We start from the raw sequence: 56866 nt of genomic DNA, 5'->3' as shown, positions 1-56866 counted from the left end.
AGGTCCAGGACGCTGCGGTCGTGGGCGCCTTTCTCGGTCCGCCATCCCAGGGTGCCCTGGGATTCGTTGTTGTCCCACGCCACCGTGGCCGCGCCGCTGTAGCGGGCAAGGATCGCCGAAAGCATCACAACCGTGGGCGTCTTGTTGGCCCCGCCCTTGCGGTTGACCACGGCGATGGTCCGCGGGCCCGGCCAGTGCTGGCTGACGGTCCGGATGTCCTCCCGCTCGGACAGCTCCTCCTCCGAGGGGTCCATTCGAAAGCCCAGCCGGGTCAGGGCCCCGCGCCAGCCCTGCGTGGCAGGCTCCAGCACCGGCGCGCTGACCAGGAAAGAGGTCTCCTTCAAACTACGTCGGGTGACCGGAGCGTCGGCTTCAGCAGCCTGTTCGGGTGCCGCGTCCTTGGCCACCGCCGTCTCTGCTGGAAGGGGGGGCCACGGCTGACGGTCCACCATCGGCTTGGCAACTTCAGGCTTCGCCCCAGGCGTTGGCGCTGGAGTGATGCCGGTGGCGTCGGCGGCGGTCGCAGTGGGCGTGGTGGCGGTTCCGGCGGTGCGGCGGCGGGCGGCTTGAGGTTCGTAGGAGACGGATTCGACGTTGCCCCCTGGGTGGACGATCAGCTCGCCGTGGCCCTCGGGATCCTCGATACGGACCCGGACGGGACGCTGCAACGTCTTGGCTTCGGCCACGACAAGGGCCAGAGCATTGTCGCGCAGGTCCTGCAGCGTCTCCCCTGCCGGGACGACGCGGGAATTTCCTGCGACAACGACCTCGGCGGTGCCGTTGTCGCTGATAATGGCCTTAATGTTCGGGAAGGCCAGGACCTCTGCTGGTGTGATGCTCATGAAACCTGATTCCTTTACGTTGACGGGTTCGGTGACGTGCGGGCGCCTACGAAGTGGGCGGAGTGAGTCGGTTGACCTTCCATGGGGCCTCCGGGCCGGTGCGGAGCAGCTGCACGGTGTAAGTCCCGGCGTCGGTTGGAACGGCTGCCATGACCCCGTAGCCGTTTGCCTCATCGACTGTCAGCGTCGCGGGGCCAGTGACCCGAGTGGCGGGGACATTGGCCGGATCTACGGCGGAGTAGTCGGCGGTGGCTTGCGGTGTGAGCCAGCGGGCGAGGTCGTTGGCCCACTGCTTCTCTTCCAGGCCCGGGCGGGCGAAGTCCGTCATTGCCTTTTGGGCGGTGTCTACGGCGGCGTCCTTGCTGGGCTGGTCCCAGCTGATGCCGATGGTTGCCGGCACGGTGCCGTTGGGGGCCTGCGGGCCGCTGCCCGCGCTCAGGGAGACCGGTGCAGAAGGTGTGGCGGCCGTGCTGGTCGCCGGGGCCGGTGTGGTGTCCACTGCCGGTGCGCAGGCCGCGCACAACAGGACCACCGCGGTCAGTGCGAGTGACTTTTTCACTTCTTCTCCTCTTGGGTGGGCAGATACAGGAAGGCCGACGGGACCGTGTTGCTCACGGTGCGGGTGTAGTAGTTGTGGTCATCCGGTGCCGGGTTTCCGTTGTAGCCCTCTTCGACGTAGGTCCCGTTGTCCTTGACTTCCTTGACCACGGCTACGTGCCCATAAGTCGGGTCCGCTCCCCCGGCACCGGGCGCGTACCAAACCACCGCGCCCACTCTGGGCGTCCTGCCGGTGGCCCAGCCCTTGGCGTCCCAGCCGGCCTTCCAGGTCAGAGCGGAACCGAGGCCCTGTCCGTCCGGGCGGAAGGTGCCATTGAGGAACCTGAACGGTGCGCTGGCGGACCCCATCTGCTGATTCACCCGCCACAGGGCAAAATCCACGCATTCCCGGTAAAACATGCCCAGCGGTGATGCCGCCGCGGCGCCCGTTCCGGACTGGAGCCAGGTGGGCGAGTTCTTCCACGGGTAGTCATCTCCGGCGCCGGACTGCCCTGGAATGGCGCAGCCGCTGCCTTCCAGCGAAAACTTGCCGGTAGAGAGTGTCTGGACGATTTTCACGGCCTCGGGCCAGTACTTCTGGTAGTGATAAGGGTCGCCATTGCGCTGGACCTTGTTGCCGGCGATAGTCGGCTCAAGCAACTCCCAACCCGGCACCGCCTGCAGCGCCTTGATGAAATTCGCGGCACTGATGGTTGGGTCCATGCGATCTGCGTATGAGCCCCATGCGCCGTTCCCGCGCTGCTGGAACAAACCACGGGAATCCGGCCCGGCGGCGTCGCCGCGGTCCAGGACACGCAGTCCAGACTCTCCCAGGGCGACCATGACGCTGATTATCTGGCCCTTCAGGGGAAGGTTCAGCGCCTTGCCGGCACCCATGATCGCCGCGGCGTTCTTCAACTGCTCCTCGGAGTACCCCTCGACCTTTTTATCGGCATCGACCGTGACAGAGACACTAGGGTCGCAATTGCTGGCCGGGGGGTTGACCGGTTGAAGCAACAAGGGAATGGACAGGACGGACCCAAATAAGATGCTGGGGACAACGGCCGTAAGGCTTATAGACAACCCTTTGTTCTTCACGGCTTCGACCCCCTACTCATGCCGCATTGCGGTGGTTTCGTCTGGCGTTTTCATCAGCTTTGACGCTCTGGTTTCCCGCATGCCTTTTGTTCAAGTCGGACGGGATCAGGTCATCGATAATCAGGTGCCATCAGAATCGCATTAGACATGTCTATAGGCATGTCTAACAGTAGCACGCGCAGTACCCGCGGCTTTTATGGAGGCTAGCTACTTCTCGTCGTCTAATGCGGTGTCTATGAGCCTGGCGAGAGACCTTACGCTCTCTGCGTCGTAAACCTCACCGAGGGCTCGGAGAGCGAAGGATTTCACCTGGTTCTTCCGCATGACTCTAAGAAGCTCCAATTGAGCTTCCACGCGTGCCGGCATTTCTGATCCCGGATCGGTGAGATATGCCGCAGGGACACCAAAGAACTCTGCCAACGCCTCAAGCAGCACTGCGTCTGTAACCAACGGACCGTCGCCGTCACGCATGTAGTACCACCGCGCACGAGACAGCTTCACTCCCCTGGCCGCCAAGGCTGATTGAATGTCTGCGAATTCGTAGGGACGGCCACCCTCAGCAACAACAACGTCCAAGAGTACTCGCAGACGCCGCGCAAGCTCGGCCCGGCGCTGCTCAGCATAGGGGCTGTTCCTGGATATCACCGCATCGCTGCTTTCTTGCTATTCATGGCGCCTTCGGCGTAGTCGTACAAAAGTGTCTCAACTTCTCTAACGATCTCTGCATTTCGAGTATCCATTACGTACCCGCGCGTCTGGGCACGGATCTCGCTATCGCGGATTTCTGATACGCGCCGCTGCAAACGTGCCACGCTCTTGACAGTCAAGAATTCAACTCTTGAATAGAGTCGCGAATCAATCACCAAATCCATCTCTGAAGATGCGACGTCCCACCAAATGGGGCGGATCCGGCGGAGCATCTTGGCCGCTTTGACAGTGACGATTAGTCGCTGTGCCACCGCAGCAAGGCGAGGCAAGGAGAGACCTAACGAAACCAGAATGACAATCACTTGCTGGGCTGTTTCATAGATCCATTCGATCTGAGCCTTTAGCTCTGACCCCGGCTGGAGAAAGTTCCCAACCAAGCGCAGCCCCACAAGTGCGAAAGCAAGACCAAAGCCTGCAAGTACCATTCGGAATCCAGAACGAAAGAGACCTCTCATCTGCTTCAGACGGGGCAAACAAATCCTGAGCGCGCTGACGCTCACCGTAATGATGAAGGCTACAGCGAACGTTTGGAACGCAAGAAGTGCCGGCTGTGCACCGTACACACTCACGACCCATCTTGTGGAGAGCGGAGCATTCCACCAAGGAAACGTAAGAAACATCACCCCTGAGCAAATTGCCCACCACCTACGCCATGCCTTACCGCAGACGACTGCGGAAGGGGAGGTAGCCACCTGAAGAGACCTCTGGACCTGCCACAGGGCGGCAACTACAAGTTCAGACAGAACGAGCGCCACGGCGTTCCCACCGCCGAGCACTTGGTCTGCTGCGATATAGACAACGGGGACGTAGAGAGTAAAAGCGACTGAGGCAAAGACTGCTCCGAGGAGGGCAGGAAGTGCCGCACGACTTCGAATGGTCGGAAGCCGAATAAGGGCAAGACCCCAAAGTATGGCTGCGGGGATCCAGTCATTCATCCGAAGACTCGGCCAAAAGAATCGGGAGTAGCTGCTCTCAAAGCTGAAGACCAAGTAAGACGGACTGATAACAGGTCAGCCAAAACTTCTGCTTCCAGTTCATCCGGACTATCGAAGCAGCGGCGTCGCAACAGCTGAGCCTTCACCATCTCCGGGTCCAGCAGTTCGAGCATCCTCCCGAAATCTTCAGACACTTGTTCCGCTGGACCCGCTTGTTCGTGTGCGAACAGGAGGTGTGCGAACTCGTGGCAAAGGATCTTGTTCTTTCGATGAGGACTTGCATTTCGAGGATGAGTAATCACTGCGTGACTGTCGGTGAAAAGGACACTTCCAGTTACAAGGGGGTCATCCTGGGGATGAGCCGCCCTTAGTGTGATGCTGATGTTCCGCTCTCGTTCCACCACCGATTGGAGCGTTTCCAGTGACAGCTCTTGCGGCAGCGACAGCTGCTGGAGTCGATGCTTCGCAGCTCGTTTGGCGCGACGGAAGTCTGGGCTCTTAGTTGGCACGGCTGCGCGGTCCTAGTTCATCCAGGGAGTAGCCATCCGGGTATACGCCACTGCCCGCCTTACCAGGATTAAACCGAGATTGCGCTCGAGGAGGGCGGCGGCGAAGCTGGGCGGCCCGGGCTCGGAGACCGAGTCTGACTACTGTCCTCATCACGTGATTGGGTACTGAGAGACCCAACGAATGGCTCAGTCGGCTGTCATCGAATAGTACGGACAGGACGGGCGCCGCTAGCGGAGCAAGGGGGCCCGGTAGACGGTCGCTGAACAGACTCATGGTGGAGGACATGAGCTCCGCGCCGGCATCGCTCGGCGCGGAGAATTGCTCTTCATAGTCGGCGAGGAACCGCTCTGCCGACTCGTAGGACGTGAATGCATGATCGATGCGCATGCGGCGGGCTAGCTCCGCGTAGAAATCTGTTGCCGCCTGGCGCTCATCCGCAGTCGTTCGTCGTCTTCCATGTGCGTCGCAGAACCTTATTGGAACGACCAACAGAGTCGTGAGAACGTACAGGAAGTCTTCGTTTGTCCCTTTGACTCCCTTGTGGACTCTATTGAGTAGATCCACCATCGCCTGCCCTCGTGCTCCATCAAACCCATCTTCGATTAGCTCGTACATGACTATCGCCGTGTCCATAGAGCGCTTGGAAGGCCTGGCGTGGACTTCCCCGGTTAGAGCAAGTGCTTGAGCAATGTGCGGGATGGAGAAGTTTCGGTAGTACGAGAGAAAAAAGCCCACCTCAAATTCTTCGGCGAGATCGAACATGACCGCACGCCTGTAGGTTGCAGACGCATGGGCAAGGGGTGGTCGATCAAACTTTTCCATACCTCCATTGTCGCCCCTTCGTACCTTAGCTTTAAACATTTCGTTAGACATGTCTAAGATGAGGCATAGTTAGCCGCAAGGAAGAACTCGAAGGATTGACTGCAGAGGTGAGACGTCACAAACACGACACGCCGCCGTTTTCTGAAAACAATCCCCGAGGTGCGAATCGCTCGGTGATAGCTTCAGAGCAGTCGCAACGACTGCAGTCAGTCGGGACGGCGCAGCAAGGCAACGATGAAGCTGTAACCGCTCCGGGCGGATACAAAATCAAAGGAAGCAGCACATGACAGCAGTAGCAGTAAATCGAGGCGGCGGCCGCCCCAGCAAAGGCCTGCGTAAGTTCATTGGTTTTCGCTCACCGGAACCCACTGCTGACGGTATCGCGAAGGTGGCGGCCCATAAAGGCCTCACCGTCACCGAATACCTCCTCTCCGTCGTAGAGCCGAAGCTCAAAGAGGACCTTGCCGCACTTGACCAGGACGACTACCAGCAGGAGCTGCCCATCCGCATGGCCTCATAGAACAAAAGAAGGCCCGCACTAGGCGGGCCTTCGAAGCTTGAGACTTACCCTCTGGATTGCTTGCCGGCGGATCAGATTGTAAGTCGTGGAGGGCCTAGCAAGGCCATCCTTTGTGTTGCTATGAAACCGATCTGGCAGGATCGGTCCTTTTTCGTACCTCAATCCCCGAAAGGATTACTCACATCGTACATCAGCACGTCTCCGTGCTGCCAGCATGCCCGACTACTGGCGTGTCCGAGCAGCGAGATGATCCCGCCTCCGTTTGGGCAGCGCTCTCACCATTTCTGGCAGGCCAGCCGCGCGTTCGGTTGTCGCGTGATGGGGGCAAAACCTATCCGCAAAAACACGAACGGAACTTATCTGAAGCCCTCCCCTCGCTGCCGGCGGCGGTGCGAATCTTCGGGAAAGACGGTACCTGCGCCGCGATATTTTTGGACTTTGACTCCTCAATAGCGGGGCTGGAGCGGGTCCAAGCCGACGTCCGAGCCGTTCAGACATGGCTGCACTCGAACGGAGCCCGCTGGATCGAGGACTACTCCCCCAACGGCGGCCGCCATCTCTACATCCCGCTGGCACACAGGGTTACCTTCTCCGAAGCGCGTGATCTTGTCGAAGCGCTGGGTACGCGATACCGGAGCCTGGACAAGACCCCGCACCAGAACGTGCTCCATGGCTGCATGCGCACCCCCGGGTCACCGCACAAGCGCGGCGGCCACCAAGAGCTGGCGATGAGCCTCTCCATGGCCTACGACGTCGCCCGCCGGCCCAACAGCCCCAGCATCTGGGCCGCCATGACAAAGGATCTAGCCGCCGAGATAAAAGCTGTCCGCGCACTCCGACAGGAGGAGTCGTTCAGCGCCACGGCCGACGCACCCGTTATCGACCACCCCGCGGGGCGGATGTCCCGCTCCATGCAAGTACTGGCACAGACCGGAATGTACGACACGAACCGGTACGTTTCGGACTCGGAGGCACGCCAGGCAGTCCTGGTGTCGGCCGCAGTCGCTGGCCTGCACCTGGTCGATGTTGAACGCCGGATGCTCCAGGGAACTTGGCCCGGACTGGCCTCCTTCTACGCACGTTATGCAGCCCGGCACCGGCTGCCGGCACTGCGACGGGACTGGCAGAACGCCGTCAGATACCTCACTAAAACCACGGCCACGAGCGACGGAAATAACAATGCCCGTAGATCCCCCACAAGCCAGCCAAATACACAGCCCCCAGCACTACTGGGCACTAACCCAATTTCAAATCCCGATGCAGAGCATCGGTTCATCCGGACATGGCGCAATGCTCTACGAATCAGGGAGGTGCGCTACCAGGAATCCAGGACAGGAATGGCACGCCGGATGGTCCTGAGGTCTCTTGGGGAGGCAGCCCACATGACGGCATCGCGCTTTATCGAATTCGGCGTCCGTTCGATTGCCGTCGCTACCGGACTGGACCACACCACGGTGGCCACGCATCTGCGGGAACTGCGTGCCGAGAAGGATCCCCTGGTCACGTTGGTGGAGGAAGGCCGTGGTACTAAGGGCGACCTGTACATGTTGACCGTCCCCGAAGAGCTGAAGGCGGCAGCAGAAGACGCATCCTGGCAGAAAGGAAAGATTCACGCCCTTCGCCCGGTCTTCCGGGAACTGGGGCTGCCGGCCGCGTTCGTCTATGAGGCCCTGGAACACTCCCCCGCTATGTCCACCACCGAGATCGTGCGCGTCACCAGGCTGTCCCGGTCCGCGGTCAATGAGGCCCTGGACGTCCTGGCAGCCTGGAACCTCATCACCCGCGGTGCTACTCGCGCCTGGTCCACCGTCGCCGCCACGTCACTGAAGCATCTCGCCGAACACTTCGGAGTCCTGGAAGCTGTCGCCGCACAGATACAGCGCTACCGCAACGATCGGATCATTTGGCGGGAATGGCTCGCGAAGAACGTGAACACGGTAGCCGAACTCCTCTCCCCCGAAGACGACTATCCGTGGGAGATGTTCGAGGGGCCACCCGACGAGTGGTCATTGTCTGATATGGCTTTCAGGAGAATTGGGTGAGGGGCAGCGCCGAGGCCTAGCTGTTGCGCTTCCCGCCCTCTCCCGGGCTGATCATTTCCAGAGGACGTTTTTCGCGCCATAACTAGTGCCATAGTACCAACCATAAGTACCGTAGGAATGAAGCCACACGGACCGTCATCCGAGCATTACGCCGATAAGGTTTATTTCGCTTGGACATAAAGCTGAAAGACGGCCGAGACCAGCGCGCTGCGTGACGGTGCATCCAGCTCAGTAACCTTCTCATCCAGCCAGGCAACCTGGAGTCCGTCGAGTCGGAGCTGGATCTGGATGCCCGCCTCTCCGCGTTTTCGCGGTGCACGGCGGGGCATGCCGGAGCTCGTCAGTATGGTCTCGGGAGTAAACTGCTTAGCGATGTCCTCGTCGTCGACTGCTTCAAAGGCATCAATCAGCAAGTCCGCATATGTGGTCCGTTCCTGGTAGACAGCGTTCTTGACCTCTGCCAAGAGCGCCGGTGGCAGGTACACTCCAACGTTGCGCAGCGCCCCGGGAACCAGCTCGGAGGCTTTGGTCGCGTTAGCAGCTTTCTTGGCAGCAGGCTGCTGTCGGGAGGGGGCATCAGTGGCCTTCATGGAAGTGTTTGGCTTTGCCCGCTCTCCTGCCGCCTCAGGCAGCGTTTCCGTGGCGGGTGCTTGCTCAGCGAGATGCAAATCTGCTTGAGGCTGTTCAGCAGGCACCTGCGTGTCAGCGGAGTCGGGTGATGTGGTTGGAGACAGTTGAACAAGTTCGTCGGTCGGTACCTCAACCGACTCTACGCTTTGGGGTTCCGGTTCAGGGGTCCCCCTCCCCCGCTTCGGAGCCAGCAACCCTTGTAGTGCTGCACCGCGGGTAGTCGCTGCAGGTGCGAATGCGCCAGCAAGGCTCTGTCGCCCGCTCATGCTTGGCTCCCACTTTCGATTTCGTTCAGTCGGGCGAGGATCTCGCCGGTTAATTGTTCGTACTCTTCAGCGAGTCCCCCGGCGTTTCGCGAGAAGAACCCGTCCGCTGGCTTCTCCCCCGCTCGGAGCGCCTTCAGGCGGTTCTTCTGGGCGTCGGTAACGGCACCTTCAAGTTCGTGGAAGAGCAGGCCCTTGCGGCGCGCGTCGGCGCTTGCGCTCTCTAGGTTCCTGATGCGGGTTGCGAATACTGGGGCGACGGTGCCGAGCATTTCTTCCAGGGTCTCTCGAACGCTGCGCTCGAGGCGCATGGAGCGCGGGCCGACACCGAATAGGACGATACCTGCCAGCTGCAGCGACGGGTTGCGGTCACGTACAGCCATGAAGCGGCGTGCAATGCGCTCGACACCGTCGATGCTCGCATCATCAGAGCGGGTAGGAATGACGACTGCACTGGAGATTGCGAAGGCACCTTCTACGAGGATCCGCTCCCCCGGCGGGGTATCGATCAGGATCAAGTCGTACTCGTCTGCCAACGGGGCCAAGACGGCGTAGAGCATGTCGCCGAAGTCGGCAGCGCCGGAGCGGCTGGAGCGGGACACCATAAGGCCCTGGATGTCTTCAAGGTCCTGGCCGCCCGGGATTACGTCAAGGTTTTCGCGAACGTCGCGAAGGATCATCGGCGGTGTGCCGGCGATCAGGGCCTGAAAGAATTCCCTTCCTGTCTGCCGTTCGTATCCGAGGTCGCGGGCCAGATCGCCCTGGGGGTCAAGGTCGATCAGCAGCACACGTGAGCCGGCCAGCGCCACGTACCCACCTACGTTTGCCGCAGTCGTCGTCTTACCCACTCCGCCTTTGCCGTTAGCCAGAGATATGACACGGTCTAGGGCCCGTGTTGCTTGGGGTTTGGGGGGTACGGGGATTTCCAGCGATCGTGCCATCGGCCGACGATTCTCCTACTTGATCGGGTGCCATGTTGTCCTGCTGTCAACGCTATGTGGGGTCCCTTGAGAATTCCGGTATTGACACGCGTAAGAGTAGTAACAGCCCGTAGAGCATGGCTGAACACGGTACGCCATGTCGTAGGAATGGCTGGGCCTAACGTACACATTCCCTCTTGCCCTCAGGCCTGGCGCTTCATTAGTTGCTCTATTAGTTGCCGGACCTCATCCCACGCACTTAGCACTGTAGGAGCGTCCATTGGCGGGCACATACTGTTACGCGTATGCGGCCACGCCTGTCGTAATGCTGGTCGTCACCCTTGTATTCAGGCCGGGTCAGCTATTGGGCATTTCATTTCCCGCAAGGCTTGGTGACAGGCGCGTCCTCGTATGGATCGGACTGCCATAGACCTAAGCATTTATCCGGCCCGCCGTTTGGCTGGTCGTTCAACAGGAGTTATGGCAGGCCTTATGGCATCAGGCGCTGTTGGTGCTGGGGTGGATTGCCGAACCTGCAGGGAAACGAGGACCTTGGCTAGCGGCCTACGGCTGTGAGATCAACCATAATGCAGCCCCTACTGGAGCCCGCAGCCATGGCAGGGAGAAAATTAACACAGCCGCGCTATTATCTGACGGCCGGGATTTCGGATGGCGATAGGGGAGAGGGCGGGGAGGCTGACCGCGGCCTGGAGGCCCGGCCTGCCATCCCAGCCATGGATCAGCCCTTCTGGGTGTGGCAGCGGGAAACAATATCGTTCAGTTGACGTCCTACAACATCCTCGTCACCGTCCCTCAGGTGATCGAGCATCTTGTTCAGCGCTGGCCGCCTGGCCCTCGAGCCACTCACGCCACGGTAGGTCAAGATCCTGTGACAGCCCGCGACCTTCAACGCTGCATGCTGCAGTTCCGCGTTCTGATCAACGGTGCTGACCGTTGGCTATTCAATACTCCGCCGAGGAAGCTTTCGTAGTCCAGCCACTCGCCGAGTGCGTTTCGCCGAAGCCCGGGCCGGGACCACGCTCCGTGCGATTTGGGGTCGAGCTGTCAATAACGACCGTTTCTGAGCAGTTGCCGGCAAGTCTCCAAATGTCATTTTCCGTACTCGCGAGCACGGCGAGCAGCGCGTTTCCAGGGTTGTGCAGGCGGGTGTTGAGCACTGGTTTTTCCGTACTCCTCTGCACTAGGGTCGTTTTTGCTTATTACTCCTCTGCACGCCGAGGGAGGTGTCGGAGTGGATGCGGAATCGGCGCCCATTCGTGAGCCGGGCACGCTGACGATGCCGGATGACCTCTGGGATCGAACGAAGTCGGTTTCGGCCGTGATCGGTCCCTTGGCTGCGCGGACCGTCGTTGGCAGGGCAGCGGTCGATGCTGCCGCCGCGACCTTGGACGTATCGCGACGCCAGGTGTACGTGTTGATCAAACGCAGTCGCGATGGTTCTGGTTTGATGACAGATTTGGCTCCTGGCCGTTCCTCCGGAGGGAAAGGAACCGCACGGCTGTCAGAGGAGGTCGAGGACCTTGTCCGGATGATGGTGCGGAAGCAGTTCCTGACTCGGCAGAAACGGACGTTGGCGGCGGTGTATCGGGATATTGCTGCGGCCTGCCGCGCACGGAAGCTTCCTGTCCCGGCCCGAAACACGGTGGAGCGGCGCATTCGGGCGTTGAATCCAGTTGAGGTAGGCCGGCGTAGGGGAGGGCCCGATGCGGTGCGGTCGCTACAGTCCGCCGGGGACGAGGTGCCGGCGGTCGGCACGATTCTGGAGCGGATGCAGATCGACCACACAGTCATCGATGTGATCGTCGTGGACGAGCGGGAGCGGCGACCGATTGGTCGGCCGTACTTAACTGTCGCGATCGACGTGTACAGCCGGTGCATCGTCGGCATGGTTGTGACCTTGGAGGCGCCCTCGGCAGTGTCGGTTGGGCTGTGCCTGGCACATGCCGGGACTGACAAACGACCATGGCTTGAAGGTCTGGGTGTTGAAGCGGGGTGGCCCATGAGCGGGAAGCCGAGACTGCTTTACCTGGATAATGCCAGCGAATTCAAGAGCGAAGCGCTCCGACGAGGATGCGACCAGCACGGTATCGAGCTGGCCTACCGTCCGCTGGGCCGGCCTCATTATGGCGGAATCGTGGAACGCGTGATCGGCACCGCGATGAAGCAAATCCACGAACTTCCCGGGACCACCTTTTCCAACCCCAGTGAACGGGGTCGTTATGACTCCGACCGGGAAGCGGCGCTGACCCTGCGCGAGCTGGAGAAATGGATGGCCCTTGCCGTCACCAAGTACCACGGCACCACCCACAGCACGCTGGGGCAGACGCCGGCTGGACGGTGGGCTGAAGGGGTGGCGGCGACGGGGCTGCCGCCGGTTGCCACTAACCCGACAGCGTTCCTTGTTGATTTCCTTCCCGTCGTGCGGCGTACCCTGACGAGGACGGGCTTCGTCATCGATCATGTCCACTATTTCTCCAATGCGCTGAAGCCGTGGATCAGCCGGCGCGAAATGCTTGGGCCGTTCCTTATCCGCCGGGATCCCAGGGACATCAGCCGAATCTGGGTGTTGGAACCAGCAGGGGCTCACTATGTCGAGGTCCCTTACCGGACCATGGCTAACCCCTCAGTAAGCCTGTGGGAGCACCGGCACGCCATGGCACGACTACACGAGCGCGGCGTAGCCCAAGTGGATGAGGCGGCGATCTTCCGCACCATCGCGCAAATGCGAGAGATCGCAAATACTGCCTCGAAAACTACCAAGCGCATGCGCCGTGACGCCGAGCGCCGCAATGCAGTGACGACGCGGCATTCGAAGACACTATCCCCGTCACTCCCGCCGGAAGCCCTTGCTGAGCAGGCACCGGGCACGGTTCCGTACGCGGCCCCGGTGCCGCGATTCGATCAGATCGAGCAGTGGTGACCATGCTTGATTACGAGGCACCGGAGTTGTCCCACCTGCACCCGAGTGTGCGGGCCGCGGCACGGTTGCCTGCGAACGAGCGGGTTGAATTGATCCGGGCTGACCGGTGGATCGGCTACCCGCGCGCGGTGGAAGCGGTGGCCCGCCTGGAGAACCTGTTGTCGTGGCCGGACAAACAGCGTATGCCGAACCTGTTGCTTATCGGCCCGACGAACAACGGCAAGTCGATGATCGTGGAAAAGTTCCGCCGGGGACACCCGGCCGTAGCCGAGCCGGAGCGGGAACGCATTCCGGTGTTGTGCGTGCAGATGCCGTCGGAGCCTTCCGTGCTGCGCTTCTACATCGCGCTCCTGGCCGCGCTTGGGGCACCGCTTCAACCACGACGGCGCCTGGCTGACGTGGAGCAGATCGTGCTGAAACTGCTGCGCGTGACAGGAGTGCGCATGCTCGTCATCGACGAGCTGCACAATATCCTTGCCGGGCAAGGCAACAGCCGCCGGGAGTTCCTCAACCTCCTGCGATTCCTGGGCAACGAGCTGTGCATCCCGATCGTTGGCGTCGGGACGCGGGAGGCATATCTTGCGGTTCGTTCCGATGATCAGCTGGAGAACCGGTTTGAACCCATCGTCCTTCCCTTGTGGAACACGGGGGAGGACACTCTGTCGTTGTTGGCCAGCTTCGCGGCCGCCCTGCCGCTGCAGCGCCCTTCGGACATCGCTACCGTCGATATGGCGCAGTATTTACTGGCCCGGAGTGAGGGAACCATTGGCGAACTCGCCCGGCTCCTGACGGCAGCGGCGATCGCCGCTGTGGAAAGCGGTGAAGAGCGTATCAATCGGCGCACTCTGGTCATGGCTGACTATGCAGGACCCACTGAACGGCGCCGTTTGTTTGAACGCGAACTGATGTGAGACCGCCGGAGCGCTGGCCCCTGCATCCGGCACCTGCAGCAACGGAGTCTTTGTCCTCCTGGCTGCGGCGGACGGCGAGCAGCTACGGGATGTACTCCTACCAGCTGCTCGAACACGGACTCGGTCACTGGGACCTCAGCGACGCTGAGCTGGATCTGGACCCGCCACGTTACCTGCTCGGCGAGCTCGCCAAACGTACGGGCCTCGACCAGCACCGCGTACAGGCCATGACCATGGCCGGCTGGGTGCCATGGCTCTTCGACTCCCTCACCCCTGCACCCGATGCCTACGAAACCTATGTGCACCAGTTCTCGGTACTCCTGCCACCGGCGCGGCGCCAAATCTACACACCGCGGAAGTGGCTGCCATGGCTCGCGGAAACCCGGGTGCTGCGGGGATGCTCCGAATGCCTGGAGTCCGGCCAGACGATACTGCTCTTCTGGCAATTGCCGCTCATGGCCAGCTGCCCGGTACACCGACACCGGCTCGAGACCTATGAAGGACACCCTGCTGACTACATCAAGTGGACAACCTCCGCCGAGGACCAGCGGGAACTCCCGGACTCTTTGTTCCTGATGGACCGGCGCACCTGGCAGGCCATAGCAACAGGATCCGTAGATCTACCCCGGCGCTCTGTTCACGCCGGAGTCTGGTTCCGGCTGCTGCGGACCCTCTTGGACGAACTCAGCACGGCCCAGGGACGATACGGCCGGCAACTGGAGGACGTGCGTCGGGTCTGGGACCACTGCGGCCACCCGTTCCGAGCCGGCCTCCACTCATGGCAACCCTTCGAGACCCTCCACTGGACCCGACAGCAGCAACTGCTCGAAGCCGCTGCCACCGCGATGGAAATGATCGAAGATGGCACTCTGACCGCCCTGGGTACCTCAGCGCACCTTCTGCGTCCCGAATCGAAGGCACCGATCAGCAGCGGGACCCCGCCCGGACCACCGACAGCCCGCGCAGGAGCGCAGAAGCAGCCGACACTGGACGAGCTCTGGAACACAGTGACGACTACCTTGGACGCATGCATCGCGGCAGCCAAAACCGATCCCGTGGTCGCGAAGCACCTCTTCGACTTCGCACACTACGGGTGTCGCAGTGAGGAAGCCGTTCGCGGTCTCAAAGACGCCTTCGCCGAGCTTCAGATCCCCCTCGACTCTCTGTCACAAACAAAAGGAAAGCAACCCTTTGCCTGACGTAGAATACGTAACGGGTTAAGTGACACGTTCCGATTTCGAACCGGTCATAGGGTCTGCTGTCACTTAAACGAACGTATAAATGACAAGGAAGCGGCAATGCTGGTTGGGTACATGCGGGTCTCGAAGGCGGACGGCTCCCAGACCACTGACCTGCAGCGCGACGCGCTCCTGGCCGCCAGCATCGGGGCGGACTCCCTTTACGAAGACAGGGCCTCCGGGAAGAAGGACGACCGGCCCCAGCTGGCCGCCTGCCTCAAGGCCCTGCGGCACGGGGACACCCTGGTCGTCTGGAAACTGGACCGGCTCGGACGAGACCTGCGGCACTTGGTCAACATCGTCCACGACCTTACTGAACGCGGCATCGGACTTAAGGTCCTCACCGGTCAGGGTGCCGCCATCGATACCACCACGGCCTCCGGGAAGCTGGTCTTCGGGATCTTCGCCGCACTGGCCGAGTTCGAACGCGAACTGATCTCTGAACGCACCCTCGCGGGTCTCGCCGCCGCCCGCGCCCGAGGCCGGAACGGCGGACGCCCGTACAAGATGACCCCCGCCAAGCTCCGGCTCGCCCTGGCGTCCATGGGCAAGCCCGGCACAAAAGTCAGCGAACTCTGTACCGAACTCGGAATTACCCGCCAGACGCTGTACCGGCACGTATCGCCCAACGGAGAGTTACGACCCGACGGTGAGAAACTACTTTCCCGATAGCCGCGGACGACCTTGGCACGTAGTTGTGGAACGAAATTAACCGAACCGGGTTCGGGCGGTCCCACGGGTTCTCCAGGCCGGCGCCGGAACCCGGTACCTCGGAAGTGAGACTTCAGCGGTACCGGGCACGCCGCGCGAAAATAGCTGTGCCGTGGAACTATGCGGGTTGTCCTGCGAGGCCTGCCATTTCGTCGGCGTCGGAGCTGGGGACTTTCATCTCGAAGGTGTCGGTGACGACGGTGTAGTCGTAGTAGCCCATGCGCGCGATCGGTTTGGCCTTGGCGATGTCGATCCGTCCGTCCGGGGTAAGGCAGTTTTCGTCCAGGTGGATGCGTTCCACGGCGGCGTAGACGACGTCGATGGACCCGACGGTGGAGTTGCCGGGGATCCGGTGGGAGGACAGGTACCGGCATTCAAAGTGGAAGGGGCTTTCGGCGACCATGGGTGTGTCGGAGAGATCGGCCTTCTTTTTCGTGACGTTGAGTCGGTCGAATTCGCTGTCGCCCGGCGGGAGTGCCATTGCACTGATGTTGACGGCTTCGCGGAGGTCCCAGGTGGCCATGTTCCAGACGAACCAGCCGGTTTCTTCGGCGTTGATGACGGTGTCTTTGCGCCGCCCGTCGGGGTATTGGTTGGCGGCGAACATCACCATGGGCGGGTCGAAGGTCAGGTTTTGCCATTGGCTGTAGGGCGCGATGTTCTCCACGCCGTCTTTGCTGACGCTGGAGAGCCAGCCGATGGGCCGGGGGACCGTGAGGCTCTTGAAGGGGGCGAACGGCAGGGGGCTCTTCTCGAAGCCGGGATCATATTTCATGGGGGTACTCCTGTGTAGGCGTTAGCGGGTCAGATGGACGGGCGGGTCACGGCGGCAGCCTCTGGCTGTTCGTCCACGGCGGGGCGGGTGGAGTACGGCGGTGCTTTGCGGGCCGGAGCGAACAGGTAATACAGGCCGCCGGAGACGGCCAGGCCGATGAGCCATGCGATTTCGGCTCCTCCCAGCCATTCCGCGACGGGCCCGACGTAGAGGGGGCTGTTCATGAACGGGATCTGGATGAGGATTCCGGCGGCGTACGCGGCGATGGCGGTCCAGCTGATGCGCCCGTATTCGCCGTCCGGTTCGAAGAGTGCGGCGACGTTGTACTTTTCTTTGCGGACGAAGTAGAAGTCGACGAGGTTGATCGCGGACCACGGAGTCATGAAGTAGAGCAGGAAGAGCAGGAAATTGGTGAAGGCTCCGAGGAAGTTGTCGCTTGCGGCCAGGGCGATGCTCAGGGCTGCTGCGGAGATCAGGACGATGTAACCGGTCCTGGCTTTGCCGGTGATGATCTCGCGCCGGGTGATGGCGGTGACGATGGTGGCCAGGGACATGAACCCGCCGTAGGTGCTCAGGGTGTTGCCGGTGAGTTTTCCGCAGATCACGGCCAGCAGGACCAGCCACGCGAACCCGGCTCCAAGGTTGGCGAGGTATCCGACCTGGTTGGTGTTGAAGCTGTGGCCGCCGATCGCTGCGCCCAGGGCGCCCAGGATCATGGCGAGTGAGCCTCCGATCACGCTGCCGGCGAAGGTCCACCCCATGGTCGCGCGCTGGGATGTGTTCTTGGGCAGGTAGCGGGAGTAGTCCGGAATGTAGGGGCCAAAAGTGAGCTGCCACGATGCCGCCAAGGAAATTCCCAGGACGAACGGGCCGATAGCGAGGTCAGTCTGTTGGATCAGAGCAGCGGCATCGGGGGCGGTGAGGATGCGAATGAAGAGCACGACGAACACGGCGGCGCTCAGCGCTGTGGCGATCTTGGAGAATTTGTGGATATAGCGGTAGCCGAAGATGGCCAGGGTCGTGGAGAGAAATGGCTGCCATGGTGGACCGGCTCAAACACGAGGAATTCACCTTGGGCACCTACCTGGAGACGGTGAAGGAGACCCATCATCTGATTGTCGATGCCGCAGCCAATGAATACCTCGCGGATGCACTGGCCCCCGCGCAGGCTCTTTCCCGGCGCTTCTGGATCGCCCACATGCGGGACGATGCAGACCAGATCTCACGGGGATCGACGCTTCACGGAAGAATTCTGGAAGCGATTCTCGCCAAAGATGATTCAGCGGCCAGGGCTGCCTCCCTGGCCCTGAACGACTACCTGGTGGACTTTGCCTACGCGGTCCTCGGCCATCTGCGGCCGCCGCGGAACAAGGATTCATCCGCAGCCTGACGGTTGAGGTGCATCCCGCGAACCTGATCTCCTTCTCCGCGCTGGAGTGCGGACAATGTCATGCGGTACGCGCGTTTACCCTCGAGTTGCCGCGGCTCGACCCACACCTCGTGGCCTTCGGCAGCTTCGATCAGCACCCGGCCGGCGAGCCCGTCGGCGGCGATCCAGAGGGCCGACGAGTCAGGCATGACGTCCTCGACGAGTCCTTCGCGAAGGACGGTGCCGTTCTTCCGGACCTGCACGAGGGCACCGCGGAGGTGCTCCCAGGCGTCATGGCGGTAGGAGGTCATGAGGGTGCCTTTCGTTCAGCGGTGAGGGTGCGGGATGCGCGGCGGTGCTTGCGGGCACGGCCAGGGTGATGCCCGGACTTGACTGCCGGATTTAGCGGGCGATGATGACGTCGAGCTTGCGGGGCCCGTGGACTCCCTCGACACGTTCGAGTTCAATGTCGCTGGTGGCACTCGGCCCGCTGATCATGGTCAGCGGCCGGGTGCCGTCAATCCGGCGCAGCGCCTCCGGCAGGATCCCGGCAATGTCGGCGACTTTCACGACGCAGATGTGGTGGTCAGGGACGAGGGTGATTGCCCGGCGGCCCTGGTTGGGACTGCCGTCCAGGATGATGGTCCCTGTCTCGGCGACAGCGACAGCACTGCCGGTCACGACCGCGTCGATACCATCGAGCTCGAGGACGCTCAGCGGAGCCGCGGCCGAATCGGTGTGGCGACGGTTGTCGTGGTCGAGTTTGAGGTCGCTGAGCCAGCCGGCGTCCAGCCCCGCAGGCAGGACGTAGCTGCGCGCTGCCGCGAGCAGTTCAGCAATCCGTGCGGGCACCTCTTCGGCGTCCACGACGGAGACCTGGGCTTTGTAATCGATCAGGCGGTCCACCAGCAGGTGGATCAGGGCATCCTCGTCCAGATCGGATGAGGACCGGTACCCGCGGGGAACTTCCGGTACCTTGGGGCTGTCTTTCAGGGCGGTGCGGATCCGTTCAAGGATCTCATCGCGTGCGCTCATGTCTGGTCTTCCTGGTGCTCTGAGGGCTGGTTATCTGACGCCGCGGGGGCAGCGCCGGTGGCCGGGGGCCGGTGTTCCTTCTTCCACCAGTCGCGGAAAGACTGCGACGGCGGCGCGGGGATATCCCTGCTTTGGGTCCAGCCGGCGGCGATGCCCGGCAGTTTCGTGATCTTCTTGTCCGGGCCCGCGGCCAGACGTCCCAGGGGCAGCCCCTTCTCGATCAATCCCAGTCGTTTGCCCGACGACAGGGCCCAGGACGCGGCGTTCATCCCAACGTCCATTTGGCTGGGGATTTTCTTCTTCCCGCGTTTGCTGTCCACGTCCACGCTGCGCAGGTGCACCAGGATGTCCGGGATATTGATCTTCACCGGGCAGGCGTCGTAGCAGGCACCGCACAGCGAGGACGCGTACGGCAGCGAACTGTTCTCCTCGGCCTGAATGCCGGTCATCAGCGGCGAAAGGATCGCCCCGATCGGTCCGGGGTAGGTCGATCCGTAGGCGTGGCCGCCGGTCCGTTCATAGACCGGGCAGACGTTCATGCAGGCGCTGCAACGGATGCAGTGCAGAGCCGAGCGGCCCATTTCGTCGGCCAGGGCGGCGCTGCGTCCGTTATCAAGCAACACCAGGTGCACGTTCTGGGGCCCGTCGCCGGCGGTGACACCGGTCCACAACGAGGTATAAGGGTTCATCCGTTCCCCAGTGGAGGAGCGGGGCAGCAGCTGCATAAAGACTTCAAGGTCCTGCCAGGTCGGCAGGAGCTTTTCGACGCCCATGACGGTGATTAGTGTCTCCGGCAGGGTCAGGCACATGCGGCCGTTGCCCTCGGATTCGACGACGGCCAGGGTGCCCGAGTCAGCAAGGGCGAAGTTGGCCCCGGAGACCGCGACTTTGGCAGTGAGGAATTTACGGCGCAGGTGTGCCCGGGCTGCCGCGGCGAGGCGGGCCGGTTCGTCGGTCAGCTCCCGGTCGACGCCCTCCATTTCGCGCAGGAAGATGTCCCTGACCTGGGTCCGGTTCTTATGGATCGCCGGGACGAGGATGTGGCTGGGCTTGTCGTGGTCCAGCTGGACGATCAGCTCGGCCAGATCGGTTTCGTAGGCCGCGATGCCCTGCTCTTCAAGGTATTCGTTGAGGCCGATTTCCTGGGTGGCCATGGATTTGATCTTGACCGCTTCGGTTTCCCCGGTTTCCCGGATCAGACCGGCGACGATCCCGTTGGCCTCATCGGCGTCGCGGGCCCAGTGGATCACGCCGCCTCGGGCGGTGAAGTTTTTCTCGAACTGTTCGAGGAGTTCGGGAAGGCGGGCCATCACGGATTCCTTGATTGCGGATCCGGCGTCGCGCAGTTGTTCCCAGTCCGGCAGTTCGGAGACCACTTGGATGCGTTTGTCTCGGATGGTGTGGGTGGCGTGGCCGAGGTTGGCCCGGAGCTGGGTGTTGGCGAGTTCGCGGTGCGCGGCCTGGGGGAAGGATTCGGAGGCGTGCAGGTTGCCCGTGCCATGAACGGGGAGTGAGGGCATGCCCAGGTAGGTGCTCATCGTGTGGCCTTTCCGGTGGTGACGCGGACTTCGCCGGTGACAGAGGCCGGTTCTTCCAGGGTGCTGGCGAGGATTTCGGCCAGGTGCAGGGTGGTGACGTCGCTGCCTTGGCGGGAGAGGCCGCCGCCGATGTGCATGAGGCAGGAGGCGTCCCCTCCGGCGCACAGGCTTGCCCCTGTTGCCGCGATATTCGCCGTCTTGTCCTCGAGCATGGCGGAGGAGACGTCGGCGTTCTTCATCGAGAACGTGCCGCCGAAGCCACAGCATTGGTCAGCTTCCGGAAGTTCGGCCATGTCGATCCCTGCGACACTGCCCAGCAACCGCGCCTGCCGGTCCCCGACCCGGAGCAGGCGCATGCCATGGCAGCTCGGGTGGTAGGTGACGCGGTGCGGGAAGTAGGAACCGAGCTGCGCGCCAGCATCGGTCACGCCGAGCACGTCCACCAGCAATTCGGAGAGCTCGTAAGTTTTGGCGCCGACTGCGGTTGCACGTGTTTCCAGATCCTTGTCGCCGCACGAGCGGGCGACCATAGGGTGCTGGTGCTTCACGGAGGCGACGCAGGAACCGGACGGGGCAACCGCGACGTCGTAGTCCTCGGTATCAAAGGCGGCGACGTGGTTGGCGATCACGGGAACCGCCTCTTTGAGGTAGCCGCTGTTGACGTGCATCTGCCCGCAGCAGGCCTGGCCGGACGGGAACACAACTTCGTGTCCCAGCCGTTCCAGGATTTTCACGGTAGCCCGCGCTGTGGCGGGGTACATCGCATCCACGATGCACGTAGCGAACAAAGCGATTCGCATGGCAGCCTTTCGGGCTAAGGGGTTGTGGTCTGACCATAGTAGATCACGTGACCGACGCCACTGGCAACCGGCGGCTCCAAGTGAAGCTGCTCACACTTTCAGAAAAATCTACGCTACACTCTGATGGTCCGACCACAAAGGTCTGACCATACCCCCCTGCCGTCCCCCTCAATGTGGAGGAACTCCGTGGATCAGTTCACACCCAGCACCGACCCGGTGCTCAACAGCGTCATGTGGTCGGCCATCGTCGCCCTGCTGCCGCTGCTGACGTTCTTCATCCTGCTTGCCGTCGTCAAAACCCGCGCCCATGTCGCCGGTGCCTTTGCGCTCCTGGCTGCCCTCCTGGTCGGAATATTCGCGTTCCAGATGCCGGCCGGGCTGGCGCTGCTCTCCGCTACCCAGGGCGGGGTTTTCGGCGCCTTCCCTGTCTTGTGGATCGTCATCATGGCCGTCTGGCTCTATCAGGTCACGGTCCTCAGCGGACGCTTTGAGGACCTCCGCCGCGTCTTCGATGTAATCGGCAAAGGCGACGTGCGCCTCCAGGCGGTCCTGATTGCCTTCTGCTTCGGCGGGCTGCTCGAAGCCCTCGCCGGTTTCGGTGCGCCGGTGGCTATCACGGCCACCATGCTGCTGGCGCTCGGACTGCCGCCGCTGCGCGCTGCCGCCGCGGTGCTGGTTGCCAACACGGCACCTGTTGCCTTTGGCGCCATGGCCATCCCGATCACCACCGCGGCCGGCCTCACCGGACTGCATGCCACGGACATTGCCTCCGTCGTTGGACGTCAGGCTCCGCTACTGGCCACCATCGTGCCGCTGATCCTGCTCTTCATCCTCGATGGCCGCAAGGGCCTGAAAGACTGCTGGCCCGCAGCGCTGGTGGTTGGCTTTTCATTCGCCACGGCACAGTTCCTGTGCTCCAACTTCTTCTCCTACGAACTCACCGATATCGTCGCCTCCCTCGTAGGCCTCGGCGCGGCCGTGCTGTTCTTCCGCGTCTGGACGCCCAAGGGAAGCGTCGCAGCACGCGAGCGTCTCGGAGCAGCCTTTGATGCAGCCTCGAAGAACACAGCCTCCACCACCGCCGGCGGCGGCTCCCGGCGGGCTACGGCTGTCGCCGTCAGCGAGGCCGCTGCAGACCGGTTGACCCCGACCCGGACGTGGCTCGCCCTGTTCCCGTACTTCCTCGTGATCGTCGTCTTCGGCATCGCCAAGCTATGGAAACTCGGTGCGGACGTGCCCGCATTCCTCGCCTCGACCGACGTCAGAATCCCCTGGCCGATCCTGCACGACGCTCTGGTCAATGCCGAAGGCAAACCCGTCTCCTCCACCATCTACTCCTTCCAATGGCTCTCCACCCCCGGAACCCTGCTGCTAATCACCGGCCTGATCGTCGCCTTCGTGTACTCGAAGTACAACGACGGCGGCCGCTACCCCATCACGGTGGCTAACGCGGTGAAGGAGATCGGCCGCACCATCTACAGGATGCGCTGGGCCGGACTGACCATCATCACCGTCCTCGCACTCGCCTACGTGATGAACTTCTCCGGGCAGACAGTATCCATCGGCACCTGGCTCGCCGGCACTGGCACCTTCTTCGCGTTCCTCTCACCCGTCCTGGGCTGGATTGGCACCGCCGTCACGGGCTCCGACACGTCCGCCAACGCGCTCTTCGCCAAACTCCAGCAGACAGCCGGCCTGAAAGCAGGCATCGACCCGAACCTCCTCGTCGCCGGAAACACCTCCGGCGGCGTCGTCGGGAAACTGATTAGCCCGCAAAACCTGGCCATCGCCGCGTCTGCGGTCAACCTTGAAGGAAAGGAATCGGTGATCCTGCGTAAAGTAGTCGGATGGAGCGTAGCGCTGTTGCTGGTGCTCTGCACCCTCTCCTACCTCCAGTCCACCCACCTCCTCGGCTGGATGCTGCCCTAGCCTCCCGCCTGGTCAGTACGGCGTGTGCGGGCCGACCTGCCCGCACACGCCCCGCCCTAAGGAACCGCCCGTGATAACCGCCGAAGCAGGAGCAACACCCCGCCGTCGCACCCATGACGCGCTCCTGAAGGACATCGAAGCGGACCTCCGCTCTGGCAAGATCAAAGTGGGCGACCGCCTCCCGGGCGAACGAACACTCGCCGAAAACTACGGCATCTCCCGGGCCTCCGTACGCGAAGCCATCCGCGTCCTGGACGCCATGGGAATACTCCGCAGCTCCGTCGGATCCGGACCCACCTCAGGAGCCATCGTCGTCTCCGACCCCTCGGTCGGCTTGTCCTCGGCCCTGCGGCTCCACGTGGCCAGCAGCACGCTTCCGGTCGCAGACATCGTAGAGACCCGCATCCTGCTCGAAACATGGACAGCCCGGGCCGGCGCGAATCGTACAGGAGGCGACGAGGACCTGGAACAGGCATCCCAGATCCTGCACGCCATGGACGATCCAGACATCGACCGGGCCGCGTTCCACGAACTCGACGCCCGCTTCCACGTGGCGCTGAGCTCGCTCGCCGGGAACGCTGTGGTCGCCACCATGATGGAATCCCTGTCCGGATCCATCGTCGGCTACGTCAAAGGCGCGATGGACGCCATGGAAACGTGGCCGGACGTCATCGCCACGCTACGGACCCAACACCACCACATCTTCGACGCCGTCCAAGCACACGACGGAGAACTCGCAGCCCGCCTCCTGCAAGAACACATCGAATGGTTCCACCAGAAGGCACAGGAAGCGACCGCACCCCGGACGACTCTGAGGCCCTGATCCTCCCGGCGTTCTGACATGACGCGGGGGCAGGGCTGCCACAAAGCGCCCGCCGTCATCCCGCGTTTGACCTGTACAGTTCCAACCCAACCGACTCCGGGTGCAGACGACTTCTGACATTCTGTGCAGACGACTTCTGAAACTGACATCGGCGCACGGTTGAAAACTCCTTCTAGGGTTGGTCAAATCTGGTTTCCGAAATGAAAACCGGTCAAAACGTTTGATGGAGGGTTTTTGACGTGCTTGGGAATGCGATTGGCTACGCGCGGGTCAGCACACGAGGACAATCTTTGGATTCCCAGGTTGACGCACTTGTAGGGGCCGGCGCCGTGCGTGTCTTCCAGGAGTACGCCTCCGGGGCCACCCAAGCCAGGGCTCGGTGGAAGGAGTGCTTGGACTACCTGCAGCCCGGGAATGTGCTTTTGGTCGCCGATCTGACCAGGCTGGGCCGGAGCACCGCTGATCTGGCTGACATTGTGACCGTGCTGGGTCAGCGGGGGATAGGGTTCCGTTCCCTGGCTGAGCCGTGGCTGGATACGACGAGCGCCCACGGCAAACTGATCTTCGATATGTTTGCCTCCCTCGCGGAGTACGAGCGGTCCAGGCTCGCTGAGAGAACAAAGGCAGGTCTGGCCGCTGCGAAGGCGCGCGGCCGTCTCGGTGGCCGGCCGAGGGTCATCACGGCAGGGAAGCTTGAAACTGCTCTGCAGCTTCGCAGCGAAGGGAAGACTTTGAAGGAAACGGCCGAGCGCATCAGTGTGAGTGTTTCATCGCTGACACGGGCTCTTAGTGCAACCTCAGCCGCAGGTAGCGACACGTCCGGATCGCGGGCGGCATAACGTAACGTCGTGGTGTTCGGATCGCTTTGGGTCAGTCCTTCATAGGGATGGAGTTCCTGGAATAGACCCTACGGCCGTCGCCAATCTCGACCCAGGGTTTCATCTGGTGGAATGGTATGCCCTTGGAATGACGTGCCCTTTTCAAGTCATCTACGGGGACGAGAAGCCTGATAGGCACGCCACTTGGCTCAGCTACCGCAGGTAATGACGAAGCCCAAACGGGTGGACGGGTAACAAACATGTTCCTTCCTTGTTTCCGCTTTCCCAGCCCAACGCCGTAGTTCGTTATGACCGCGGACTTACCGCCGCGGTTTGTGGCGTCCACTTGAATAAAGTCCTCATCGCCGATCTCGTCACCGAACACCGGCATGATGTAGGAACTACGCACCCGTATTCTGGGTCCCGAATTACGATGGACGGCCAGCTGCCACACCAAGGTGATGACCGCCACCGCCGCGCCGATTACACCCGCCCACGCCTCAATACTCATAGCGCCCCAGCGCAGGACACGGCCAGTGCAAGAAAGTTCACCTTCTGAGCCTAAACAATGAATGCTGACAGTCCGGGCATCCGCGGCCGGGTGAAGGTACGGCTTGTGTTCCACCACTACCAGAAGTGCTGGCCCGAGGATCGAACCCGCCGAGCCTGACGCCCCGTAGGGTTCCGCATTACGGCCAGATTCTCAGCCTTCCCCCACTTATGAGCCTCGTCTACGCATGGTCCTGGTATGAGAACTCAACATCAGCGCGCCTCCCGGTCGCTTGGAACCCGCGCCTTCGATGCTTTTGTAGTTGCTGCTGCAAAGGCGGCGGGCGCAGCTGCGGCCGTCTGGTTCATGAAGTGGGTGGGCACTGCCTGGGGCTTTTTGTCCCCGTAGACCGGCGAAGGGGCGACCTTGAAGTAGGTTGGCACCATGCCAGTACAGGACCCGGATGAGAACCTACTTGTGCAACGAATCGTCCGACAACAGGGGCTGATGATCCAGGGCGCTGCCAAGGATGCTCTTAAGAACTTCGCTTCTCCGCCAGACGGGTCGGCTGCTATGCGGGATCGACAATGGGCGGGGCAATCGCGCGACGCAGAGTTAGTGCAGGGTGCGTACACCAGTGCTGCTCAGTCTGTGGCCACGCTTTTGCACACCATGGAGGAATACCGGCTGGCGATCCTCGCCCTTCTGGCCGACAGCGAAATGCTTCCCCACCCGATCATGAGCTGCGTCAGGGCCATACATGATGCTGCGCTCAGGATCTGCTCACTGACCGATCCCACAATTTCTCCCCAGGAGCGACTTGCCCGGTCTGCCGCTGACTTCCTAGCGAAGGTTCAAGGCGGAATCCCGGTTCTTCATACGCTGGAGGGGGTAATGGACGACGGCCGAGAGGATCTGCAGAGAGTCCAGGAATCGAGGACGGGAGCGATAGACCTGTTCAGGAGGATTGGCCTGGAGGTGCAGGTGAAGGAGAGCAGCGGGCAGGCGCAAAATGTCCGTTGTGAGGGCAAGGTGGCTAACGTCGATGTTAAAAGCACCGACCTGAGCCAAAAATACACGCCGTTGGTGCACTTCGCCTGGGGTCTTAACTCTGGCGCCACGCACTCGAACATATGGTTGACTCAGGGCCTCTCTGGGCCGTGGGCGCAGATGTTGGTATCCATGGTGTTCCCGCTGCTTGATATCTCTGATGCCCTGGTGACAAACCTTCTGGGCTATGCGGGGCTTCCCTCAACCGAGATCCGCAAGGCGACACACTTTCGCCGCATCATGCTTATGCAAAGAACGGGTGTTCCCGGGCCGTATGCGGACTTCAGCGCGTACGCAGATGACCAGCGGGTTTCGTAACCCGCAAGGGCTTGCAGCCGCTGCGGTTGGGCCGAAAATTTCCTTTGTCCTAATTAGCTATCGGTGCGAATGACGATGAGTTTTTGGCCCTCTGCCACTAGTGAGTTGAGGTTGGCGCGAGCTTCCTCATAGGTATCACCTTCGGCGCTGAGATAGTCGTACTGATTATCTTCGGTGCTTACTGTGCCGGTGAGTATCACTGAATGATTCTATTGCTCCTGGGCTTGCCAGTCCGGCAGTTGCACATCCGGTGCTGACAGCTCCGGGCGAGGCCGCATGTAGCGAAAGGCATGGCGGAAGGCATTGCCTGTCCATGCGACGTCGGCGGAGATTTCGACCACCAAGGGCTCTACCAACGTCAGGGTCACAGCGCCTTTATCCTTGCTGAATCTGTTCAGCGTGGTTTCCGTGATTACTTCCGGCCAAGGATGCGGACCTTGCGGCGACCGCAGGTACGCGGACAGTTCCCGTGCAGCCTTAGCCGGCAGCACCGTGGAGCGTCCAACGATCCTTAGCCGGCCTTTCACAGGTAGGCCTGCCACGACGTATTGCGGCCGGTCCCGAGGGCCGATGACCGCCGCGCATACCACGTCCAGGGACTGGCGGCGCTTCACCTTAATCCACTGCCTGACGCCGCCCTGATAGTTCTGTCCGGCACCTTTGACGACGAGCCCTTCCAGGCCCGCGTGGTGCAGTTCCTCGAACCACGTGAGCGCCTGGGCGCGGTCCTTGGTGACGGGGGAGAGGTTCAGCGGCGGCTCCCAGCCTGCGGCCAGTTGTTCCAGTAGTTCCCGGCGCTGCTGCAGCGGAGTGTCCCTGATGTCGTGCCCGGCAACGGCTAGCAGGTCGAAGGCAACGAACGATGCCGGCTGTTCCCGGACCATGGCGGGCAGGCCGGCCTTTGAAGCGACCAGGCGTCGCTGCAGGGCGTCAAAATCGAGCCTGTCACCGGACCAAATGACGGCCTCACCATCGAGGACGCAACCGGGCGGAACCTGCTCCGCCAAGGCCTCCAGGAGCTCCGGGAAGTACTTCGACAGGTCCTTGCCTTGCCGCGACCACAAGGAGACTCGGCCTGCCCCTACCAGGGCGCAGGCCCTATAACCGTCCCACTTGGGTTCATATCGACTGCCGCCAGGAAGCGCGGCCTCGGCCGGGATCGAGTCCGCGGCCTTAGCCAGGGCCAGCGACACGGGCGGATGCAGGGCCGGGGGCACGTCCTCTGTCATAGCGCCACGCTACCGCCGCCAGCCCTACCGGGCTTAGGCGGCGGCAGCCCCTGCGTCCGTGATGGCAACCAGCAACCATTGCTCCGACAGCGGATCACGGCGCAGCTCGAACGTACGCAGCGCGGAGGTAGAGGTCAGGCGAATTATCTACCCTTTAACTCCATTTCTGCAGGTCAGAGCAGCGGCGGCGGGTTAGTTACGTTTGGCACGTACAGAATAGGAAGGTGCTGCGTCGTGTATATCAACTCTGGGCGAGAGGGTCAGGGGTTCTGTGCGGCAGATTACAGACCAGCACGTTAGCCGGGCTTAGCTTGATTCGGTAGGCGTTGGCTGACGCTTTCCACCTCATGAGGAGCGACGATGCGGGAATCAGAATAGTGGCGGCATGACGGGCCACCGCCGTGCTTGGGTACGTCTTATGGTGTTGGTTTTGTTTGTCGCAGCTGCTGCTGTGGCCGCGCTGCTGTTCCCTGTCCCGACTGTGGAGGAGGTGCAGCAGTACTTCACGGGGACCCGCTGGGGTCCGGCGGTTTTCATCCTTGGATATGCGGCGCTGATTCTTACACCGGTGCCCAAGAGCGTGCTGACGATCGGCGCGGGCGTGGTCTTTGGCTTTGTAGGGGGAGTAGGTCTGGTGGTGGCGGCAGCGCTGCTGGGTGCATCGGCCGCGTTCTGGTTGGGGCGCTGGTTGGGTCGGGAGGCTGTGGAGAATTACACGGGCGCCAGGGCGGGGAAGCTGGATGAGGTGTTGGGGCGGCGGGGGTTTGTTGCAGTGGTTGGTGTGAGGCTGGTTCCGGTGCTGCCGTTCACGGCGATCAATTACCTGGCCGGGGCCACGTCTGTTGGCTGGTGGCACTATTTGCTGGGTACGGCGTTGGGCATCCTGCCCGGTACGGTCAGTTATGTGACGTTGGGGGCTTTCGGGCTGCAGTTTGGCTGGCAGGTCCAGACCGCCTTGGCCGGGCTTGGCCTGTTGACCCTTGCGGGGCTGGTCGTGGCTGTGCGGAAGCGCCGCAAAGGGGCGGAATGTGTTTGACGCTGCACTGCGGACTAGGACAGGACCCGTGCTGGACCGGGTGGCGGCTGCCATGGACCGGCGCTGGATTACACCGGACCGGCTGACCGGGCTGAACCTGTTGTTTGGCCTGGCCAGTGCCGGGCTTGCCGCGGCCCAGTGGTGGATTCCCGCGCTTGCTGCCTGGCTGCTGTGCCGGGCCGCTGACGGCCTGGACGGCCCCTTGGCTCGCCTCCGGCGGCGCCGGTCAGGGGAGGAAGATCCGGGCCGGGGCGGCTTTTGGGACATCAGCGCGGACTTCGTTGTGTATGGCGCCACGGTGGTCGGCGTGGGGATGGGTGCCACGGCGGCTTTCGGCGCCCCGTGGCTGCCCTTCCTGCTGGTCCTTTTCACCTACAACATCAATGGCGCGGTGTTTCTGGCCTTCTCTTCCATTGCGGAGAAGACCGGTCGCCGCATTGATGACGGACGGTCTCTGTCGTTTCTTGGTGGACTGGCAGAGGGAGCGGAGACCGTGGTGGTGCACAGCCTGTGGTTGGTCATCTCGGACTTTGCCTGGGTTATTGCCGCCGTCTGGGCCCTGGTGGTGGGGGTCAGTGCCGGGCATCGGATTGTGGCCGGTTACCGGGCTTTGAGTTGATCCGGCGGGCGTCAAGGGCCAGGCGCCGGAGCGTCGCCAGCGCCTTGATGGCGGTGCGGCGCAGCGGGGAGCGGAGGCGTTCGCGGACATCGAGGACTGCGGCGTTCCAGACCCCGTCGGAGTAGGTTGGGTAGGCGTGGGTGGCGCCGGCAATATCGGACGTGGTGAGTTTCTTGTGCACGGCCAGGGACAGTTCGGCCAGGGATTCCCCCGCCCGGGGACCCACGATGGTGCCGCCCATAACGCGGCCGCCGCGGCCCACCAGAAGCTCGGTGAAGCCCTCGGTCCTGTCCTCGGTGACGGCCCGGTCAAGGTGGGAATCCCACACGGTCCGGGAGGTTACCGGTTGCCCGGACCCGCCGCTTGTCACGGCGGCGATCTCCGGTGAGGTGTAGGTGACGCGCGGGACGGCGGGGCTGATCCGGCGTCGGAGCCCCAGGACGGCGTTGGATGCTGCAACGCTGGCGTGGACGCCGGCAAGGTGGGTGAACTGCGGGTGGGTGGTGACATCTCCTGCCGCCCAGATCAGGGGATTGGTGGTCTGCATGTGTTCATTGGTGAGGACATGCCCGCGGTCGTCGAGGCGGACGCCCACGTGTTCAAGGCCGATGCCGGTGGTGCGGGGGGTTCGTCCTGCTGCCAGGAGCACGGTGTCAGCGTCCACTGTGGTCCCGTCGTCCAGATGCAGCCTGTGCCCCTGAGCGGGGCTGGTGGCGTGGCTGATGCTGGAATTTTCCAAAATAGTCACGCCGTCTGCCTTGAGGCTCTCGCGGATGATGTCCACCGCTTCCGGCGTCTCCTTGGCCAGGATGCGGGAGCGGACGATCATGGTGACGTCGGCGCCGAGCCGGGCGAAGGCCTGGCCCAATTCGCAGGCGATCGGGCCGCCGCCCAGGATGGCAAGCCGGCCGGGCAGGGCGGTGAGGTCCCACACCGTTTCGGATGTGACCGTGCGGGCGGGGTCCAGCCCGGTGATTGGGGGTTTGGCGGGTTCGCCGCCGGTGGCGATCAGGGCCTGCCGGAACCGGAGGACTTCCGCGTTCAGGACGGCCGTTCCCGGGCCGGTGAAGGACACGTGTCCGGAGAGGACTTCAACCCCGGCCGCTTCCAGGGCTGCGGGAGTGTCCGCGGGCTCGATGGCCCGGATGGCCGCGGCGATGCGTTCCCGGATTGCAGAGAAGTCGGGGTTCCCACCGCCAGCCGGGCGCTGGCTTCTTGCCTGCGCGGCCGCGGAGATGAGCGTCTTGGAAGGGACGCAGCCGGTCCAGAGACAGTCCCCGCCGGTACGCTCTTGTTCCACCAGGACCGTGCGGGCGCCGAAACCTGCTGCGGTCTTGGCGCCGATGATTCCTGCCGTCCCTCCGCCCAGGACAAGGAGGTCAATGATTCCGTCGGTGGGTGCCATGATGAAGTTCCTTACGGTTGATACCTGCCTGCTGCCGCGCAGGATTCCGGCGGTCGGGCCTGTTTTGCTGGTCCGGGGTGGGGCCTGGTTCAAAGGGAGAGAGATATTCCTGACAAGTACACAGCATTCGCGCCGTTTTACGACGCGCTCTCCGGCGAGTACCCGGTGTATCGGGCCGGACGGGTCCGGGGGATTGAGGCGCTGGCGCCACGGCCGGGGGAGCAGGTCCTGGATGTGGGCTGCGGAACCGGACTCAATTTCCCCCTTCTCCAGGAGCGCATAGGTCCTGCCGGCACGATTGTCGGCATCGACCGGAGCGCTCAGATGCTTGAACAGGCCCGCCGGCGCGCCAGTAAAGCCGGGTGGGAGAACATCATCCTCATCCAGGCCGACGCCGGCCTCCTGGACTCGGCAGCCATCCGGACCGCCGTTCAGGAACAGGGCGGATCCCCAAGATCCGGCGCCGCGTTGGCTACCTATGCGCTGTCGCTGATGCCCGAGTGGCGGCGGGCCTGGGCGAACCTCAAGGCACTGGTACGGGCTGAGGCGCGGGTGGCGGTGGTGGACATGAAGGATCCGGAGGGGTGGGCCCGGCTGCTCACGCCCTTGGCGCGGGCGGCGTGTACCCTGGGTGGTGCAGACATCACTGCGCACCCCTGGCAGGCTGTGGAAGAGGACTGCACCCAGGTCGTCCGGTTTTCCGCCCGGGCAGGACATTTGCAGATCCGTGCAGGGGCTCTTCACAAAGACCCATTTTGGCCGCTTCCAGCGCCCGGCTCTGTGCGCGAGATTACTTAACACGGCAGACGCGCACCGTAGGGTTGCCGGTATGCGCTCATTTGCGGCCTTTTTACGCCACCTTGAACGGGTGACCAGGCCGGTTCATCCGGAGAGCCGCGCCGCGCTGGACCGGCGGTGGGCCGAGCTGCCCGGGCACGTCAAAACCCCTGCCCAGCTGCTGGGCAGGACCGCGGTGGGCTGCGAAGGAACCCACGGCGTCTTCCCCAGATGCAACTTGACCTGTACGCCGTGCTACCACTCAGCAGACGCGAACAAGGTAAGGATCGACGGCGGCCACACCGTCAACGCGGTGACCGAGCAGATGGCGCTCCTCCGCCGCCTGCGCGGACCCCGCGCGCACGCCCAGCTGATCGGCGGGGAAGTGAGCCTGCTCCCGGCCCAGGACCACGCTGCAGCGCTTCTTGCCATGCGCGCAGCCGGGCGCGAACCGATGTCCATGACCCACGGGGACTTCGACTACCGGTACCTCCTCGACGTCGCCCTGGACGGGAACGGACAGCCACGGTTCCGGAAAGTATCGTTCGCCGCCCATTTTGACTCGCTCATGCGCGGGCGCAGGGGAGTGCCCCGGCCGCGGAGCGAGTCGGAGCTGGATCCGTACCGGGAGCGGTTCGCCGCCATGTTCACAGCTCTCCGGAAGGACCACGGCGTCGGCTCCTACATCGCCCACAGTATGACCGTCACCCCAGCGAACATCGACCAGGTCCCCGGTGTCACCGGCTCTGTTCTGGGGATGCCGTTCGATATGCTCTCCTTCCAGCCCGCCGCCTATATGGGCGATGACAGGAGATGGGGCAAGGACTTCGCCAATGTCACCATTGATGCAGTCTGGGACCGGATCGAGCAAGGTGCCGGGCAGCGGATTCCGTGGCAGGGCACCCAGTTCGGGGACATACGCTGCAACCGGACCGCGGTGGTCCTGCGGGCCGGCGGGACTCTCGCGCCCCTGATTGACCCGGACGACCCGGACGATATTGAGGCCCGGGACCGGCTGCTGGCCGATTTTGGCGGCATGTACTTCGGCGGAACACCCCACTGGATTGTTGCCGCCAAGATCATCAGGGCCCTGATCGCCCACCCGGGTGAGGTCCCCGTGGTCCTGCGCTTCGGGCAGCGCCTGGCCCGACGCGTCGGCGGCCTGCACCACATCTTCGCCGCCGCCCGCGCCAACCAACTTTCCTTCCGGACCTTCGTCGTGCACAACTTCATGGACGCGGCCGACGTCGCACCGGCCTGGGACCTGATGGAGAAGGGCGTGGTTAGTGAGGACCCGAAAACCCGGGAGGTCCAGGAACGGCTGGGCGCCTGCATGTACACGATGAGCCATCCCGACACCGGCCAGCTCGTTCCCGCGTGCGTGCAGCACTCAGTGCTTGACCCTGCCGAAAACGCCGGGCTGCGCAAACTCCTTCCACTGACCCCTCGCGGACACGGAGAGCCCCCCGTACACCCTTGACTTCCCCTGACTGGAATGTTTTAGCGTGAATTTACCGCCAATCAATACCTGAGGAAGGGAGCTGGTCATGGCATTGCAGGAAGGCGAGGTTTACCGTTGCCCGGATCGGGACTGTGGCTGCGAAATTACCGTTACCAAGGGTGCGGCCCCTGGGCGCGGGGGCGACAGCAATCCCAGATGCTGCTGTGGGCACGTCATGGAAAAGGCGGGCTGACACCTGATGCCCGGCCTCCCGATCAGGGCCGGGCTGCCCTTCCAGGCACCCCGTCTTAACCCGCCCCGTTATGTGTCCACGTTTACAGAACAGCCCATTGCTCCAGGCCTATCTTTCGAACGTAAGCAGTTCCGCTTCAACGAAAGGCAGCACGACGATGTCCGCTACATCTCCGGTGGCACACGAGCCACACGCCGTCCCGCACCACTTTGCCAGGCGCATCAGCGCAGGCGTCATCGGCGGTATCGCCGGTGGCTTGGTCTTCGGCGTGCTGATGGCCATGATGGGCATGCTTCCGATGATCGCCTCCATGGTCGGTTCGAACTCGCCCCTGGTGGGCTTCGGAATCCACATGGTGATCTCCATCCTGATCGGGTTGGGCCTGACAGTGCCGTTCGCCTGGCTTCTGAAGACCTATAAGAGGGGAGCGCTGATCGGCATGGCCTACGGGGCGCTCTGGTGGGTTCTTGGCCCCCTGCTGATCATGCCCATGATGCTCGGCATGCCGCTCTTCATGGTGAACGCGGCGGCCGGATGGTCTCTCATGGGCCACCTGATCTACGGAATCATTCTCGCCGTGGTCGCAGTCCGGGTCCTGAAGACCGCCGATGAGCGATAAATGGGAAGAGGGGCTGGAGGCCGCCGTCGGTGGCCCCCGGCCCTGGTCTCCGGGCCAACGGGAACCATACCCCCTCACCTCAGGGCCCGATGATCCGTTCACGTGCCTCAATGAGGTGGATCTCTTCGCGGACCTGAGCGCTGAGGAGATGCGCGCGATGGACATGATGGCGCCGGCCCGGATGTTCCGTCGCGGGGAACTTGTCTTTAGCCAGTCCCAGCCCGTCACCGCCCTGTTTATCCTCAAATCGGGCAGGATCCGGATTTTCCGTGTCACCGAGGACGGCAAGGCCCTCACCATGGCGATCCTCGAGCCGGGGGCCGTGTTCGGGGAAATGCTGCTCGTGGGCCAGCGCATGTATGACAACTACGCCGAGGCCATCGAGGACTCAGCCATTTGCCAACTCGGCGTCGAGGACGTGGAGCGGTACCTGATCTCTGACCCCCGCATAGCCATCCGCATTTCCCGGCTGCTCGGGGAACAGGTAGCCCGGCTGGAGGAACGCCTCACAGACCTCGCGTTGCGGCCACTGTTGGCCCGCACCGCTTCCCTGTTGATCAGCCTCGACGCTGCCGCGCCGAGCGGCCGCTTCGGCCAGGGTAAAGCCATCCGCCTCACGCACGAACAGATCGCCGGTCTTCTCGGCGCAACCCGGGAAGCGACCAGCAAGGCGTTGGCAGACTTTGCAGGCAAAGGAATCATCCGCCAGGGCCGCGGCCGCATCACCATCCAGAACCCGGGAGCCCTGCGCTCGGCGGCAGTGAGCAGCGGCCTGTGACCTGCGGCCGCTCCATCACTCCCGCGCCTTCCGGTATCCGGGGACCTCCCACCCCGGAAGTGGACAGCCCTTATCGACCCGACACCACAGAAGACATCAAAGGAGCCACACATGCCCCGCATTCCCGCACACACCCTCGATACCGCTCCCCACGGGTCCAAAGACCTGGCCGCTACCATGGAAAAGCGGATGGGAAAGCTGCTGAACATCCACGCCGGAATGGCTCATTCCCCGGTTGTGATCGCAGCCTACAACGGCATCTCCCAGGCTATTGCCGCCCACGGAACCTTCGATGCACGGACCAGGGAAGCCATCGCCCTGGCCGTCGGCAACCAGAACGACTGCGACTACTGCCAGGGCGCGCACACGGTCTCGGCCCATAAAGCCGGGTTCAGCGAAGAACAAATCATCGCGATCCGTGCCGGTGAAGTGGACTTCGACCCCAAACTCGCCGCCATCACTGAGGTAGCACGCGAAGCGGCGGCTCGAACCGGGAACGTCTCCGAGCCCGTGTGGCAGGCAGCACTGGACGCCGGATGGACTGACGAAGAGCTCGCCGAGGCATTCGCACACATCGCCGCGAACCTCTTCACGAACTACTTCAACCATTACGCCGGGACAGAGCTGGACGTTCCCGCTGCACCGCCGCTGAACTCCTAGCGCCACGCCGTTCCCACGGGTGTCCCCGCACGCTGCCGGGGCCTCGGGGGAACCGGCGGCGGTTGCTTCGTCCGGCCTCTTGCCGGCACCCTTTGCAGCTACAGCCCGGTCATCCAGGACCTACCCTCGAGGAAGACTTATGTGGAACTCTTTTATCCGGCCAGCCAGCATAATGACCGGTTTCCTGCTCGTTCTGGGCGTGTCCGCCTGCAGCTCACCATCAAACCCTCTGCAAGACAAACCCGGGACAGGCGCGGCGACAGCCGCAGGCCCGCTGCTCGTGGGGTCAGCAAACTTTCCCGAAAGTGAGATACTCGCTGAGATCTACGCCGGTGCCCTCAATGCAGGAGGCGTCCCCGCCCAGACCAAACCGCAAATCGGATCCCGGGAGGTATATGTCAGGGCCGTGCAGGACGGTTCAATCGACCTGGTCCCCGACTACAGCGGCAACCTGCTGCGGTACGTGGACAAGAGCGCCACGGCAACCAGCGCGGCGGACGTGATGAAAGAACTGCCGGGCAAGCTTCCGTCCGGGCTGGCTGTGCTCGAACCGGCCGCTGCTGAGGACAAAGACTCGATCGTCATCACAGCACAAACCGCCACCAAGTACGGGCTGAAAAGCCTCGAGGACCTGGGGAAGGTTTGCGACCGGATTGCGCTGGGGATGCCGCCCGAGGCGCAGGAAAGGCCCCAGGGCTTGCCCGGACTTAAGGCGAACTACGGCTGCGTCCCGAAGGAGTTTGTCCCCTTCAACGACGGCGGCGGCCCCGTGACCCTCCGGGCGCTGCTGGATGACAAGATCCAGGCGGCGGACATCTTCAGCACGTCACCGCTGATTGCCGGCAACAACCTGATCGCCCTTGAAGATCCCAAGAACAACTTCGCGTCCCAGCAGGTTTTGCCTCTGATCCGCAGCGACCGGGTGGGCAGCAAAGCCAAGGACATCCTCAACAAAGTATCGCGGGTCCTCACCACGGACGACCTGGTGCAACTGAACAAAAAAGTCTCCGGGGATGCCAAACAAAGCCCCCGGGACGCCGCGGCAGCTTGGCTCAAGGAAAAGAACCTCGGCAGCAGCTGAGGTTCGGCGAACCAACCCACTGCAAGCGGGCGCTTAAGGCGCATTAGAGATGTGAGTATCGGGCCGGGTCAGCGGCGAAGGTATCCCGGCAGCCTTCTGAGCAGAAGTAGTAGGTCCTGCCGTGGTAAACAAGGGCTGCGCCCGGGCTGGCTGCATCGACGCTCATACCGCACACCGGGTCCGTCACGGTACCGCCCGCCAAACCGGTATCTTCTTGCGGTATGCGAGGGGACTTTTCGCCACGGTTTGCCTCCGGCTCCGAGGCACTGGTGCCCGGTGCCATGGGCGCGGCAGCGGACTGGTTGATGTATTTTCCGGGATCGTTGACGAATTTTTCGTGACACCGGTCCGAGCAGAAGTAATAGGTGCTCCCCGCGTGGGTATGGATGGCCGGGGCGTGTGCGCGTTCCACCTGCATCCCGCACACCGGGTCCTTGGCGTATTTCTCCATCCCGCCGAAGCGTTCCCTGTTCCGGTACAGCCAGTACACGACGGCGCCGACGGCGATGGCGGTGATGTTCAACCACGTGGTGTAGTTCCATTCAAAGGAGGTGCGGGCGATCTCTGTCGGGCGGTCCGGGGCGGGGACGCCCAGGGCACGGAACAGCAGGTCCACGACCAGCCCGGAAACGCTCATGACCGCCCAGAACGAGAAGAAGATCCGGGCGGCGATCCGGCGCCCGTAGAACTTGCCGTAAATGATGACCAGCGGCAGGGCGATGAGGTCCGCGAACACGAACGCGACGGTACCGCCGAAGCTCAGGCCGCCCTTGAACAGGGCCGCGGCCAGGGGAACGTTCCCGATCGAGCAGACGAAGCTAATGAACGCCACGAACGGGCCCACGATGACGTTTTCCAAATCCGTCCAGAACCCATGGCCGGAGAAGAACACGACGCTGTAGGCCGAAGCGGGCACGGCGACGGCCAGAATCCCGGCGACCAGGTAGCCGATGAGCAGCTCGCGGCGGAGCATGCTCACGTCCGAGACAGTGTAACCGGCCGCATCCGCCCACCCTGCCTTCGACCGTAGCCGCTGCCGCAGGCTCACCCCGTGCCGCTCAGCCTCGTCAGACTCCGCGGCACGGCCCTTGGCGGAAGCGCGGGCGTTGAGCCGTTCCCTGGCCTGGGCGAGTTCGGCGGCGGGGAAAACACGTGGGGCGATCAGGACGAACAGGGCAATCATGATGGCCCCACCCACAAATTCGGCCAGCGCGAACTGCCAGCCGATCAGCAGCCACAACACGATTCCGAGTTCAACTACCAGGTTCGTGGAGGCGACCATGAAGACCATCGCGGTAGTGAAGTCCGCGCCACGCTGGAACAGTGATTTCGCCAAGGCGGTGGCCGCGTAGGAACAGCTCGAAGACGCCGCACCGAGAAATCCGGTGCGCACCACGGTCCCGGCCCGGTGGTCACCCATGGCTTTCTGCATCTCGTGCCGGGACACGAACGCCTGCACGGCCCCAGACAACGTGAATCCGAAAATCAGGGCCCATAAGGTGGCCCAGAACATGAAAAATGCCTCCAGGACGCTCTGCCCCGCCGTCTGCAAAAGCGTCATCAGCGCGTCCCCGCTCGGTCCCTCACGCCTGAGGGGCCGGCCAATGCCGGACGAGTCCCTGAACAGCCAGGGCCAGGCTTGGCTCCTGGGCTCGCTGTGGTCCGTTTGCGGTCTTGCCAGAGCGCCAGGAGGTGCCCAAGTTCCCGAAGTACGAACCCGATTCTGCCCGCAGCCCCGGCATCACAGCCGGGCAAAGCCGGGATGTCCTTCCCTTCATCACGCTGCGGCAACCTTTCGTGCCTGCTCCTGATCACACCTTCTTCCCTCGTGGCCTCGACCCCTCCTGCCCGTGGCCTGGGCGGCGCGGTCCCTCTGACATCTACTGCCTTGGGCAATTGTTGTTCTTCACGCATGGGTTTTTCCTTCGACGTCAATGGTTGTCCGTCCGTCATAGAAGGCGATCAGGCCCGTGAGCTGGCCGGCATCGGGGAGGGGACTTTCATAGCTCCAGGCGATATTTTCGCCCTTTGATCCTGCGCCGGTGAGCGACCAGTACGATGCCGTGCCCTTATAGGGACAGATGGTGCTGTGTGAGGAGCGTTCCAGGACCCCCAAGTTGACGTCCTCCAGCGGCACGTAGGTCCGCACCGGCAACATCGTCTCGTAGACAAACACCGGCCGCGCGCTCTCGGCCAGGACCGTTGTCCCGTAGGCCACCCTGACGTGGCGCGAGGAGGCACGTGCGTCGACCCGATGGAAGGGGTCCCGCGGATGGCCTTCGATCACTTGGTCTTCCTCCCGCCAGCGGTCAAAGGCGTCGAAATCCAGCAGGATATGACCGGCCAGGTCTGCGTCAGTGAGCCGGAACCCGGCTTCCGGCAGTTCCAGGTCCCCGCTTCTCAGGGTCAGTGCCTGGCCCTGGGCTGTGTGGGCGGCGAAGTGCGAACGCTGACCGGCCCGTCCCTTGTCATTGGAAGAGGGTTGGAGATCTGCGGCGATGTCCGTTTCAGGGACCGCGAAGACGGGGATCAGCTTCCGCGGCTCAAAGACGAGAAAGGCATCCCGGGAATCCACGATGGCCCGGCCGCCGGCGTCCGCCCTGATCCTCCGCGGTGTTGGCTCGTACCGCAGATGATGAGCCAGCGACCGCATTTCCGAACTCAACCGAACAGCCATGCCGGGACTCAGTTTCCTTCGGACAGGGCCGGGACCAGATCAGCAAGGGAGGACACGGTGTGATCCGGTGTCTGGAAATAGGCCGGGTACGTCCCCCCTGTCCTGTTGATCCAGGCGGTTCCCAGGCCCGCGCGGGCCGCGCCGTGAATGTCCCAGGGATGGACCGCGACCAGGAGCATCTCCTCCGGCCGGGTACCGCACACAGAGGCCGCGTACTCATAGGAGGCCCTGCCGGGTTTCCAGGCCGGGGCGTCCTCCACCGAAAGCAGCAGCTCAAAACTGTCCCGGATTCCGGCGACGGTGAAGAGCTTCTCTGCCACCTGAGTGGAGCCGTTGGTCAGCGTGACGAGGCGGTATCCGGCACCGTGCAGGGCCCTGACGCCGGCGACGACATCAGGGTGCAGCCCGAGGCTGGAGAACCCGGCCATGACATGCTGCACCGCGGCCTCAGTCTCCCGATTCAGGTCCATGCCGCTGAACAGGCCCCGTAGGGCTTCAGCGCCGATCCCGGCGAAGCTGCCGTTGTCTCCGGCGGCGGTGAGGGCAAAACCGTCCCGCAACAAGATGGCGAACCACAGCTTCGCCAGGTGCGCCGGCGCCCCCACGTCGAGGAACCGCTGGCCCATGGGGGACATGTCCGACAGGGTCTCGTTGACGTCAAAAACAATGAGTGAGGGTTTCATCCAGTTCTCCTTCAGTAGTACGTGCAAGGTGCGGTCGGTACCGGCCACGAGCTTCCGGACGGTACAGTCTGGTATCACCGTGGGGATTCGCCGGCCCTAAAAGCATCTCTGATCATCTGCTCAACCATGGCGGGGGCGGCGAATGACGCGTCAGGATCAGCAGCGCCAGTGGGCGGGGGAGTGAAGAGGAGCCGCCCGGCGTACGGGGCGTCCGGCCCATCACATAGGCGGCGGCCGTCTGTGCGTAAAGCTGTCGTGCGTCTTCGACGCTTCGTTCTCCTTCAATGATCTCCACCGAGGCTCAGTGTGAGGCTTGCAGGTACACCGCGAATTCTTTTTCGAGGTATTGCTTGGGTCGGGCACCGATCACTGAGGATTTCAGTTCGCCGTCGTTGAACAGGTAGATGGCAGGGATGGAGGTGATGCCGTATTCCGCCGCGACTTGAGGATTTTCGTCGATGTTGACCTTCACGACGTCGACTGTTCCTGCGTGCTCGGCCGCGATCTGGTCCAGGACGGGGGAGACCATCCTGCAGGGCCCGCACCAGTCGGCCCAGAAGTCCACGATGACTGGCTTGTCTGCTTGCAGGACCTCGTGTTCAAACGTGTTGTCGGTGACAGCTTTTGCGCTGCTCATAGCGTTTCCTTTCGGTATTTGAGGTTGTCGAGGGCCAGCTGGAAGGCCTCACTGTAGCTGGGGAACTGGGCGACCTGGTCGTGAAGGACGGCAATGGGTACTTTGGCGCGGATCGCGAGGGAAGCCTGGTGGATCCATTCCCCGGCCAAGGGCGACACCGCCCAGGCCCCGATAAGGATCCCCTCGTCGGTGTCGGTGAGGATTCCGAGATTCCCGCGTGGTTCCTGCTCGTAGGTCCAGGGGCGGGTAAGTGATTTGGCCAGGTCCAGTTCGGCGAACGCTGTTGCTCGTCCCTGCTCGTCGGCTTGGGCCTGGGTGATCCCGGCGGCCGCGATTTCCGGGTCCCCGAAAACCACCCTGGGGATGCCCTGATAGCTGGCCGGGCGTGGCCGGCCGAGGATGGCGTCTGCCACGATCCGGCCCTGGTACTTAGCCACGTGCGTGAAGGGCATGACGCCGGTGGCATCACCAATCGCCCACACATTGTCTGCGGCCCTGCAATGCTCGTCGACCTGCACCGCGCCCCGGGCATCGAGAGCTACCCCGGCCGTTTCGAAGCCGAGGTCCTTGCTCCGTGGCCGACGGCCGGTCGCGAAGATGACGACGTCGGTACTCACCGATGTGCCGTCGTCGAGATCCAAAAAGCTGTCTGTTCCGTCCCGCCTGGCACGGACAGCCCGAACGCCAAGGCGCACCTTCACCGCGGCTTCTTGCAGGTAGAGCCCGGTCAGTTCACCAACCCGGGGTTCTTCGTGTTCCAGCAAACCCGTGCCGCGGTGAACCAGCGTCACGTCCACGCCGAAGCGGGCCAGGAACGTGGCTGTTTCGACGCCAACCGCGCTGCCGCCAATCACCACCGCCCGCCCCGGCAAGGTAGTGGAAGTGAACGTTTCCCGGTTGGTCCAGGTGGTCACGTCTTCTGCGCCTGCCAGGTCGGGGATGACCGCTTCGGAGCCGGTGGCGATGATGATGTGGTCGGCGGTGATTGTCCTGTCGCAGGCCTGCAGGGTGCCGGGGCCGGTCATCCTCCCTTCGGCTTTGATGACCGTCGCCCCCTGACCCGTGTAGCCGTCAACCTGGGCCTTGTCGTCGAGGTGGCGGATCATGTAGTCCCGGTAATCACTGGCAGCAGCCCAATCCAGCTCAACTCCCCTGACCCCGGCCGCCCGGGCCGCCGCAGTCCTCGCTTCCGGCGGCCGGAGCAGGGTTTTCGAAGGAACGCAGGCCCAGTAGGCGCATTCACCGCCAATCAGTTCGCGTTCGATCACGGCAACCTTTGTCCCAGCCTTCAGAAGCCGGCTGGCTGCCACTTCGCCCCCCGGGCCCATGCCCAGGACAGCAACATCGAAGTGTTCATCCATCAGTTCCTGCCTTTCTCGTTGGTGTTGGCGTACCCCGGGTCCGTGGTCATGCTGCGCAGCAGGAGAGCCGGGAGATGTCGGTGGTGTAAGACTGGGCCGCGATCTTGATGCCTTCGGCCATGGTCAGGTAGGGGCTCCACAGATTGGCGACCTGTTCAACGGTCATCCCTGCTTCCAGGATGTAGACCCCTGCCGCGGCCAGGTCGCCTGCTTCCTTGCCTACTGCGGTGAGGCCCAGGATCTTCCCAGTTTCGTTCTCGGCCACGAGCTTGATGAAGCCGCGGGTGTCCCGGTTCACCAGGGCCCGCGGAACATACTCCAGCGGCAGGACACGGCATTCACAGCTGGCACCCGCGCCGTTGGCTTCCTTGTCGGTCAGTCCGACGGCGGCCATGGCCGGGCTGGTAAAGGCCACCCGGGGCAGGTGCCGGTAGTCGACTTCGCGGCCGGCGTCATTGAACGCGTTGTCCACAGCGAGAGCGCCGTGGGCGGACGCGACATAGACGAACTCCCGGTGCCCCGTCACATCGCCCGCGGCCCAGACCCTCGGGTTCGTGCTGGCCAGGGTGTTTTGCACCAGGATTTCGCCGCGGTCCCCGATCTTCACCCCCACCGTGTCCAGGTTCAGTCCATCGGTGACCGGGCGCCGTCCCGTTGCCATCAGCAGCCGGGCGGCACGGAATTCGTGGCGGCTGCCGGCGACGTCAGCCACCGCCGTCACACCGCCCGTGCTCTCATCGGTCGCGACCGAGGCCAGAGTGGCGCGGCGAATGACGCGGATGCCCTCGTCGGTGAAGACGCTCATTAGTGCCAGTGAGACTTCGGGTTCCTCCGATGAGGCGAGCCGGGAGCGGACCAGCATGGTCACCTTGGATCCCAGCCGGGCGAACAGCTGGGCCTGCTCCAAGGCCACGAAACCTCCGCCGACCACCAGCAGGGACTCCGGGACCTCCTCCAGTTCCATCGCCGTCGTCGATGTCAGGTAGCCGGTGTCCTGCAGCCCCGACACCGGGGGAGCCCACGGCTCAGAACCCGTGGCCACCAGGTAGTGTGCCGCGGACACCGACTCTTGGCCGCCGCCGGCCGAGACAATGTCCAGCACCGGGTCTTCAGGCGTGCCGGCAAAGGCCGCAGTTCCCTGGCGGAGCTCCCAGCCGTAGTCCTCAATCAGGTCGGCATACTTCTCCGAGCGCATCCCTTCCACCAAGGCACGCTTCCCGCCGATCAATGCCGACATGTCCACCGCGCCGGCACCCGCAGCGATCCCCGGAAACCTGCTTCCGGCGTCGAGAGCCACATGGCGGGCCTCGGCAGCGGCGAGCAGCGCCTTGGAAGGAACGCACCCGGTGTTCACACAGGTCCCACCGATGGTGGACCGCTCGACCATCAATACGCTCTTGCCCAAGTTGGTGGCACGGATGGCCGCGGCGAAGGCACCGCCACCTGAACCGATGATCGCCAGATCAAAGTCAAAACGCTGCACGGCAGACATGGAACCTCCATTGATGGCATTGACGAGCCAGCGACGGGCCTGGCTCCGTTCCGGACAGGTGCTTGCATTTCCTCCTCCCACCATCCACCTTCCCCTGTGGGGGAAGGTCAAGAAGACCACGCTTCTGGGCGCAGAAGATTCCAATAGATGGGGAAACCTTCACCTAAACTGGAATGTAGCCATCGCCCGGGCCCTCAAAAGTGTCGTGGCCCCTCGTGGAAATGAGGACCGCATATGCGTATCGGTGAAGTTGCCAAAGTTGTAGGGATGACGCCCAAGACCCTGCGGTTTTATGAAGAGCAGGGGCTGCTCCCGCCTGCGCCACGGGGCACCAATGGCTACCGTCATTACGACGCAGACAGCGTGGACCGGCTTGATTTCATTGCCCGGGGCAGGGCGGCGGGGCTGTCCGTGAACCAGATCCGCAGCATCCTGGCTGTCCGGGAGCCCGGCAGTGCCCCCTGTGCCCATGTCCGGGATATTCTCGCCGGCCAGCTGGCCGAGCTGGATTCGAGGATTGCGGAACTGACCGCACTGCGGGCAGGGGTCGCGGCCTCCTACCAGGCCGTAGCGGCCGGGGACCCGGCTGCGTGTGACCAATCCAGGATCTGCAGCTACCTCTGATCCCCGCCGCGTCATTCCTCGATCCGCACGCCCCGCCAGAAAGCAACACGGTCCTTGATCGGCGCAGCCCGCTTTTTCGGGTCACTGTAAAACCATGCCGCATCAACGTTGACCTGGCCGTCTACCTCCAGTGTGTGATAACTCGCCCGCCCCTTCCACGGGCAGACCGAATACATGTCGCTGTCCTTCAGGTAGAGCGGATTCACTGCCTCACGCGGGAAATAGTGATTGCCTTCAACCACGACAGTGTCCTCCGACTCGGCAATGACTTTCCCATTCCAGATTGCCCTGACCATGTCCTTACCTCTGATCGTTTCCTTGAAGCGGATGTACCGGACAATGCCCCCTACCAACACGGGCCAATGATGTTGCTCCGGTAGCGGCAACGATAGGCGGACCCCGCCGCCTCTTCTGCGATCTGGAACACACACCCATCGGGATCGGTGGTGCTGTCCGGGGCACCGAAAGCCTGGAATGCGTCTGGTCCGGCTGACAACAGGTGTCGCGTCCGGAAGCTCTTCGCCGGAACTCACCGGGAATTAGGCGCGGCCCCGTGCTGGCCGGTTTATTTCGGCCATTAGGGATCGGTTGACGCTGTGGGCTGCGTCCAGGTCGGAGGCAAGCCCTTCTGCTTTCCGTTTCAGTTGCCGGAGCTCTTGGCTCGCGTCGCTGGCGTGCCGGGTAAGAATTGCGTTTTGGTCTGTCAGTTCCTGGATCTTGACGGATTGGGAGTGGGCGTCCGTGCCGTCGATCTGGTCCCCAAGCAGTTCGGAGATGCGGAGCTGATGCCGTTGTAGTTCGTGGCGGAGCCGTTGGTTCTCCTTGCGCAGAAGGTCGCGTTCGACAAGGAGCGAGCCGGTGGCTGGGTTTGGTGTCCGTTCAGTTGTCGGTCCATGTAGGCTGGCCTGTGCTTTTCTTAGGTGCGCGAGGAGGGGTGGTTGGCGGACGAGCCAGGGGCTGACGCCGGCACGGCGAGCAACATCTGCGACGGTGATAGGAGTGTTTGTCCGTGTCATCGCATCGATGGTGGCCAGGACTGCCTGTCTTTTGATTTTGCTGTCTTTCTTTCGTTGCTGCACCATTGCAGCTGTTTTCGAGCCTAAGTGGGTTCTCATCCTTCATCCTCGACTGTGCGGGTCTTGATCTTGAGGCTTCCGACCGGGATGAAGGGTTTCTCGACGGCGGTCGGGACGCTGGCACGGAGCCGGCGCAGTACGGCGGAGGCTTCCGCGAGGGACTCCCTTTCGCTGTGGGGCAGATCAGCGAGCCGTGTTTCCTGCGCGGCGATGAGAGCGGTGAACGCCTCGATTTCGTTCCGGGTGTCGGTGATGAGTGAGGGTCGAAGGTTCTGCGCGATCTGCCAGGCGAGGTCTTCTTTCATCCGTTCCAGATGCGCCTTGAGGTCTGGGAGGTGGGAAGGGTCGGATCTGAAGAATGTGCAGCCGGCGCATTGGAAACGTGCGGGGCATGCTTTGCCCGCTGCTTTGATGTTGGTCGGTTCGGTGCAGTTGCCGAATGGAACGGCGACCGCCGCCATGGAGTAAAGGTCTTCGGCGACGGGGGAGTGTGCCCCCTGGGCGTCGAAGGAAAGCCTTTTGACGGAGTCGATGGCTTTGCGTTTTCGTGCGTTGCTCACCGTGTAGTACTGCGCTGTGGTGTCGGCGGACCGGTGGTCCATGAGGCGGCGGAGGGTTTCCTGGGGGACTCCCGCGTCCGCCAGTCGTTGGCAGTAGGAGTGGCGGAACGCGTACGCGAAAACGCTCGTCTTGCAGAATGGTGCTCCTGCTCCGGGCCCCTCCGCAGGGCCGGGCAGGTCGGGAAGGTCGAGGTCGATCCAGTTCCGGAGCCGTTTGTTGAACCACGTTGTCTTGAGGTGTTTGTCCCGGGCCCTGGGACGGAAAGTGGGAAAAAGCCAATCCTGCTGCCCGGCGGGCATCGCCGTGATGTGTTGGTCCCGGACGCTAAACCATGTCTCCAGGGCTTGTGCGGTTTCTGCCCAGATGGGCAGGCGCCTGCCTCTGCGTCTTCCTTTGCCGTTGTGCCAGAGCAGGGTGGCTTGGCCGGTGTTGTCGTAGCTGAGGCAGTCACGGCGGAGGCTGGCGGTTTCGCTGGGTCGGCGTCCGGCGTCGCGCAGGAGGGTCAGGTAGCAGGTGAACGCTGCTTTGTAGACGTCGTTGGGGGCAGAGGCTGATGCGGGGTTGGAGACTCGTGCAGTGGGCAATTGCTCGAAGAGGTACTCGATGACGGGTTCGGGAATTGCCCGTCCGGTCTCATCGTCTTCATCTGCCCCTGGGTTGTCTTCGAGGGGGATCTGCAGGTCGTAGTCCAGGGCGAAGGAGAGAGTAGTGTTTTCGAACAGGTCCGAGTTTTTCCGGGCATAGTCGATCATGCTGGCAAGAGTTGATCCAAGGAGCCGTTTGTAGCTGTTGGGCAGGGGTTGCCCGTCGAGCCGGGCCAGGCATGCCAGAGCCTGTGCCAGGATCTTGCCGTGTTCCCGGGTGAGTTCGGACGCGTGGGTGGGCGAGGGGAGGTTCCGCGCCGCGCACTGGACGACAAAGTCGGTGCAAAGCCGTGCGACGTGGGTGATGAGGGTCGTCGCGGAAGTTTCCGTGGTGGATCGCTCGAGGATCCAGAGCTTGGTCATTTGCCGGGCCCATTCCAGGGGTATAGGCCGGAAGTCCAGGGCTGCCATGGAGCGGGCCGACCCGGATCTGTTGGATGACGTCGTCAGCAGGCCGAATGGGATGAGGTCTGACCGGAGAAGATCGCCGTTGGTGGACCACGGGACGTAGCGTTCGAGTAATCGCGCCCGCACCACGCGGAACATCGACCAGGCATTTACTGAGCGCATGACCTTGCTCTCGGACAGGGCCCGGGTGTCGGCGTTGAGGAAGGATTTCGTGGCCTGCGGGAAGTCCATGGCCGAACGGATGAGGGCCCGGGTTGTGACGATATTGATGGGGAAGCCAATGCGGTCCTGGTGCTGAAGGGCCCACAACAGTTCGGTGGCCAATCCCGGGTGGTGCCCGCGCAATGCAGCGAGGTTGAGTTCGTATCCTGCTGTTGCTGCGGCGGGGGCGTGGATTTCCCGGTAACCGTCGGGTTCGATCGAGACGACCGCTTCCCGCTGGAGGTGCAAAGCCAGCTCGCCCTGGGTGGCGATCAGCTTTGAATGGCGCCGGCAGAGTCCGATCCGGTTGGCGGGGTGCCGTTTGTAGCCGCACCATGGGACGGCGCAGTATTCCGGTGCCGTGACTGGCTTGGCTTCCTGGGCGGCCACCCACGCTGGGATGTCTGGAACGGTCCTGATGGGATGGTGGCCCAGGCATAGGGGAGGCAGTCGGTCCTTTTTCTGGTGCCATCGTCGGGGGTTTCCGTCGGTGGCGGCCATCAGGGGCACGCCCAGGCCCTTACTGCGGTTTGTGCAGTTTGCCACCGAGCACAGGATCGGTTCGACGCGGGATGCCCAGTTCGTCCTCTGCAGTTCGGCTGCCCGGTTGATCCAGTCTTCGGCGCTCATGGCGCCCATGCGTTTGGTGTGCCGGATGTAGCGGCCCGTGCAGACATTGCACAGCCCGCTACGGCGGGTGAACGAGGGACGGGAGCATCCGGGGAATTTGCAGCCGTTGACGAGGGTTCCCAGATGGCCCGGCACTCCGGTGAATATCCACGTCGTGCTGTCCCATTCGCTCGGGCGCCAATCGTCCCGGATTTCCTGGGCGAGCATGTCCTGGAACCGGGAGAGGTCCAAAGACGGGTCGACCGGTTCCGCCCGTGCTGGGGAATGAGCAAGATCAGGCGCGGCCTTCCGTGCGCCGGTCATTGCCGCCGCCCCGAACCTGACCGGACACTTTCGATGGCGTCGCGAAGATCTTGGTCGCTGGCATGCTCGTATACGTGCTGTGACGAGGCGCTGCGGTGCCCGAGCAGTTCCTGGACGTCCGGTCCCGGCACTCCGGCCCGTTTCCAACGGGTCGCAGCGGTATGCCGTGTCATGTGCGGGTTGACCCGGAGACCGGCTCGGCCTGAGGAACGGTAGAACATCTTGACGGCGTTGGAGTACTTCATCGCCTCCCCGGCGTGAGGCCGGGAGTACAGGTTAACGAAGACCATGGGGCTTGAGTCCACGTCCAAGCGGTCGATGCGGTCCTCAGCGTAGAGGTGGTACAGGGTGCAGACCGTTTCGGTGACCGGGATGCTGCGCGGATTCGCGGACTTTGACAAGGCGGTGTTGGGGTTCTGGCGCCGACGGACATGGATGTGAGGGCCGACGGTCGCGCAGCCGAGACCGCGGCAGTCATGGAAGAGGTGCAGATCCTTGGTCCGCAGGCCCAGCGCTTCGCCGATCCGGATGCCTGTTTCGAGCATCAGTGCCACCAGGAAGCGGTCACGCCGGTTGGTCATCGCCGAGAGCAGCGAGTGGGCAGCGTGTTCGTCGAGAAGCTTGGGGGCTTCTTCGACTTCCTTGACCCGCACGGCCCTGGCCTTGGATACCTTGCCCGGCAGGAGCCTCTCACCGGAAAAGCCGTATGCGATTCGGGTCTCATAGAAACCGGCAGCGGTCTTCTCACTGATCAGATCGTTGCGGGCAGCCCACATGTAGAACTGGGTCAAGGCCGCGGCGTACTGATTCATCGTTTTCCCGCTGCGATAACGCGGCTCGCGGTATTCCATGTCCGATTCAGCGTTGGGCAACGGAGAGACAGCTAGTTCCCGGATGAACCGTGAAACAACGGGTACGCCGTCGGCCCAGTTCAATCGGGCTGGGCCGAGCCAGGTGAGGAAGGCGGCGAGGCGTTGGGCGTATGCCCTGAGGGTGTTCGTGGACCGGGAGGAACCAAAGAGGTAGTGAAGGTATGAGCTGGCTTCTGGATGCAGTTGGTAGGTGGAAGCGTCCACCACGGCCCACGATGGGCCTCCGGCTTTGTGGATGACTCTGAACGCGATCCATTGCCGGGGAATCGAGGGGTTCGGCTGGTTGGTCGACGGAAACGGAATCAGTGACTGCGCCATGCGGACGTACCTCGTCGGGGTAGATAATCCGTGCGTTCCGAGACGACCCTAGTTCAGAACACACATCCCTGTGAACCCCAGTTGGGGGTAGATAAGGCGGACCTGGACCTGCCAGTGTTCGACGCTCACTAGGTCGCCGCAGCCGACCGGCGCCCGTTTAGCGGTCTTCCACCAGTCCGCCCGGGTGAACCAGCGCACTGGTTCCGCGGCCACGGCCCAGATCCGGTCGTCATACCTGACGGCCAGGGGAATGCCCTTCGCGGTAAACCGGACCTGCACCGGGACGTCCAGGGGTTTATCACTTACTGCTGTTCTTGCCACGGGTCCGCTCTCCCAAGTTCCTGTTCATCATTTCCTCCCGGCGGGTGACCGCCGAGCTCCATACCCAGGTCCGGTACGTGACCGGCCCGTCCTTCCACGTCACTTCGGCTGCTTTCGCTGTCCAGGCGAACACTTCGCCGTCCACCAGTTCGGCGCAGTTCGGGAACCGGATCCACGCCTTCACCGGGATGCCCGGATACCCGTTCTTGACCGGATTGGGCCGGCCCGCCGTGCGTACTGCGCCTGCAGAGCGGCCGCAAAACTCTCGGAGGACATACCACAACCTTAGAATATATATTCGAATAGACACACCGAAGAATGGCGGCCGAACGAATGGCCGCCATCCTTGTCAGTATCAGTGAGGGGTCCGACAACAGGACCAGGTTTCCTGCCTACAGGTCCTTCGGTTCTTCGTCCCTGTCCTTCTGTCTGCCGTTGATCGTGCGGGTCATGGCCCGCACGGAGTCGAGATTTTCCTCCCAGCGGCTGCCGTCACGCGTACAGGCACGGAATGACTTGACGCCGGCTTCTTGGGCGGCCTGCCGAAGCTCGGCCCAGGCCTCTTCCAAGTCGGCCAGTTGGGCCGGTGTCAGCGGCGGGCGTTCTGCCTCCACGGGGGACGCCACAGGGAAAGATTCAGCTGCAGCTGGTGTCCGGCGTCGGCCAAGAAAGTCCCGCAGTCGAAAAGCCATATCTCCTCTTAGTAAACCGGGTAGTCGAAGTCATCGGGCTCAGGGTTTTCCGCGAGGGCAATATCCCCCAGGGCTTGTTCCTTGGACACTTCCTGCCCCTGGGGATCCAGCAATGCCCAACGAAAGACGGGATCCGGGCCAGACTGAACGACCCGCCGGACCCAACGGTAGCCGTGCTCTTTGAGCTTTTCCTTATCGTCCCGGAACTGCTTGTCCTTTTCGATAACCCGTTGCACCCGGGCTGTCGCTGATTGACCGGCGGCGCACCGGAGACAAACATGTCGGCGGCCATCAGTGCTGGACTGATGGAGGGCGAAAGCATCCGCCGGCAACAGCTCCTCGCACTTTTTGCACGTCTTCATTTCATGGGTGTGTGGGCCGGCGCTGGGATCGACCATTTCACCGCAAGCTCCGCAATGTTTCAGGTGTTTCAGCGCCATGCCCCGCAAACTACCAGACGGGTCCGGCACTGCACCCGGGCGGGCGAAAGACAGGCTCGCGGGGCTCGCCCTGGTTTCCGCTGCGCTCCAACCAGTTGAAGGGCGTCCGCTGACGCGGCCGGCTGTTGGGTCCAGGGCGCGCCGTCGCAGAGCTCCGGACCCCCTGGCCCTGCCTTGTCTACGACTTTTTTGGCTGCTGTCCTTCGGATTGTACGTACCCGTTCCGGCCCCTCTAGCCCCTCCGTTCCTCCGGGGCCTGCGGGCCAGGAATTTCCCTCCGGCGCTCGTTCCTCGCTTATTTCCTCCGGAAATTTCCTGCCCCTTGCCCTACGGGTAGACGGGCCTGCACGGGCACAGCTCCGCAAGCTTCGCCAGCAGCCAAAAAACAACTGTGAGTCTTGACGTGGTTGGTCTGGGACTAGCTGGCAGTGTTGATGCCGGTCGTTCTGTCTGGCGCGTGACTCGAAAAAACAATTGCCCCTTGAGGTGCGTTTCCCCCGATTTGTCCGCGCTGGGTGGAGCGGCCGGCGTTGACCTGTCCCACGACGGTGGCTTGATCAGAAGCTTGCCCGGCCCCTGAGGTTGTGGCTCATCACAGTTTTGCCTCGAAGTGACATCTCCCAGGTTCAACACCGGTCGTGATGCGACCAGTCTTGCCCGTTCGAAAGGAAGGAGGGTGGCCGCGTTGACCATCGTTGCGCAGACCCGCCCGTTCGTCATCGGAGTGGATTGTCACGCCCGCACACACACTTACGCCATCATCGACGCCAGTACCAAGCGGCAAATCGGGTGCGAGCAGTTCCCGACCACCCCGGCGGGGATGTCCCGCGCACTTGCGTGGGTAGGCCGACGGACAGACGGCGATATGGCCTGTCTATGGGCCATTGAGGGTATCGGCTCTTATGGTGCACGTCTGGCCCGCGCAGCTACCGACGCCGGCTACGACGTCGCCGAGGCCCCACGAATAAACGCCCGAGCGCGCCGGGGGATCGGCAAATCCGACCCGCTGGACGCCGCAGCCATCGGAACCGCTGTCCTGAACGTAGAGGAGTCCCAGCTCCGCACTCCGCGCTGAGATGAAGGAACCCGTGCCGGACTCAGGATCCTCAGCGCAGCCCGAGATCAGCTGACCCGGGATCGCACAATGAATGTCAACGCACTCATCGCCCTACTCCGGACACATGATCTCGGAATCGACGCCCGTAAATCACTGGTTCCCGCCCAGATCACCACAATCACCAGATGGCGGGAACGACAGGAACCGATCGAACTATCGATCGCCCGCGAGGAAGCAGTCCGGTTGTCTCGCCGCGTTCTCGAAGTGACCACTCAGCTGGCTGCGAACCAGAAGCGCATGACAGAACTAATCCAGCAAAGCCCCGCGGCGCCGCTGTTGGAGATGGTGGGCACCGGGGCTGTCACGGTCGCGACGGTCCTGACAGCGTGGTCACATCCAGGAAGGGTTCGCAGCGAAGCCGCCTTCGCCTCACTGGCAGGCGTGAATCCCTTGCCAGCCTCAAGCGGTAACACTGTCCGACACAGGCTTAACCGGGGCGGCGATAGACGTCTAAACCGAGCCTTGCACACCATCACCATGACCAAGATGGTCCATGACCCCGAAACACGGGACTACGTCGCTAAACGCACCCAAGAAGGTCGTAGCTACCGTGAAATCCGCAGGTCCCTCAAGCGCTATATCGCCCGAACGCTCTACCGCCAGCTCAACGTTCTTTACGCCACTGCGGAATCGGGGTGACCATGTTGCAGAAGTTAAAGCAGCCGGCGGTTGCCCACCCCGTTCGCGGTGGCCGGTGCGGTGTTGTTAGTACGGCGGGCCGCCCGTTGCCGAGCCTCGAACAATCCTCCCCAGGACGCAATAGAGGTCCGCTCAACGCCAGCTACTCGGCGACGCAAGAAGTAGCAGGTCCTGAGCAATCGCTATCGTCGCGCCTGTAGCCGGTCCTTTGCGGTTCCACCACTTAAGCTCCGCCTGCTCCCTCCTAGATGCCCGCGGCGGGAAGTTCTGGGATCCCGCGCTAGGCTCCGAACCGTCTCAAAACCCTTTGGTTTTCAAGACACTGGGGAGGTCAGGTCCTCGCGTGAAGAGATTGCGCAGCGCGTTTAGGATAAATCAGGGAGCGATGGATGCGGTTGGTGCCTGGTCGGGGTGTAGCCGCATCCATGCGGGGTCCACCGGGTCCATGGAAGGGTCCACCTTCAGCAGCCTGACCTGAAGGCCTACTGGCCCCCACGCTTTTACAAGTTTGCTGTGGGAGAGAGCGGCGTTGGCAAGCGGAGCGTTCTCCTTGCTCAGGATCTCCCCTCCGACGAAGACTTCCATGGGGCGGCCGAGGAGGATGTAGTCGACGTCTTTCCAGCCGTCAGGCAAGTTCTTGGCCTGGGCCAAGGGGTCCCGGTCGAGCTTGAAGTGCCAGAGCGGGCCGGACCATCCATCAGCGCTCCATCCCATTTTCACGAGGCCATTCCACGAGTTGTCATCCGTGAGAACAGTTGTGTTCCTGGGCAGGTTGGCATCCACATAGGCGAGTGCCTGCTCGTAGGCGACGTTTTGGTTTTCGGTCAGAGCGCGTCCTGACTCGGCCCCCCATGAAGGGGTGACGGCGAACGCTAACGCGGCAACCGATGCTGCGATGACTGCCCGTCCGGGCCATTTGAATGCTCCTGCGAGTTGGAAGCTGGCGGCGTGCCAGAGCTTCCATGAGAGGTAGACGATGACCAACGCAAAGAAGGGCAGTGGAGTGATGACGTACATGGCGGGGATGTAGCCGCCTCGAAGTGAGACGAGCAGGTACAGCACGGGGACGAGCGCGATAGGACGTGAGCGCCGGGAGAACAGCCCCACGACGCTCAGCAGCATCCCGGCGATGACTAGGTACGGGTCATGCCGCAGCCATTCCTTGAGGATGTTGTTCGCCCCGGAGCCTTCGGTGAACATAAACCCCGCTCCGCCACGTCCATAGAGCTGCCACGTAATGGCCTCCCACAGCGAGACGTGGCCGGCGCCGGGCACGAGCTCACTTTTGATCATGGCGAACAGGATCCAGCCGCTAACCAGGAAACCAGCTGTTCCCAGGAAACCGGCGAAGGAGAAGGCCCGGGTGCGCGGCCACGCAAATACCCACAGTGCGAGCAGTATGGCCGGCAACGCCACGGCAGCGGTCTCTTTGCTCAGCACTGCTATTCCGAAGGCAGCTCCTGCCGCGACGTGGTAGTGGAGTTTGGGTTTGCCCGTGGCCAGGGCGAAGCAGGCCAGCAGCCACACCATCGAGATGTTGTCGAGGAAGATCTGGCGGCCATAGAAAATTGTCAGCGGGCAGAAAGCCCACAAGAGCGGGGCGACGAGCGCAACGTATTTGGGCAGTCCAATGTTGCGGGCGATCTTGAAAATGAGGGCAGCCGCAACGACCGCGGTGAGCATCATCATGCCGCGGCCGGCGGTTTCGACCGGCATGTTGCCACCCCAGATCCACTGCGCCGGCTGGAGTAGCAACGCCATCTGCATCCAGCCGAGAGGCGGGTGGTCGTACCAGTAGGTGTAGTGCGCCACCGCCCCTTCATTGGAAACAGCCCAGGCCTGGGCGAAGTACGTACCCTCGTCGTCATTAATGAACTCGGGGTAGCCCTGAAGGTTTACGCCGTAGAGGATCGCAACGAGTGTCAGGACCGCCATCAGCGGAGCGGCATGCAGCAGCCTCGACCTCAAACTTCGTAAGGCCGCTGAGCGGCGATCATCAGTCTCTGGGGCCCTTTGAGCATCGGAAGCGGCGGTCTGTTGGGTCACGGTCATGCCGCGCTCTCCTTCCTCGGTGCCCTGACGAAGCTGACGGCGGACACACCCAGATGCGTCCCGGTATGCGGTGTCTTGTCCCAGACAAAGTTCCGGCGCCTGAACCGGACCGCCGCGGCCACGGCGCAGTAGAGAAGCATGGCCTGGTAGAACGGTGTCGAGAGGACCAGCACGGCATAATCCCGTACTCCGATCTTGAAGCTCATGTCGCGGCCGAACTCACGCAGGACCAGTACTTCAAAGACCACCGTGAGCAGCAGTGGAATGAGGGGCACGTAGGTGATCATCACGACGGCGGTAGGAAGCGCGAACATGATGGCTGTCACGAAGGCTACGGGCAGGAGGACACCGGCAAGCGCTATCGCGTACTGCTGGACGAGGGTCCACCATCCACTGACGCGGCGTTGCCACGTGGGGAGCTTTTTCCACTCGCCCTTGGACAACACCTGCATGAAGCCAAGACTCCACCGGGTCCTTTGCTTAATGAACGCCCTGATCGTGGTGGGTGCCTCTTCAAGGGTCGTGAGCGCCGGGTCGTAGACACACACCACGTGCTTGCCCAAGGCCGAAAGCCGCACGCCGATCTCGCAGTCCTCAGCGAGGCACTCACCGTCCCAGCCGCCAACCTGTTCAAGAAGGTGGCGCCACACAAAGACCGTGTTCCCGCCCAGCGGGATGAACCCGGAACTGGCGTGCCCGTGCAGGCGAGACCGGAACCAAATCCGGTACTCCAGGCAGTTGCGCAACGTGAACCAACGGCTCCGGTAATTGATCAGATGCACCGCGCCTTGGACCACGTCCGCATGGGTGAGCTGGAAAGTGGCGTCGATGTGGGACAACAGCCCCGGGGCCGTCAGGGATTCAGCATCGATGATCCCCACTATGTCCCCGGTGCACAGTTGCAGGGCGGAGTTGAGCTGCCGGGGCTTGTTCTTAATGGGGTCGGTGTTGACCGACACCTGAATCTGCTGCGGGTACATAGCGGCGAGCCTGCGGGCCCGGTCCACGGTTTCAATGTCGTCGTCGCCGACGGAAATGACGATGTCGACCCGGTCGTGCGTTTGGTCGAGCAACCGCTGAACTGTTGCCGCCATGACATCGAGTGGTTCATCACGGCATGGAATGATGACAGAGAAGGAGTGCCGGCTCGGGACACCCTCTGTCCGGAAATTGGTGGATTGATAGTTCTCGGGAGTCCGCCACGCGTGAAGCATCCACCACAGCGTTCCAACGCAGACCGCGAACAGGAGCACCGTCCCGAGCAGCAGGAAGAAGATCAGCAGGCTCATGCCGAGTACTCCGTTACACGATTGCTGGCTGCCCTGTGTCGGGGCGCCGGCCTTGGCCGGTACACCACGCGGCTGGCGAAGAGGAACCGAACGATGAAGGCGATGGCCAGCGTTGCCGCCTGTGCAAGCAGTGCCAGGGCGTGCATGGTTTCGACCAGTAGGATGAGGAACGGCAGCCGCACCAAGGCCTCGACGCTGTTGAAAAGTAAGTGCTTAGTCAGCCGGTTCCGCCAGGAGTTGACCCCGTCCCGCAGGTCGCGGAAGACGAACCTCTCCTGTAGCAGGAAGTTATGCAGTATTGAAATCTCGGCGGCGATGACCGCGGCGACTACGTAGTTGATGTCGAACACGCCGTGCACGAGCAGTGCCAGAATCAGCAGGTTGACCAGGGTTCCCAGCGCGCCGACTGCGGCAAAACGCGTCATGCGGTTGCTTCCAAGCCGCAGGATCCCGCTCATCGCTTGCAATGGGTAAGGCCGTCCTGGAGTGCTTGCGTCCGCGAGCACTCCAGGCATCGCAGTCCGTTGTATCGTCGTCGTTTGACTACCCGGAATCTCGGACTCGTAGGTTTTGGAACGGCCCCAATTCATGCGTGCAGTCATAGTTGCTGCTTTCCGTGAGTATTGGCAGTTCGCTCTGCGTTGCGATGCGAGCAGGCGGAATGTTAAGGGCGTGCGGCAATAGGAACTCCGGCGCTCTGTGTCTGATCACCTGCTGCCAGGGGCGAGGCGCATCGGCCGTCAGCTCGGATTTATTTCAGGTGGAGGGCCCATATTGGCGGAGTGTCGGAGGTGACCGGTGCCGCGTAGGGGAGTTCAGCGTCATCGCCGTTGTTGGGGGCGGTAAAAACAGCCTAGGTTGCCGTTTACGGACTTCGGTATGCCAGGAAGTACCTGTTTTCAAAATAGGGGACTACTTGGGTGCCCTTGCAAGCCGCACCGTGAAACGGTCGAGCTGAAGGGCATCGAGCCCTTGAGGAAGGACAGCGCCACTTTCTTGCAGGACCCGCCAAATCCAGAATCCTGACATCAACTCGAACGAGGACCTCCATGAGCGGAAGCCCCCTCAAGCATCGGACAGCGCTTGAGGTTGGAGAATCACATGCCTACTACTCAAGCCGACAGACGTAAGCCCCTAAGTTCGTGCGCGAAGCCTGGCGGCAAAGGCTTTCGGGCTAGATCGCGAGGACTTCCCCGGCCGACGCCTCTGTATCTGCGCGTTCCAACCAGGGCATGTTTCCCGCTCCTGGTGAAGCTCAAGATTGGAGCAATAAGTCCCGATAATGTTGAAAGCGCCTTCCGTCTGCTCCTTATGCCTTCCTAAAGTGTCCCTACAGCACGGCCACCGGGGAAGTCCCC

Annotated in this window: 55 protein-coding genes and 2 pseudogenes (1 of these 57 only partly in view); 21 read left to right on the top strand and 36 right to left on the bottom strand. The window is 62.8% G+C overall.

Features of this window, described 5'->3' with window-relative positions; translation table 11 throughout:
• The 6 genes from AC3IMC_RS15950 to AC3IMC_RS15925 form a co-directional block, all read right to left on the bottom strand.
• Positions 1-842 carry the 5' portion of a MinD/ParA family ATP-binding protein gene (locus AC3IMC_RS15950; RefSeq protein WP_490919588.1) on the bottom strand. 601 nt of this gene lie to the left of the window's left edge, so only the first 842 of its 1443 coding nucleotides appear in the window; the start codon lies at positions 840-842; the stop codon falls past the left edge of the window.
• 46 nt (positions 843-888) lie between these two features.
• Positions 889-1401, bottom strand: coding sequence for a hypothetical protein (locus AC3IMC_RS15945; protein ID WP_490919586.1), 513 nt, complete (start codon positions 1399-1401; stop codon positions 889-891).
• Complete coding sequence (locus tag AC3IMC_RS15940; protein WP_490919584.1) at positions 1398-2297, bottom strand: CHAP domain-containing protein; 900 nt, start codon at positions 2295-2297, stop codon at positions 1398-1400. The genes AC3IMC_RS15945 and AC3IMC_RS15940 overlap by 4 nt, the downstream gene beginning before the upstream one ends.
• A gap of 387 nt (positions 2298-2684) precedes the next feature.
• Positions 2685-3122, bottom strand: a complete 438-nt coding sequence (locus tag AC3IMC_RS15935) for a hypothetical protein (protein WP_308287930.1) — start codon at positions 3120-3122, stop codon at positions 2685-2687.
• Positions 3119-3754, bottom strand: coding sequence for a hypothetical protein (locus tag AC3IMC_RS15930; protein WP_490919582.1), 636 nt, complete (start codon positions 3752-3754; stop codon positions 3119-3121). The genes AC3IMC_RS15935 and AC3IMC_RS15930 overlap by 4 nt, the downstream gene beginning before the upstream one ends.
• Before the next feature lie 864 nt (positions 3755-4618).
• Positions 4619-5452 (bottom strand): oxygenase MpaB family protein, encoded by an 834-nt coding sequence (locus tag AC3IMC_RS15925; RefSeq protein WP_490919580.1) that lies wholly within the window; start codon positions 5450-5452, stop codon positions 4619-4621.
• 283 nt (positions 5453-5735) lie between these two features.
• Between AC3IMC_RS15925 and AC3IMC_RS15920 the strand changes: the two genes are divergently transcribed.
• Positions 5736-5972 carry a hypothetical protein gene (locus AC3IMC_RS15920; protein ID WP_490919578.1) on the top strand — a complete coding sequence of 79 codons (237 nt, stop codon included), beginning with the start codon at positions 5736-5738 and terminating at the stop codon, positions 5970-5972.
• Between the two features lie 203 nt (positions 5973-6175).
• The gene (locus AC3IMC_RS15915) at positions 6176-8014 is read left to right on the top strand and encodes an HAD family hydrolase (RefSeq protein ID WP_490919576.1); all 1839 of its coding nucleotides are present in this window, start codon (positions 6176-6178) and stop codon (positions 8012-8014) included.
• 161 nt (positions 8015-8175) lie between these two features.
• Here the strand turns inward: AC3IMC_RS15915 and AC3IMC_RS15910 are convergent, their stop codons facing one another.
• The 3 genes and pseudogenes from AC3IMC_RS15910 to AC3IMC_RS15900 all read right to left on the bottom strand — a co-directional run.
• Complete coding sequence (locus AC3IMC_RS15910; RefSeq protein ID WP_490919574.1) at positions 8176-8604, bottom strand: hypothetical protein; 429 nt, start codon at positions 8602-8604, stop codon at positions 8176-8178.
• Positions 8605-8906: 302 nt separating this feature from the next.
• Positions 8907-9848 (bottom strand): ParA family protein, encoded by a 942-nt coding sequence (locus AC3IMC_RS15905; protein WP_221387301.1) that lies wholly within the window; start codon positions 9846-9848, stop codon positions 8907-8909.
• Positions 9849-10566: 718 nt separating this feature from the next.
• A pseudogene (locus tag AC3IMC_RS15900) lies at positions 10567-10767 on the bottom strand (recombinase family protein); the annotation flags it as partial.
• 312 nt (positions 10768-11079) lie between these two features.
• On the opposite strand from AC3IMC_RS15900, the gene AC3IMC_RS15895 reads away from it, so the two are divergent.
• The 4 genes from AC3IMC_RS15895 (at position 11080) to AC3IMC_RS15880 (ending at position 15589) form a co-directional block, all read left to right on the top strand.
• Entirely contained in the window at positions 11080-12768 is a 1689-nt protein-coding gene (locus tag AC3IMC_RS15895; RefSeq protein WP_490919572.1) for a TnsB C-terminal domain-containing protein, read from the top strand.
• A 2-nt stretch (positions 12769-12770) separates the two neighbouring features.
• Positions 12771-13679: a TniB family NTP-binding protein gene (locus AC3IMC_RS15890; protein WP_490919570.1), complete on the top strand. Its 909-nt coding sequence runs from the start codon at positions 12771-12773 to the stop codon at positions 13677-13679.
• Positions 13676-14878 carry a TniQ family protein gene (locus tag AC3IMC_RS15885; RefSeq protein ID WP_490919568.1) on the top strand — a complete coding sequence of 401 codons (1203 nt, stop codon included), beginning with the start codon at positions 13676-13678 and terminating at the stop codon, positions 14876-14878. The genes AC3IMC_RS15890 and AC3IMC_RS15885 overlap by 4 nt, the downstream gene beginning before the upstream one ends.
• Positions 14879-14977: 99 nt before the next feature.
• Positions 14978-15589, top strand: a complete 612-nt coding sequence (locus tag AC3IMC_RS15880; protein ID WP_076705917.1) for a recombinase family protein — start codon at positions 14978-14980, stop codon at positions 15587-15589.
• A 157-nt stretch (positions 15590-15746) separates the two neighbouring features.
• Here AC3IMC_RS15880 and AC3IMC_RS15875 read toward each other — a convergent pair whose 3' ends face one another.
• Complete coding sequence (locus tag AC3IMC_RS15875) at positions 15747-16403, bottom strand: flavin reductase family protein (protein WP_478222596.1); 657 nt, start codon at positions 16401-16403, stop codon at positions 15747-15749.
• A 29-nt stretch (positions 16404-16432) separates the two neighbouring features.
• Positions 16433-17413, bottom strand: coding sequence for a purine-cytosine permease family protein (locus AC3IMC_RS15870; RefSeq protein WP_490919611.1), 981 nt, complete (start codon positions 17411-17413; stop codon positions 16433-16435).
• Between the two features lie 20 nt (positions 17414-17433).
• On the opposite strand from AC3IMC_RS15870, the gene AC3IMC_RS15865 reads away from it, so the two are divergent.
• Positions 17434-17793, top strand: a complete 360-nt coding sequence (locus AC3IMC_RS15865; protein ID WP_490919565.1) for an FCD domain-containing protein — start codon at positions 17434-17436, stop codon at positions 17791-17793.
• Here the strand turns inward: AC3IMC_RS15865 and AC3IMC_RS15860 are convergent.
• From AC3IMC_RS15860 to AC3IMC_RS15845, 4 genes are all read right to left on the bottom strand, one after another.
• A complete protein-coding gene (locus tag AC3IMC_RS15860; protein ID WP_478222599.1) occupies positions 17736-18083 on the bottom strand; it encodes a hypothetical protein in 348 nt (115 codons plus the stop codon). The genes AC3IMC_RS15865 and AC3IMC_RS15860 overlap by 58 nt on opposite strands.
• Positions 18084-18174: 91 nt before the next feature.
• On the bottom strand, positions 18175-18807 hold the full coding sequence (locus tag AC3IMC_RS15855; protein ID WP_478222600.1) for a LutC/YkgG family protein: 633 nt from the start codon (positions 18805-18807) through the stop codon (positions 18175-18177).
• Complete coding sequence (locus AC3IMC_RS15850) at positions 18804-20345, bottom strand: LutB/LldF family L-lactate oxidation iron-sulfur protein (RefSeq protein ID WP_478222601.1); 1542 nt, start codon at positions 20343-20345, stop codon at positions 18804-18806. The genes AC3IMC_RS15855 and AC3IMC_RS15850 overlap by 4 nt, the downstream gene beginning before the upstream one ends.
• Positions 20342-21145: a (Fe-S)-binding protein gene (locus AC3IMC_RS15845; RefSeq protein ID WP_490919562.1), complete on the bottom strand. Its 804-nt coding sequence runs from the start codon at positions 21143-21145 to the stop codon at positions 20342-20344. The genes AC3IMC_RS15850 and AC3IMC_RS15845 overlap by 4 nt, the downstream gene beginning before the upstream one ends.
• 186 nt (positions 21146-21331) lie before the next feature.
• Between AC3IMC_RS15845 and AC3IMC_RS15840 the strand changes: the two genes are divergently transcribed.
• From AC3IMC_RS15840 to AC3IMC_RS15830, 3 genes are all read left to right on the top strand, one after another.
• Entirely contained in the window at positions 21332-23074 is a 1743-nt protein-coding gene (locus tag AC3IMC_RS15840) for an L-lactate permease (protein ID WP_478222602.1), read from the top strand.
• A gap of 73 nt (positions 23075-23147) precedes the next feature.
• Entirely contained in the window at positions 23148-23897 is a 750-nt protein-coding gene (locus AC3IMC_RS15835) for a FadR/GntR family transcriptional regulator (RefSeq protein ID WP_076703527.1), read from the top strand.
• A gap of 254 nt (positions 23898-24151) precedes the next feature.
• Positions 24152-24736 (top strand): recombinase family protein, encoded by a 585-nt coding sequence (locus tag AC3IMC_RS15830; protein ID WP_490919610.1) that lies wholly within the window; start codon positions 24152-24154, stop codon positions 24734-24736.
• Between the two features lie 31 nt (positions 24737-24767).
• On the opposite strand, the gene AC3IMC_RS15825 is transcribed toward AC3IMC_RS15830, so the two are convergent.
• Positions 24768-25226 (bottom strand): hypothetical protein, encoded by a 459-nt coding sequence (locus tag AC3IMC_RS15825; RefSeq protein WP_490919560.1) that lies wholly within the window; start codon positions 25224-25226, stop codon positions 24768-24770.
• 423 nt (positions 25227-25649) lie between these two features.
• Between AC3IMC_RS15825 and AC3IMC_RS15820 the strand changes: the two genes are divergently transcribed.
• Complete coding sequence (locus AC3IMC_RS15820; protein ID WP_490919558.1) at positions 25650-26573, top strand: hypothetical protein; 924 nt, start codon at positions 25650-25652, stop codon at positions 26571-26573.
• Between the two features lie 53 nt (positions 26574-26626).
• On the opposite strand, the gene AC3IMC_RS15815 is transcribed toward AC3IMC_RS15820, so the two are convergent.
• Both AC3IMC_RS15815 and AC3IMC_RS15810 read right to left on the bottom strand, forming a co-directional pair.
• A complete protein-coding gene (locus AC3IMC_RS15815; RefSeq protein WP_490919556.1) occupies positions 26627-26773 on the bottom strand; it encodes a hypothetical protein in 147 nt (48 codons plus the stop codon).
• A gap of 9 nt (positions 26774-26782) precedes the next feature.
• Positions 26783-27802 (bottom strand): ATP-dependent DNA ligase, encoded by a 1020-nt coding sequence (locus AC3IMC_RS15810; protein WP_490919554.1) that lies wholly within the window; start codon positions 27800-27802, stop codon positions 26783-26785.
• 385 nt (positions 27803-28187) lie between these two features.
• Between AC3IMC_RS15810 and AC3IMC_RS15805 the strand changes: the two genes are divergently transcribed.
• The gene (locus AC3IMC_RS15805; protein WP_490919552.1) at positions 28188-28838 is read left to right on the top strand and encodes a TVP38/TMEM64 family protein; all 651 of its coding nucleotides are present in this window, start codon (positions 28188-28190) and stop codon (positions 28836-28838) included.
• Positions 28831-29457, top strand: coding sequence for a CDP-alcohol phosphatidyltransferase family protein (locus tag AC3IMC_RS15800; protein WP_490919550.1), 627 nt, complete (start codon positions 28831-28833; stop codon positions 29455-29457). Before AC3IMC_RS15805 ends, AC3IMC_RS15800 begins: the two co-directional genes overlap by 8 nt.
• Here AC3IMC_RS15800 and AC3IMC_RS15795 read toward each other — a convergent pair.
• Complete coding sequence (locus tag AC3IMC_RS15795) at positions 29411-30862, bottom strand: dihydrolipoyl dehydrogenase family protein (RefSeq protein WP_490919548.1); 1452 nt, start codon at positions 30860-30862, stop codon at positions 29411-29413. The genes AC3IMC_RS15800 and AC3IMC_RS15795 overlap by 47 nt on opposite strands.
• Before the next feature lie 165 nt (positions 30863-31027).
• Between AC3IMC_RS15795 and AC3IMC_RS15790 the strand changes: the two genes are divergently transcribed.
• From AC3IMC_RS15790 to AC3IMC_RS15765, 6 genes are all read left to right on the top strand, one after another.
• Positions 31028-31660 (top strand): class I SAM-dependent methyltransferase, encoded by a 633-nt coding sequence (locus AC3IMC_RS15790; protein ID WP_490919546.1) that lies wholly within the window; start codon positions 31028-31030, stop codon positions 31658-31660.
• A 70-nt stretch (positions 31661-31730) separates the two neighbouring features.
• Entirely contained in the window at positions 31731-33119 is a 1389-nt protein-coding gene (locus AC3IMC_RS15785; protein ID WP_490919544.1) for a hypothetical protein, read from the top strand.
• Positions 33120-33490: 371 nt separating this feature from the next.
• Positions 33491-33952 carry a hypothetical protein gene (locus tag AC3IMC_RS15780; RefSeq protein ID WP_490919542.1) on the top strand — a complete coding sequence of 154 codons (462 nt, stop codon included), beginning with the start codon at positions 33491-33493 and terminating at the stop codon, positions 33950-33952.
• Positions 33942-34730: a Crp/Fnr family transcriptional regulator gene (locus AC3IMC_RS15775; protein ID WP_490919540.1), complete on the top strand. Its 789-nt coding sequence runs from the start codon at positions 33942-33944 to the stop codon at positions 34728-34730. The genes AC3IMC_RS15780 and AC3IMC_RS15775 overlap by 11 nt, the downstream gene beginning before the upstream one ends.
• A gap of 111 nt (positions 34731-34841) precedes the next feature.
• On the top strand, positions 34842-35390 hold the full coding sequence (locus AC3IMC_RS15770; protein ID WP_490919538.1) for a carboxymuconolactone decarboxylase family protein: 549 nt from the start codon (positions 34842-34844) through the stop codon (positions 35388-35390).
• A gap of 139 nt (positions 35391-35529) precedes the next feature.
• Positions 35530-36471 (top strand): ABC transporter substrate-binding protein, encoded by a 942-nt coding sequence (locus tag AC3IMC_RS15765; protein ID WP_490919536.1) that lies wholly within the window; start codon positions 35530-35532, stop codon positions 36469-36471.
• A gap of 43 nt (positions 36472-36514) precedes the next feature.
• On the opposite strand, the gene AC3IMC_RS15760 is transcribed toward AC3IMC_RS15765, so the two are convergent.
• The 6 genes from AC3IMC_RS15760 to merA form a co-directional block, all read right to left on the bottom strand.
• Positions 36515-38032: a permease gene (locus tag AC3IMC_RS15760; RefSeq protein ID WP_490919534.1), complete on the bottom strand. Its 1518-nt coding sequence runs from the start codon at positions 38030-38032 to the stop codon at positions 36515-36517.
• A 345-nt stretch (positions 38033-38377) separates the two neighbouring features.
• Positions 38378-39124 (bottom strand): DUF427 domain-containing protein, encoded by a 747-nt coding sequence (locus tag AC3IMC_RS15755; protein ID WP_490919532.1) that lies wholly within the window; start codon positions 39122-39124, stop codon positions 38378-38380.
• A 32-nt stretch (positions 39125-39156) separates the two neighbouring features.
• The gene (locus AC3IMC_RS15750) at positions 39157-39831 is read right to left on the bottom strand and encodes a haloacid dehalogenase type II (protein WP_490919530.1); all 675 of its coding nucleotides are present in this window, start codon (positions 39829-39831) and stop codon (positions 39157-39159) included.
• A 301-nt stretch (positions 39832-40132) separates the two neighbouring features.
• Complete coding sequence (gene trxA, locus AC3IMC_RS15745) at positions 40133-40468, bottom strand: thioredoxin (protein ID WP_490919529.1); 336 nt, start codon at positions 40466-40468, stop codon at positions 40133-40135.
• Positions 40465-41829, bottom strand: a complete 1365-nt coding sequence (locus tag AC3IMC_RS15740) for a dihydrolipoyl dehydrogenase family protein (RefSeq protein ID WP_490919528.1) — start codon at positions 41827-41829, stop codon at positions 40465-40467. The genes trxA and AC3IMC_RS15740 overlap by 4 nt, the downstream gene beginning before the upstream one ends.
• 46 nt (positions 41830-41875) lie before the next feature.
• Positions 41876-43321 carry a mercury(II) reductase gene (gene merA / locus AC3IMC_RS15735; protein ID WP_490919527.1) on the bottom strand — a complete coding sequence of 482 codons (1446 nt, stop codon included), beginning with the start codon at positions 43319-43321 and terminating at the stop codon, positions 41876-41878.
• Between the two features lie 234 nt (positions 43322-43555).
• Between merA and AC3IMC_RS15730 the strand changes: the two genes are divergently transcribed.
• Positions 43556-43945 carry a heavy metal-responsive transcriptional regulator gene (locus tag AC3IMC_RS15730; RefSeq protein WP_490919526.1) on the top strand — a complete coding sequence of 130 codons (390 nt, stop codon included), beginning with the start codon at positions 43556-43558 and terminating at the stop codon, positions 43943-43945.
• 11 nt (positions 43946-43956) lie between these two features.
• Here the strand turns inward: AC3IMC_RS15730 and AC3IMC_RS15725 are convergent, their stop codons facing one another.
• The 8 genes from AC3IMC_RS15725 to AC3IMC_RS15690 form a co-directional block, all read right to left on the bottom strand.
• Positions 43957-44241 (bottom strand): DUF427 domain-containing protein, encoded by a 285-nt coding sequence (locus tag AC3IMC_RS15725; protein WP_377973398.1) that lies wholly within the window; start codon positions 44239-44241, stop codon positions 43957-43959.
• A 243-nt stretch (positions 44242-44484) separates the two neighbouring features.
• Positions 44485-45027, bottom strand: coding sequence for a hypothetical protein (locus AC3IMC_RS15720; protein WP_490919525.1), 543 nt, complete (start codon positions 45025-45027; stop codon positions 44485-44487).
• 29 nt (positions 45028-45056) lie between these two features.
• On the bottom strand, positions 45057-47768 hold the full coding sequence (locus AC3IMC_RS15715) for a tyrosine-type recombinase/integrase (RefSeq protein ID WP_490919523.1): 2712 nt from the start codon (positions 47766-47768) through the stop codon (positions 45057-45059).
• Complete coding sequence (locus AC3IMC_RS15710; RefSeq protein WP_490919522.1) at positions 47765-48958, bottom strand: tyrosine-type recombinase/integrase; 1194 nt, start codon at positions 48956-48958, stop codon at positions 47765-47767. Before AC3IMC_RS15710 ends, AC3IMC_RS15715 begins: the two co-directional genes overlap by 4 nt.
• Before the next feature lie 48 nt (positions 48959-49006).
• Complete coding sequence (locus AC3IMC_RS15705) at positions 49007-49279, bottom strand: hypothetical protein (RefSeq protein WP_490919520.1); 273 nt, start codon at positions 49277-49279, stop codon at positions 49007-49009.
• A complete protein-coding gene (locus AC3IMC_RS15700) occupies positions 49257-49562 on the bottom strand; it encodes a hypothetical protein (protein WP_490919519.1) in 306 nt (101 codons plus the stop codon). The genes AC3IMC_RS15705 and AC3IMC_RS15700 overlap by 23 nt, the downstream gene beginning before the upstream one ends.
• A gap of 109 nt (positions 49563-49671) precedes the next feature.
• Positions 49672-49893, bottom strand: a complete 222-nt coding sequence (locus tag AC3IMC_RS15695) for a hypothetical protein (protein ID WP_490919518.1) — start codon at positions 49891-49893, stop codon at positions 49672-49674.
• An 86-nt stretch (positions 49894-49979) separates the two neighbouring features.
• Positions 49980-50411 carry a hypothetical protein gene (locus AC3IMC_RS15690; protein WP_490919517.1) on the bottom strand — a complete coding sequence of 144 codons (432 nt, stop codon included), beginning with the start codon at positions 50409-50411 and terminating at the stop codon, positions 49980-49982.
• Positions 50412-51096: 685 nt separating this feature from the next.
• Between AC3IMC_RS15690 and AC3IMC_RS15685 the strand changes: the two are divergent.
• Positions 51097-52167 (top strand): annotated as a pseudogene (locus tag AC3IMC_RS15685) (IS110 family RNA-guided transposase).
• Positions 52168-52542: 375 nt separating this feature from the next.
• Here the strand turns inward: AC3IMC_RS15685 and AC3IMC_RS15680 are convergent.
• The 3 genes from AC3IMC_RS15680 to AC3IMC_RS15670 all read right to left on the bottom strand — a co-directional run bounded on the left by AC3IMC_RS15680 (position 52543) and on the right by AC3IMC_RS15670 (position 55966).
• Complete coding sequence (locus AC3IMC_RS15680) at positions 52543-54102, bottom strand: ArnT family glycosyltransferase (RefSeq protein WP_490919515.1); 1560 nt, start codon at positions 54100-54102, stop codon at positions 52543-52545.
• A 113-nt stretch (positions 54103-54215) separates the two neighbouring features.
• Positions 54216-55508, bottom strand: coding sequence for a glycosyltransferase (locus tag AC3IMC_RS15675; RefSeq protein WP_490919514.1), 1293 nt, complete (start codon positions 55506-55508; stop codon positions 54216-54218).
• Positions 55505-55966 carry a GtrA family protein gene (locus AC3IMC_RS15670; protein WP_490919513.1) on the bottom strand — a complete coding sequence of 154 codons (462 nt, stop codon included), beginning with the start codon at positions 55964-55966 and terminating at the stop codon, positions 55505-55507. The genes AC3IMC_RS15675 and AC3IMC_RS15670 overlap by 4 nt, the downstream gene beginning before the upstream one ends.
• Positions 55967-56866 lie beyond the last annotated feature (900 nt).

The sequence above is a fragment of the Arthrobacter sp. E70 genome (assembly GCF_058266945.1).
The sequence above is the reverse complement of the archived record's forward strand: the minus strand, read 5'-3'. Positions and strand labels throughout refer to the sequence as shown.

Excerpts from the sequence above, each read along its gene's own strand:
- AC3IMC_RS15855 (WP_478222600.1), bottom strand. The coding sequence starts at position 18,807 with ATGAGCGCACGCGATGAGATCCTTGAACGGATCCGCACCGCCCTGAAA.
- AC3IMC_RS15910 (WP_490919574.1), bottom strand. The coding sequence starts at position 8,604 with ATGAAGGCCACTGATGCCCCCTCCCGACAGCAGCCTGCTGCCAAGAAA.
- AC3IMC_RS15925 (WP_490919580.1), bottom strand. The coding sequence starts at position 5,452 with ATGGAAAAGTTTGATCGACCACCCCTTGCCCATGCGTCTGCAACCTAC.
- AC3IMC_RS15820 (WP_490919558.1), top strand. The coding sequence starts at position 25,650 with ATGCCAGTACAGGACCCGGATGAGAACCTACTTGTGCAACGAATCGTC.
- AC3IMC_RS15670 (WP_490919513.1), bottom strand. The coding sequence starts at position 55,966 with ATGAGCGGGATCCTGCGGCTTGGAAGCAACCGCATGACGCGTTTTGCC.
- AC3IMC_RS15750 (WP_490919530.1), bottom strand. The coding sequence starts at position 39,831 with ATGAAACCCTCACTCATTGTTTTTGACGTCAACGAGACCCTGTCGGAC.
- AC3IMC_RS15715 (WP_490919523.1), bottom strand. The coding sequence starts at position 47,768 with ATGACCGGCGCACGGAAGGCCGCGCCTGATCTTGCTCATTCCCCAGCA.
- AC3IMC_RS15770 (WP_490919538.1), top strand. The coding sequence starts at position 34,842 with ATGCCCCGCATTCCCGCACACACCCTCGATACCGCTCCCCACGGGTCC.
- AC3IMC_RS15810 (WP_490919554.1), bottom strand. The coding sequence starts at position 27,802 with ATGACAGAGGACGTGCCCCCGGCCCTGCATCCGCCCGTGTCGCTGGCC.
- AC3IMC_RS15860 (WP_478222599.1), bottom strand. The coding sequence starts at position 18,083 with ATGACCTCCTACCGCCATGACGCCTGGGAGCACCTCCGCGGTGCCCTC.
- AC3IMC_RS15850 (WP_478222601.1), bottom strand. The coding sequence starts at position 20,345 with ATGAGCACCTACCTGGGCATGCCCTCACTCCCCGTTCATGGCACGGGC.
- AC3IMC_RS15875 (WP_478222596.1), bottom strand. The coding sequence starts at position 16,403 with ATGAAATATGATCCCGGCTTCGAGAAGAGCCCCCTGCCGTTCGCCCCC.
- AC3IMC_RS15720 (WP_490919525.1), bottom strand. The coding sequence starts at position 45,027 with ATGGTGCAGCAACGAAAGAAAGACAGCAAAATCAAAAGACAGGCAGTC.
- AC3IMC_RS15825 (WP_490919560.1), bottom strand. The coding sequence starts at position 25,226 with ATGAGTATTGAGGCGTGGGCGGGTGTAATCGGCGCGGCGGTGGCGGTC.
- AC3IMC_RS15845 (WP_490919562.1), bottom strand. The coding sequence starts at position 21,145 with ATGCGAATCGCTTTGTTCGCTACGTGCATCGTGGATGCGATGTACCCC.
- AC3IMC_RS15740 (WP_490919528.1), bottom strand. The coding sequence starts at position 41,829 with ATGGATGAACACTTCGATGTTGCTGTCCTGGGCATGGGCCCGGGGGGC.
- AC3IMC_RS15775 (WP_490919540.1), top strand. The coding sequence starts at position 33,942 with ATGAGCGATAAATGGGAAGAGGGGCTGGAGGCCGCCGTCGGTGGCCCC.
- AC3IMC_RS15905 (WP_221387301.1), bottom strand. The coding sequence starts at position 9,848 with ATGGCACGATCGCTGGAAATCCCCGTACCCCCCAAACCCCAAGCAACA.
- AC3IMC_RS15805 (WP_490919552.1), top strand. The coding sequence starts at position 28,188 with ATGACGGGCCACCGCCGTGCTTGGGTACGTCTTATGGTGTTGGTTTTG.
- AC3IMC_RS15865 (WP_490919565.1), top strand. The coding sequence starts at position 17,434 with ATGGCTGCCATGGTGGACCGGCTCAAACACGAGGAATTCACCTTGGGC.
- AC3IMC_RS15760 (WP_490919534.1), bottom strand. The coding sequence starts at position 38,032 with ATGACGCTTTTGCAGACGGCGGGGCAGAGCGTCCTGGAGGCATTTTTC.
- AC3IMC_RS15755 (WP_490919532.1), bottom strand. The coding sequence starts at position 39,124 with ATGCGGTCGCTGGCTCATCATCTGCGGTACGAGCCAACACCGCGGAGG.
- trxA (WP_490919529.1), bottom strand. The coding sequence starts at position 40,468 with ATGAGCAGCGCAAAAGCTGTCACCGACAACACGTTTGAACACGAGGTC.
- AC3IMC_RS15730 (WP_490919526.1), top strand. The coding sequence starts at position 43,556 with ATGCGTATCGGTGAAGTTGCCAAAGTTGTAGGGATGACGCCCAAGACC.
- AC3IMC_RS15680 (WP_490919515.1), bottom strand. The coding sequence starts at position 54,102 with ATGGCGGTCCTGACACTCGTTGCGATCCTCTACGGCGTAAACCTTCAG.
- AC3IMC_RS15725 (WP_377973398.1), bottom strand. The coding sequence starts at position 44,241 with ATGGTCAGGGCAATCTGGAATGGGAAAGTCATTGCCGAGTCGGAGGAC.
- AC3IMC_RS15920 (WP_490919578.1), top strand. The coding sequence starts at position 5,736 with ATGACAGCAGTAGCAGTAAATCGAGGCGGCGGCCGCCCCAGCAAAGGC.
- AC3IMC_RS15795 (WP_490919548.1), bottom strand. The coding sequence starts at position 30,862 with ATGGCACCCACCGACGGAATCATTGACCTCCTTGTCCTGGGCGGAGGG.
- AC3IMC_RS15675 (WP_490919514.1), bottom strand. The coding sequence starts at position 55,508 with ATGAGCCTGCTGATCTTCTTCCTGCTGCTCGGGACGGTGCTCCTGTTC.
- AC3IMC_RS15890 (WP_490919570.1), top strand. The coding sequence starts at position 12,771 with ATGCTTGATTACGAGGCACCGGAGTTGTCCCACCTGCACCCGAGTGTG.
- AC3IMC_RS15690 (WP_490919517.1), bottom strand. The coding sequence starts at position 50,411 with ATGGCGCTGAAACACCTGAAACATTGCGGAGCTTGCGGTGAAATGGTC.
- merA (WP_490919527.1), bottom strand. The coding sequence starts at position 43,321 with ATGTCTGCCGTGCAGCGTTTTGACTTTGATCTGGCGATCATCGGTTCA.
- AC3IMC_RS15765 (WP_490919536.1), top strand. The coding sequence starts at position 35,530 with ATGTGGAACTCTTTTATCCGGCCAGCCAGCATAATGACCGGTTTCCTG.
- AC3IMC_RS15780 (WP_490919542.1), top strand. The coding sequence starts at position 33,491 with ATGTCCGCTACATCTCCGGTGGCACACGAGCCACACGCCGTCCCGCAC.
- AC3IMC_RS15880 (WP_076705917.1), top strand. The coding sequence starts at position 14,978 with ATGCTGGTTGGGTACATGCGGGTCTCGAAGGCGGACGGCTCCCAGACC.
- AC3IMC_RS15710 (WP_490919522.1), bottom strand. The coding sequence starts at position 48,958 with ATGGCGCAGTCACTGATTCCGTTTCCGTCGACCAACCAGCCGAACCCC.